We start from the raw sequence: 57,671 nt of genomic DNA, 5'->3' as shown, positions 1-57,671 counted from the left end.
GCTGTAATTAATCATCATCAAATCATCAGAGAACCATACCACGTCCCGACTCCCGAGTCCGTAATGAGGTTTGATCTCCCGCACCAACTTGGGCTCGTCGGAAAGGTCATACAGATACATTCGTAGTTGTTGCAACTTCCCTTTATCCTCGATTTCCTGAGAGAGTAGCATATATTTTTGATTTGGCGACATAAAAGTCATGATATATCCTTTGCCTTTGAACAGGTTGATTTTCTTTTTGCCCTTGGTATAACTAAGTGTTGATGTGTTATTGGAGAAAGGGGTGTATGTATGCGGCATATAGAGCTCCAGCTTCTCATTCTTGAAAGGAATAATCTTGAGTGTATAGTCCTTTTTGGATTCGTCCGTTGAACCCTTAATTGTTAGCTTCTTCCGTTGACCATCAACCAAGGTGAACCTTGACGGATCTTTCTCATCATTACTTGCAATAATGTGTGTACCATAGCTGGGAAGTTGGGTAAACCACGGCATGAATCTTTCGCCAACACCGCTAAATCGATTAGGATAACGCGTGGTGGTGGGAATAGGCTTACCATCTGCGATCCGATACAGGTAGGACATCGGTTTCCGGATCGAATTGCTCTCTAGCATGTAAGCCCCTGCTGAAGGGTAAACGAATATTTGAGCATCTGAAGGGAAATCCGCGACTTTTCTCAATGTTTTAGTTTTGAGGTTAAACTCATAGAGAGCTCCGCCATTGCCATCTTCAGGATCCAGAATTCCATATGCTTTTAATCCCATAGGCGTCATAGTAAGCTGACCCTCACCCTGATTCCTCCAATCCGTTTTATTGGATGAATTCTTCTTCAGATGCTTGGGTAAAGGCTGATCAAAAGCATAGCTTTTTTTGATTCGTTCTCCAGTATCAAAGCTGGTCGTACTAATCTTCACCGTCACGGCTAATCTGCTGTCCTGAACGACCCCGTCAAATGTGGCACGATAACGTAATCTTTCATTGGATGAAATGTCAGGCAAATCCTTTACTTCACTAGACAGTGCATCCGCTGTACCTTGAATACTGCCTGTGATCACAGAGAGAAGAATAACCCATGCGACAAGGCGGGAGATATAGTTTCCTAATTTGTACCTCTGTACCATAAAAATAATGACCTCCTGTTAGAGACTGAACGTGTGAGCAAAAAAATGCTCCTTGGTATTATATCGGAATTTTTGATCATTCCAACATAAGCCAAGGAGCAAGGGATTTATAGTTTACAGATAGATCTGTTCCTTAATCTTCAATTCTTTTCTTTTTGAACTTCATCAGGAACTCATACACGATTGGCACGATAACCAGCGTCAGCAGCGTGGAGCTGATCAGACCGCCAATTACAGTAATTCCGAGACCTTTCGAGATGATCCCTGCGCTTTCTTCGAGTCCTGTCACCAGCGGCAGCAAGGCACCGATGGTAGCCAGTGCGGTCATCAGAATTGGACGCAGACGCGTTGCTCCGGCTTCCAGCAAGGCTTCACGAGTAGGCATTCCCTCTTTTTCCTTGTGAATAACCCGGTCGATCAGGACGATGGCATTGGTGACCACGATCCCGATCAGCATCAGTCCACCCATCATGGCAGATACGTCAAGCGTACCACCAGCCACGAACAGGCCGACCATAATACCAATGACGGTAAACGGCAGGGAGAACAGGATGGCAAACGGCGCCAGTCCGCCTCCGAACGTCACGACAAGCACAAAGTATACAATCGCAATGGCTGCCAGCATGGCCAGACCAAGTTGGGTAAACGTGTCATTAATCTGTTCGGTTGTACCGCCAAACTTCACTTCAACACCATCTGGCAGATCCAGTTTGTCGATGTTCGCCTGCAAGTTTGATGAAGCTTTTTGCACATCGGAAGCCAGAATGTTGGCTGATACCTGCACAACGACTTTGCCATCAATACGCATGATGGAGTTCGGTGAAGTGCCTTCTTCCACTTTTGCGACATCTTTGATTGGTACTTCAATGCCGAGTGGTGAGGTCACTTTTTCGTTTTCAATATCAGCAATGCTGGTAAATGTCTTTTTGTCAGTTTCTACATAGACTTTATACGTTTTGTTGTCGATATCCACTTCCGTGAGCACCGGACGTTCACGTGCAGGGCTGAGCGTCATGGCCAATTGGCCAGCAGTCAGACCCAGCGAGCTCAGTTTTTCCTGATCGGCGACGAGCGTGTACTGCCCGTAGGTATCGGAGAGTGTAGTGTCCGCTTTTTCAAAAGATTCAGTGTCTGCTTCAACCAGTTTCAGAATTTCATCTGATACAGGTTTGATCTGATCTACATTGTCACCATAGATGGACAGGCTCAAGCTGCTGCCTCCCAGACCCCCGGACATGTCAAGCTCATTCCAGGTTCCTACAGTAACTTCTTTCTTCAGACCTTCCACAAGCTGTTCTTTCACTTTGGTGAAGTCTTTCGTATCTTCGTTATATTCGATATAGAAGAGAGCAGAGTTGGAGCTGCCTCCGCCCATGCTGCTCAGCGGATTGCTGCCGCCGATGGAATACTGCATTTTCTCCAGACCAGGCTGCGTCAGTAACCACTTCTCGGCTACAAGTGCCTCTTTTTCAACATCCTCACGCAAAGCTCCAGTCTCCGGGCTGTACGTAATAGTCACATATTTATCCTGTTGTTCCGGCAAGAAACTTGCACCGATGAACGGATACAGGAACAAACTGCCGACGAGCAGCAATACAGCAGCGCCAACGGTGATAAGTTTGTGTGACAATGTCCAGTTCAAGAGTCGTTTGTAACTTTCCGCCATCTTGCCTGGTTTTTCATCATGATTCTTCTTGTTCTTCAGACCTTTGCGGAACAGTGTGTGTGCCAGCATGGGTACAATCGTAATGGCCACAATCAGGGACGCCAGCAAAGCAAAGACCATAGTCAAGGCAAATGGCATGAACAGCTCACCGACCATACCACTTACGAGTGCCAGCGGCAGGAATACCGCAATGGTTACGATGGTAGAAGAGAGGATCGGAATGAACATTTCCCGGGTAGCTTCCCGAATCAAATCACGGCCTTTGAGTTTTTCTCCCTTGAGTGACAGTCTGCGATAGATATTCTCGATAACAACGATGGAGTCATCGACAACCCGTCCGATCGCAACCGTCATGGCACCCAAGGTCATCATGTTCAGCGTAATGTCCATCATATTCAGTGCAGTCAATGCAATGAGCAAGGAGAGCGGGATGGAGACAATGGAAATAATGGTCGAACGAATATCACGCAGGAACAACAGAATGATCAGAATGGCGAACAAAGCACCGAACAGCGCTTTGAACAACATCGTGTTTACCGAGTCCTGGATAGGTTTACCTTGGTCGAGCAAAACAGTCAACTCAGCATTTTTGAACTGCGTCTGCAGCTCTTCCGCTTTGTCTTTAACTGCCTTAACGACATCTACCGTGTTGGCATCATTAGATTTGACGATGGAGATCCCGATGGATTCCTTGCCGTCTGTCCGGGAAATGGATTCCGCCTGACCAATGACTTCAATTTTGGCAATCTCGCTTAATTTAACCGTTGGAATTCCAGGTGCGTTAGCGGCACCTGAAGTGCTGCCGACATTGGCATTTCCGCCAGCGGCTTGTCCTGCAGCCTGGTCAGTACCTTGTGCAGAGCCTGGTGCTGCACCTTGAGCTGCTCCGCCAGCTTGCGCGCCGGCCCCTTGTGGCGCTGTAGCCGAGCCGCTGCCTGCTCCTGCACCGCTTGGTACAACCGGAATGGCGAGATTTTTCAGATCATCCAGATCGATGATATTGCCGTCAACAACAACCGCTTTCTGTGCCTTGTCCAGTTCGAACAGTCCGAGTGGTACACGGACAGAAGATCCTTGAACGATGCCGTTAACCGTATCTTCAGTCAAACCGAGTTCAGTCATTTTTTTCTGATCAAACTTCAGTTGAACTTCCTTAACAAATTGGCCCGAAACTTGGACTTGAGCTACACCGTCAATATCTTCGAGTGCAGGCTGGATATCCGTTTCAACCAGTCGAGTCAATTGTTCCAGATCGCCGCCGTCCTTGTCAGACAAGCTGAGCGAGACAACCGGGAAGGAGTTGATGCTGAATTTGGAGATGGTTGGTTTTTGCACACCATCCGGCAGCTGTACCTCATTCAATGCTTCACGTACCGCTGCTGTAGCGTTGTCCAGATCAGTACCATAATCAAATTCGAGAGTGATGGAAGAGGCATTCTCCATGGAGGTGGAGGTCAGTGTCTTAATTCCCTCTACATTTCTTAAGGTCTGTTCGAGTGGCTTGGTGACATCCTCCACAATACCTTCAGGAGCTGCTCCTGGATCAATGGCCGTAATACTCAAGAATGGCACATTGATGTTTGGAATGGTTTCTTGCTTCATCGTCAGTCCGCTGTACAAACCGGCGAAGGAAACGATAATGGTCAGAATCCAAATCGCAAACTTGTTGTTCAGTGAAAAATTAATGATTCCTTTCATACGATGGTTTCTTCTCCTCTCTGTTTCTCCCTGTATTTCTTTATTGTTGTGACGAGTCAGCCTGGATGAACCGGCTATACATGGCATCCATAATATGCTGAAGCTCGGAGTGCAATGGCTGGATGTCAGGAATGTGGTCCAGGTTACGCATCATGCCCAGAATAATGGCACGCCGCGGTGTGAATTCCATCATTTCCTGTCTCAAAATGGCGATGGTCTCCAGCGCGTCATTGCGCAATTGCCCTGGAGGCATATCGGAAGTGATGATATCCTTCATCTGTTTGATGATGTGAATGGGATGGCGCATCACTGTAGAATCTGTATCTGAATCACTGTTCCATGCGGGCCAATGCTCCAAAGGAATCAAAGGGGCAGGTCGTTGATCTAACAATCCGCGAGCTGCATAATCAATCGTTTGCAGCATGTTGCTTGCCATCTTGGATACGGTAAGGGAAGGCATTTCCGTAAACCAGATTTTGACGTAGGAGAGGAACAGACCATGCGTGAGCAAAATAAGGTCAATGGTATAGGGCTCAATCTCTGGTCCGTACAGATCTTCCAGTTTGTCCTTAAACCAGTGCAGGGTGCGGATTTCCAGATCCTTGTGCTGCGGTTTGCACCTTTCCTTGCGATGCTGCTCTTCGTCCATCATCATGCTGCGCATTTGCACGCGTAAAAATTCCTTCAGCTCGGATACATGGACAAGCAGTGTTTCAATCTGCTTGTGAAGACGTTCTCTCGAAGTGAGCCCGGCTTCATGTTCAATTTGGGACATTTCGTCCATGAGCGTGAATATGCAGTACTCCATCGTACTGGCTTCTAATTCCTCTTTGGATTTGAACATGAGGTAGAGGCTGCCCTTGGACATGCCGCATATCTCTGCAATCTCCTGCATGGAGGTTGCGGCACTGCCTTTGGCTGAGAACAGCTTGAGTGCTGTGGTAATAATAAGCTTTTTCTTCTCATTCATTTCATGGATAGGGTTCATTAACGATACATCCACCTCACCTGCGGAACTTATGAGTTCTTGAATTGACTTTAGGGTCAAAACAAGTATAAACGATAAAGACAACGGAATTCAAATGGGAGAGAAATGGAAAAAGAAGAGGGCTTATCATAAGGGCTGAAGCATATTTTCTGCGTCATGCAGACACGATAAAAGCTGATAAGGAGCGACGACATGTTCTTTGCAGTATGTATGTTAATCACGAGTGTTCAAGGTTAGGTGAGCAGGATGAGCATGCTGATTTCAAAATGATCTATTTCAGGCTCAGCCCCTAAAGACATAGATGGCAAGAAGAATAATGGCTACAAGAGCAATCAGATAGAAGGCTCCAACAGCGATTAGGAATATGTATCCGGTAAAAGAACTCATACGTACGAACCATTTCTTCATCATCACGACATCCTTTCTTACGTAACAGAGTGTGGGGAGGTTTCCTTTTTACATCATATCCCAAAAAGACGACTTCCTGTTAGAAGTCGTCTTTTTATAAATGAGCTTGAAGCAGTGTAACGAACCGAGCACACGCTATTCGCTCCCATTTGCACAAGTATGAGTTCTAACGAATCGCAGTGACTTTATTTCGTCTAATATGTTGTTTTGGCAGGTTCTGCTGCAGTTTTGTACCCCAATAAGATGCCTGAAGTTCATTAAACTCTACAATTTGCGATAATCCACCTTTTAAGGTGCGGTAGGTTCGTTAGCATCTGACCCGAAAGAAAAATTACCTTCGGAAAACTCTCGGTGTTTCCTTACATTAAAATCTTTTACGTAATCAGTTTCAATCCGATCGCCGCCACCAAAATCATCGCAATAAACAGCAGACGCTTGGCTTCCTTCCGCTCTCCAAAGAGGAACATGCCTGTTAACGTACTGCCCACTGTCCCGATTCCAGTCCACACCGCATATGCAGTGCCCATGGGAATAGAGGTCATCGCATAAGACAACAGCGAGAAGCTGAATACGAAGGATACGAGCATGAGCACGATATAAGGCCAGCCCTTCCGGGAAGAAGCACCATTAATGCCGATGACACCAAAAATTTCACATATGCCTGCACCTACAATTGCCATCCAAGCCATTATGCTTCACCTCCTTTTGCCGATTGTTGATCCGTGACCAACTTCAGTCCGACCACACCGCATAGCAGCAGACCGATGAGCAAAACCTTGGCTAGTGAGAAGGCTTCACCAAATAGCAGCATTTCGGTCAGTACCGTACCTGCGGTACCAATCCCCGTAAATACGGCATATACCGTACCCACAGGCAATCTTTTGGAAGCAGCGATGATTAATCCAAAGCTAAGGATGATGGCCAGGGCAGTCAACGCCCACTCCCAAACGTTAGAGGCGTGTTTCAACCCGCTTACCCATACAATCTCAATAATTCCTCCGATGAATACATACAACCAGTTGCGGTTCATGATGATGAATCTCCTTTCGGCACAACGAAATGTGCCTCTTGTTTCAGATGATGAATGCCATGCCAATAGACAGGCCAGGAAGCTTCAATACGTCTCTTGTATCGACGCGAGCTTCCATAAATAATCTCGACTGTAATACCATCGAGAAAAGTCATAAAAGCAACCGCAGCTTGTTCTGCCGGAACCGCCTGTATTCCTCCGTTACGCATCTCGCGTTGCAACAGCCGGTTTAGTGAACGTTCCATCCCGTCCAGAAACGGATACACCATATCCATCACTTCGCTATACAGCGAGAGCGGCGGGAAGTAGCACATACGCAGCATAAAGCGGGCAGAGGCATTACCGTTATACTCTTGCTCAAACCATATCAGCAAACCCTTCAACCTTTGTTCCAGAGGAAGATCGGCGTGATCACGGAAGTATTCCAGCGTTCGACGCTGAACCTCCTTGAACGCATGCGCAAGAGTGTGCAAAAACAAGTCATCCTTGCCGCTAAAATGTGCATATATGGACGGTTTTTTAATCCCGACTTCGTCAGCAATAGCTCTTAAGGAGGCACCATCATACCCATCTCTTGCAAAATGGAACAGAGCTGCATCCCGAATCAAATGTGCAGTCATAATATCACCTTCCTAACGGTCGTTAGGTAACCTATATTTTCACATTTTACTTTCGCTGTCAAGGCACAAAAAACGCCTGCACAATAGTGTACAGGCGAGTTTAAGTTTGAGATTTCATGTTCAATTAAAAGGTTGTTAAACCCAAAATCAGTTGCAGCTTATATACGATTTTTTTCAAAAATGTAGTCTTCTCCTGGAATTCATCCAGGTCCAGGGTGAATTCGGCATCCTCATTAATCCATATGCGGTCAAAATAATCAGCGACATCACGAGTAAATGAGTTGTCGGGTGGGGCAGCGACCCAGAGGTCATTTTCCAGATTGTAATCATTCATGTTTCTGGGGGTGAAATTGGTTGATCCGCCAATGACGATATGATCACCGGTAGCTTTGGCAATATACATCATCTTGGTATGATATTGCTCCTTGGTTGTGTTATACCAGCGAATTTGGATTTTGCCATCCGATTTATCATGTAACTCAGCAGCTACAGGTCGATTGGGAATGCCGGTTTTCTCCTGACCAAAAGCATTTTCATTCGGGTCGAGTACAAGCCGTATCTCTACTCCGCGTTTGGAGGCTTCAATCAGCTCATCTACTACTTTGGGTGAAGCGATGTAGAACATGCCCATCCACAAGGTATCACCTTTTGCCAATAGATTGATCTCATGGAGCACGGTGTCATTCACTTTACCTTCGGTCAGATAGCGAATTCGCAAATCTCCCTTATTCGGATCTGTGGAAGGAGCTGTATAGGACGGGAGCTTTCCTCCACCTGAGAAATTCAGTACAGCCTGCTCCGATTCAAGGATGTCCCCAATGATCGGGCCAGTTATCTCAAAAGCAATGTTTGAATGGTAGACACTGGCATCATGAATATTGCCTGAAGACACAATCGCTGTCTTCTCGCTGACCACCACTTTGCGATGGTTGGCCTTAACATTGAGCAATTTAAGGTAGGAACGTATGGTGACATCCGGGCCATCCGTTGCCATCAGATTCGGAATCCAGCCATTCCCGGATTGTCCAAACCACTGGATGAAAGTGCGCCATACAGCAGAATACACGGGAGTGGAGTCGCGTAAAGGGTCCACATCTGTGATGACTACATGAATTCCGGCCTGCTTCATCTGCTCCAGCAGCGGATTGGGTGCAGAGTTGTAGTTGGTGTTCACCTCATCCGTAATGAACCAGATATCCATATTCGGATTCTGATTTTTTTTGGCGACGAGTGTATCTGTAAACTCTGTGCTAACAGGTGGGAAATGCTGATCTTTGTGCTGATAGTTATTGAATAAAAACATATCCACTACGACGAACTGTTCCGCATCCTCGACAATCTGAAGCATGCGCTGGAAGATCTGCTGTTCATGCTCCATTTGTCCATCAGCGGAAGGATAGGTGAGATCATTCAGAAACTGTACCTGTCCCACACGGTATTCAGGACTTTCATAGGAAATGCCGGACGGTAGTGGCTTATAGGTCTGATAGAGCATGACGGCGATGAGCCATAACACCAGTAGAATGAGACCTGTTCTTATGTATGGAAATTTTCCGTGTGAAGACTTGCGGTCTGATGCCTGGCGGCGATAAGAGAACAACAATAACTCCCCTTTCTAAACTTGCTGACTTCTATTTACCACCCGCATAACAATATTGACGCAGAGAGCCTAACGGATTATTTGAGTAGTCAGGAGCTCGAACTGCTGCTGTTCGTCTATATCTTGTACCCGGGAGAGAGTTGAATGGTATTTTAAAGGATTGGGCAGGTTTAAGAATCGTATGGATGCATCGACAGTAATATAACCGTTGTGTATAATGAGTGTATTATTTTTGTGGAATGTTCGGATTTTCATATACCTGACAAGGACGGGATAAGGATTCATTTAACCTATGAAAGTCCGGCTATTTCAGGAAAGAAAGTAGGTAATAAGGTGTATTCCATCAAACAAGTCGCTGCCATGCTGGGTATTCCGACGGTAACGCTCCGGGCTTGGGAGAATCGGTACAGTGCGGTCACCCCTGAACGGACGGAATCGGGTTATCGCTTGTACACGGAAGAAAATGTTGCAGATCTGCGCTGGTTGAAAGACCAGGTGGAGCAGCACCAGACAAATATTTCGGAAGCGGTCCGGATGCTCAAGGAGAACAAAACCAGTTCACAAGAAGCAGCTGCAGTACCTGCGTCGTTTACACCACCAGTACCCACGATGGAAGAGGCATATGAACGTATAGCCGATCAGATCTACGACTCGTTATACAACTTTCAGGGCGAACGGGCCAATGGTCTGATTGATTTTGGCTTCACCATGTACGGATATGATTCAATGTTTTATCATGTGCTGGTGCCCATACTCGTTCGGATAGGAGATGCATGGGAACAAGGCAGAGCTTCGGTTGCTCAAGAGCATTTCATGACACAATTGATTTCACAGCGCTTCTATCAGTTTTTCCATCTGTTCCCGATCTATCCGCATCTGCCCAAAGTTCTGGCGCTATGCCCGGAAGGGGAGCATCATCAGGTTGGATTATTGTTGTTCTCTCTGTTCATGCGTAAAAATGGTGCAGAAGTGCTTTATCTCGGAGCCAACACGCCGGAAGAGGGAATATTCCCAATCATTCGGGATCAGAAAATCAGGATGGTCTGTCTTTCGGTTACGGGTTCAGAACTTGTGGAGCGGTGTGATCAGCTTGTGGCACGAATTGCAGACGAGTTCCCTGATATGCGCTTTGTACTGGGAGGCAAGGGCTATGAGCGAGCAGAGAACGCACGTTATCCGCAGTGGATTATGCCCGGAAATTCAGCGGATTGGCAATCGTGGATGGAACGTGAGTATTTTGTTGAACATTCGCCTGGGCGAAAATAACTGATTCGTGTCTTTTTGAAAATGTATTTTCTAAAATAGAATGTATAGGTTTGGGTACACAGGACATCCTTTGACGCAAAAGCGTGGAGGGTGTTTTTTTGCGTTCTAAAATATTTTAATAGAGAATTTGACCGGCGGGTCATTTTTTGATTTAATAGGTCGTATAATATTTGTACTACATTTGTATAATGTTTTTTCGTTTCCCCGCTTGAACAGTTCATGGGCGGTTTAATAATAGGTTAGAGACTATAGTACTAGAGATAGTTCTTCACATAGGAAAGGTGAGTGGCATGATACCGAATCAGCAACGCAAACGTGCAGCTGTCATTGGCGCAGGCCCGGGCGGACTTGCAGCAGCCATGTTATTGTCCGGCCAGGGTTATGAAGTAGATGTATATGAGAAACAGCCAGTCATCGGGGGGCGTTCTTCCAGACTGGAACTGGGAGACTACCGATTCGACCGGGGTGCAACATTTTTGATGATGCCCCAGTTGATTGAAGAGATGTTCGATGTTGTAGGACGCAAGCTATCCGACTATGTGGAGATGAAAGAACTGACTCCGCTGTATGCACTGAACTTTGGTGATAAGGTGTTTACGCCTTCCCGTAACCGTGAGGATACAGCCGCTCAGATTAAGGAGCTTTTCCCGGGCAACGAGGACAATTACGTACGGTTCATGCAGGAAGAAGAAGTGAAGTTTGGCAAAGTCATGCCTTTGCTGCGCAGGCCTTTCGGAAAACTGGCTGACTATTTGAAGAAAGATGCCATATCTGCTCTGCCGAAATTGGACATTAACAATACGGTCTACGGCATCCTCTCCCGTTACTTTACAGACGAGCGTCTCCGCTGGGCATTTACGTTCCAGTCCAAATATCTCGGCATGTCCGCTTGGGATTGCCCGGGTACGTTTACGATTCTATCTTTTATTGAGCATCATTATGGATTGTTTCACCCTATTGGCGGTGTCAATCGCGTATTCCAGGCTATGGCTGATGTCGTGGAGGAGTACGGAGGACGAATACATACATCCTGTCCGGTTAAACAGGTCATTGTTCGCAATGGGCGAGCAGAAGGTGTTTTGCTTGAAAACGGTGAACGCATCGAAGCGGATCATGTCGTTGTTAATGCAGACTTCGCGCATGCGGTGAATCATCTGTTTGAACCAGGCGTACTCAAAAAATATACACCTGAGAAAATGAAACGCAAGAAGTTCTCCTGCTCCACAGCGATGTTGTATCTGGGCGTAGACGGTGATGTGGATCTGCCGCACCATTCCATCTATTTTCCAGAGGACTATCGACTGAACGTCGACGAAATTACGAAGCACAAAGTGTTATCCGCAGATCCATCTCTATATATTCATAACCCATCCAGACTTGATTCGACACTTGCACCGGAAGGGAAATCTGCTTTATATGTGCTCATGCCTACGCCGAACCTGACCGGAGACATTGATTGGGAGACAGAGCGGGAGCATGTGCGGGAAGCCATGATGAAACGAATGGAATCCATCCCCGAGTTGTCAGACATCCGCAGCCGTATTGAAGAATCCATGATGTTTACACCGCTGGACTGGCAAAATGAACTTGATGTGTATCGTGGAGCTACATTCAACATGGCTCATAACCTCGGACAGATGATGTATTTGAGGCCGCATAACCAGTTTGAGGAGTTGAAAAAGGTATGGCTGGTGGGTGGTGGGACCCACCCGGGAAGTGGATTGCCGACCATCTTTGAATCGGCTCGGATCAGCGTCAGACTGATCCAGGAAGAGGACGCACGCACAAGCTCGAAGCTATCTTCTTATGCAAGAACGGCAGAAGCAGGAGGTCATTCATGAAGCGGGCAGCCATCGTAGGTGCAGGCATCGGCGGGTTAACTTCAGCATTGCTGCTGAATCGTCAGGGATGGGACGTAACGGTATACGAACGGGGTTCCAAAGTCGGTGGTCGTATTGGTTACGAGCAGGAAGGCGATTACCGAATCGACCAGGGCCCTACCATCGTGTTGCTGCCGGAAATGCTGCTTGGCATTTTGGAAGAAGCCGGTGTGGACCGTTCCAAGATTGAACTGCTGCGTTGTGATCCGTTGTACAGAGTGCATTACAGCAGCGGTCGTGTAATGACCAAAATGACGGAACGCAAACAGCAGGCGGAAGAGATTGAGCGTCTGTTTCCTGGAGAGAGCCACGGATTTACAAGATTCATGAAAGATATGGACACGTTGTTTCCGGCAGGACGTGCTGCGTTTCTGGAGCGGGCTTTTCCTCGGAAAAGGGATTTCTTCACTCCGTCACTGATGTCCCTGATGGGCCGATTGCGTGCGCACAAAAGTGTACGGAAGGCTGTAGGCGATTATTTTCAGCATGAGGAGCTGCTGGATGCGTATTCGCTGCAAAGTCTCTATATTGGGGGATCACCTTTCGGTACGCCGGGTATTTACTCCCTGCTTCCTTATGCAGAACATGAATATGGCATCTGGATGGTGAAAGGTGGCTATGCTGCATTACCAGCCTTACTCGAACAGGAACTGATATCCCGTGGCGGCCGCGTCGTATTGAACACGGAAGTGACAGGACTGAATATCGAGAATGGGATATGCAAAGGTATAGAAACCGCCGCAGGCGCAGAAAATGTGGATGCAGTTATCTACAATGGCGATTTCCCCCATCTGACGGGATTGCTCGGTCAGACGCCTGAAGCCTCCCGGAAACGAAAGCCATACCGTCCATCGTCGGGATGTGTATTGATCTATGCGGGCGTAAACAAAGCTTGGGAGGATGCAACGACGCATCAGTTCTTCTTGCCCCCAAGTCTCGATGGAAGTTTGCGGGAAGTGTTTCATCAGCGCCGTATTCCGGCGAAGTCCTCTTTTTATGTATTCAATCCGGCTGCATTGGACAAGACAGCAGCCCCGCCAGGTCAGAGTGTGTTGTACTTCCTCATTCCGGTGCCGGATGCTGATGGTGTCGACTGGTCTCGAGAGAGTGAGGCGCTGGCAGAACGGGTGTTGGAAGAAGCGGAACAACGTGGATTTCCAGGACTCCGGGAAGCGATCAAGTGGCAAAAAATACGTACTCCCGCTGACGCTGAGCGTGACGGGCTGTATGGCGGCGGCAGCTTTGGCATCGCACCCGTACTGTTTCAATCCGGTGTATACCGGCCACAACCCAAGCCGTTCCCGGCGATCCGGGGCTTATATGCGGCAGGGGCGTCTGTACATCCGGGCGGCGGGGTTCCTATTGTGATGCAAAGTGCACGGATGGCAGTGAATCTACTCATGAGGGAGATGGAAACATGAATGAAGCGATTTTGAACAAGTGTGAGGAATTAATGCAAAAAGGCTCGTCATCTTTTTATCAAGCCTTCAGAGGTCTGCCCAGTCCGCGCCGTGAAGCAGTATATGTGATCTATGCCTTCTGCCGCATGATCGATGACAGTGTGGATGAGCCGGAACAGTCGGTCTATACCATTCATGAGATCCGCAATTTGTTCGATCGGTTGGACGAAGCGGGAGGACACTTTATCTGGCCGGCATTACGATGGTTGTTTGCAAGCTTTCCCCATCTGGACAAGGGGCCTTTCTTCCGCCAAATGGACGGACAATTAACCGATCTTGAAGTGACACATTACACAACGCTGGAGGAATTGGAGCATTATTGTTATCTGGTTGCCGGAACCGTAGGCGAGATGCTGCTGCCTGTATTGCGCGATGATAACGGTACAGACGTGGCGATGAACGGGATCGCGCTGGGCAAAGGTATGCAAATCGTCAATATCATCCGTGATGTGGGCGAAGACCGGGCAAGAGCCCGTCGCTATGTTCCGCTGGAGTTGATGGAGAAGCATGGATATTCAGAACAGGATTGGGCTGACGGTGTTGTTGACGAAAGGTTTATGGCTATTATTCATGATTTAAAAGCAGCTGCACTGAACTGGTTCCGTATCGGTATGGACCGTCTGGATACGTATCCAACCGAAAGTGCGTTTGCCATAGAGCTGGCGGCTGCCTTCTATTCAACTATTCTGCATGCAGTTGAGCGCAACGAATATGACGTTTATACGAAGCGGGCATATGTGAGTGATGAACTGAAACTGGAGATGCTGGGTGCCATTGTGAAACGTTATCCAATGCTGGCTTACCAGGCTTCCCACACGGCGGTATCCTGATGATTCAGGGCTTGTACTGGGCGTGGTATGTCATTGGAGCGACTTTGATGCTGACCATCGGTGTTCCGGATGTGCTGTCCTTCTCCAACGGTTTGTTTCTGATCTTCTATGCACTGTATGTGCTGGATCTGATTTATCAAGGACGAAGACGAATCGGATTGTCCGACCAGTCAGTCATCTGGATGAAACCCGCACTCTGGCTGGCTTCTGCTGTGATATGGCTGGGCGGCATGGGGGTGGAATGGGTTGGTGTGCACACACACTGGCCCTTTGGCGAGTATTCATATTCCGATTTCTTCGGAATTCACCTGTTCAGTGTACCCGTTACGTTAGGCTTCGCCTGGATCGCAGTGGTGGGTAACTCGGCTCTGCTCAGCGGAGGCGGCTCTACCTGGGCGGGCAAGCTGATCCGGGCAGTCAAGACTGGATTTTGGGCCATCGTGCTCGATCTGGTGCTTGATCCGGTTGCGCACGCCAGAGGGTTCTGGCAATGGCAAGCCCCGGGCGGATTCTACGGTGTACCCTGGACCAATTACATAAGCTGGTTTGTCATGGGAGCGTTCCTCTCTTTATTTTTTCCGGCAATGCCTTCCGATCGAAGCTCATTGCTGCGTGCCAAATGGCTGTATCAGCTGTTTATTCTTCTGTTCGGATTATTAGCTCTCAAAGAAGGAATTATGGGCAGCTTCATCATTGCTATTGCAGGAATGCTTCTTGCCGAGGGGAGCTGGCTGTATGATTCGCGCCGTAAAATCAAAACCGTTTAACCGGATTTTTGCCTTATACAATCATTATTACTTGCTTCGGAGACGTTTTCGCTCGTTTACTCTATCAGGTTCACTGGACCCGCTGCTCCCTCATACTGGCTCACCCATAGAACCGGATCAGCCTGTCATCTATTTCATGAACCACAGCTCCTGGTGGGATGGTTTGCTGCTCTATCATGCATCACAGCAGACTTCCCGAGGCGATCATTATGTGATGATGGAAGAAGAGCAGCTTCGACGATATGCCTTTTTCCGTAAACTAGGCGCGTACTCAATCAACAAGGAGAATGCTTCCGGCATTCGAACCTCCTTGCAATATTCGACCAAGCTGCTTCACTCCGGCAAAAGGGTCTGGATCTTTCCCCAAGGGGAAATTCTGCATCAGGATGCCCGGCCAATCGAGTTCCGTTCAGGCATTGGGTTGCTGTTACGGCGCTCTCCACACGCTGTGGCTGTACCTGTGACTTTGTGTCATGGCATGGTGCAGCATGATTTGCCGGAAGTATCAATGCAGGTGGGCACACCTCTGATCGAAGATTGGAAGACATGGAAGAGTGAAGAGATTGCCACCAGATTGAGCAGGGTGCTTGGACAGCAGTTGAATGACCACAAATCAGAGCTGGTACGCATCGGGCAGGGGAGTTTGCCGGGTGCTTTTCCACTGATCCGCCATGTGCGTTCTACGAGTGAAAAATACGATACCGCACGAAAGCGGGTGAACCGTTAGTGATGAGTGCATCTGAAATAGCATGGATCTTACTGAATTGTGTATTGGGCGTTCAGTTGACGTTTGCGATATGGAACGTCTCCTGTCTGCCCAAAGTGCGTGCATTCAACGCAGACGGATTGAAGGACAGGGACATGCTGGTCTCCGTGCTAATTCCTGCCCGCAACGAGAAATTGCACATCCAGGGATGCCTGGAGAGTGTGCTTACCAGCGATACATCCGGATTTCGAATGGAAGTACTCGTGCTGGATGATCGCTCCGAGGATGAGACCGCAGCCATAATCCAGACGATTGCCAATCGCGATCCACGTGTGCGTCTGCTGCATGGCGCGGAACTGCCCGCAGGCTGGATGGGGAAATCTCATGCCTGTCACCGATTGGTGCAGGAGGCCAAGGGTGAATGGTTCATGTTCGTGGATGCCGATGTGCGTCTGGAACCTGCTGCCATCCGGCAAACGATTGCTGCGGGGTGTGCGCAGGGTGGCGGCCTCGTCACAGGATTTCCTTATCAGGTGACGAAGACCTGGATGGAAAAGCTCGTTGTGCCTATGATGGTGTTTACTATCATCAGTCATCTTCCTATTTTCATGATACGCAGATCATCCCATCCGATGTTTGTAGCCGCTACAGGGGCGTTTCTGCTCATTCATCGTTCCAGTTATAAGGCCTCTGGCGGGCATGCTGCAATCCAGGCTGATCTGGTCGATGACATGAGTCTGGCTAAGGCGGTTAAGTGTGCGGGGCATCCAGTCATGCTGGCCGATGTTCATGACGTGACAAATACGAGAATGTACCAGAATGGTGCAGAAGTGTGGAACGGGTATAAGAAAAACATGTATGAAGGCATGGGGCGCAAAGATGTGCTGCTGTTAGGCATGATGCTGATGTATACACTGATGTATATTGTGCCTCCCCTTGGTCTGATTGTCGGTTTGTTGTCGGGTAATGCTACGTCCATTATCTATGGTCTTGTGGGAACCGTGCTCGGCATGGCAGTCAAAAGGGTATCGGATCACGCGGGAGGGCAACTCTGGTGGCTTGCTTTCCTGCAGCCGATCAGCATGGCCTGTGTCATTGCGATCGGCGTAGCCTCGTGGCAAGCAGGGCGTTCCGGTAAGGGGTATGTATGGAAAGGTAGGCGGTACAGTTGAAGGGTAACGTCATTATTATCGGAGCAGGATTTGGAGGCCTATCGTGTGCCATTCGGCTAGCTTCGCAGGGCGTACGGGTCACCATTCTGGAACGACAGGAGCGGGTCGGTGGGAAGCTGCAGCAGATCGAGCGGGATGGGTATCATTTTGATCGGGGACCCAGTACGATCACGATGCCTGCAAGCTTCCGTTCAGTCTTCGATCATGCAAATGTGGTGATGGAAGATTACGTGCAGCTATATGAGCTGGAGCCGCGTACACGGAATATATTTGCGGATGGGACCAGGGTCGATTTGTCCGGCAATCGAGGGTGGATGAAGGAACAAATAGCTGCCTACAGTCCGGAAGATGCGACACGTTATGATGCATTTATGGATGAGTCTGCTGCACTGTATGCGGAAGCCAATCGTCACTTTCTTGGAAAGCTGCTGTTGTCGCCCAAGGATAAATATAATCTTCGAATGCTGCGCAGTCTGCTGCGCGTACGGCCTACAGTGAAGCTGGACAAGCTGCTGCGTTTGTATTTCCAGCACCCCCATACTCTTGCAATGTTTGGTCGGTACGCGACCTATGTGGGGTCATCGCCCTATCAGGCGCCATCGATCTTTGCCATGATGGGTCATGTGGAGGCAGAAGAAGGTATCTACGGGGTCAAGGGCGGTACCTATCAACTAATCGAAGCAATGACAAAACTTGCACAGGAAAAAGGGGTGCAGATCGTTACGGGCATCGAAGTCCGGCAAATTGTTGTCAGGAATGGTAAAGTAGCAGGCGTGGATACGGATCAGGGCTTCCGGGAAGCGGATCAGGTTATTGCCAATGGAGATGTGCTGAGCGTTAATCGTCTGCTGCTTGCGCCAAAATATCGTAAACAGATGAGTGATGAGCGAATTCGCAAGTATGAGCCGTCGATCTCCGGGTTTGTAACATTGGCTGGTGTGCGGAGGCAATATGAATCCCTTCTGCACCATACCGTCTTTTTCCCAGAGCATTATGAGCCGGAGTTCGACCACATTTTCCGTGACCGAAAAATGCCTGCCGATCCCACGATCTACATCTGTTATTCGGGTTATTCCGAAGCAGGCATGGCTCCTGCGGGAGCCAGCAATCTGTTCATTCTGGTGAACGCTCCATATTTGTCTGACGCATGGCATTGGGATGAGCAGATGGACCGTTATGGTGAGCTGGTGCTGGAGAAGCTGGCTGAGCGGGGAATTACGGGATTGAAGCAGTCGGATGTGTTAATTCGGTACACTCCCCAGCATATAGAACGGGATACACTCGCACATCGGGGGTCCATCTACGGCATCTCGTCCAATTCGGTGAAGCAGACCTTCATGCGTCCCGGCAACCAAAGCAAGGATGTACAAGGGCTATGGTACGTGGGTGGAACGACGCATCCGGGCGGCGGCACACCGATTGTGACATTATCCGGGCAGCTTGTTGGAGCGCAGCTTGCATCGGAAATCGTAAGGTAAGTTATAGAAACATTTCGTATAACAGAATGACAGATCCAATCTCCAAATCCGTGAATAGCAAACAGAAGTTGCACCTCGAAATTCAAGATAGGATTGGGTTTCGGGGTAGCCTTTCCATTGCCGGGCTGGAACGGTATACTGGTAGAGTTGACGCGTTGTATGTGATTATCATTCATAATATAGATCCAAATCAAACCGATTTTACGTTACATAACAAGTAAGGAATATTTCTGAGAATCTCACTGCTGTATGGGGCAAAATCCTGAACGGAACCTAGCCGGAACTGGCAACTAATCCTGTCCATCAGCATTATTCTCACATAAGGAGGACTCATCATGAATGAACAAGAGCGAGCCGGCGAACGGCTGCTTCCCGAGGTGGCTACGGGAGAACGGAAGCTGGAGCATGTGCGCCTCTGTCTTGAGGAGAATGTTGCAGGAGAAGGGGTAACCAGCGGAATGGAGCGGTATGCTTTTCGTCATAACCCGCTACCTGAATTGAATTTTGAAGAGGTAAGTCTGGAGACTGCGTTTATTGGTAAAAAGGTGCGCACACCCCTGCTCATCAGTTCGATGACGGGTGGAAGTAAAACAACGGGCGCCATCAATGAGCGGCTGGCCCGTGTGGCGAACGCCCGAGGCTGGGCGCTCGGCGTAGGTTCAATCCGGGCTGCCGTGGAACAGCCGGAACTGGCGAGTACCTTCGATGTGCGGCGCTGGGCACCGGACATCCCGGTTATTGCCAACCTCGGCGCGGTGCAGCTGAATTACGGCTTCAATACTGCTGATTTCCAGCGGGCAGTCGAGATTGCTGGCGCGGATATGCTGGTGCTGCATTTGAACAGCTTGCAGGAGGTTTTTCAGCCGGAAGGAAACACGGATTTCAGCGGATTGCTTCATCGAATTGAGGATCTGTGCCATCAATTGCACGTGCCTGTTGGCGTGAAAGAAGTGGGGTTTGGGATCGACGGAGTGACGGCGCAGCGATTGTACGAAGCAGGTGTGGCTTTTATCGATGTAGCCGGAGCAGGTGGCACCAGTTGGGTGCAGGTCGAGAAGTTCCGGAATTCGAATCCGGTACGTCGTGCGGCAGCAGAAGCTTTTGCCGACTGGGGCATTCCGACAGCGGAGTGCATTCAGGAAGTGAGAGCGGTAAACCCGGAAGGGGCTGTGATTGGCAGCGGTGGGTTGTATAACGGTGTCGATGCGGCCAAAGCGCTGGCTCTTGGTGCGGATCTGGCCGGGTTCGGGCGATCTTTGCTGGAGTCTGCCGTCGCTTCCGAAGAAGCACTGGATCAGCGGCTGGAGCAGGTTGAATTCGAGCTGCGTACCGTGATGTTTGGCATTGGTGCGGGGCGGATCGAGGATTTGAAGAAGACGTCACGTTTGGTAGAGCGGCGTTAGGCCGTGGGTTAACCCCTGTACCTATTCTAAATTTGAATTCTAATTTTTAGAATATAATGAGTTTGATATGCCTTTAAATAAATATAGTATTAAGCTATAACCTATCACTTGTGTTTAGCATGTCGGCGATAATAACCGATATGCTTTTTTTATATCGTTAAATAAGATGAAGATTTAATTCAGAGTAAAATTTTTTATTGTTTGTTAATACATTACACATTATGATTAATGAGTCTTAAGGGGTGTTTTGGAATAGATTATTAGGTTTAAAGACTCAGTTTATTATGAGGAGAGGATGAGTTATTTGGAGATTATAGAATAAAAATATAGATTGGAAATTTGGAACTAGAAGTAGTTATTCATGAGAAATTATCTAAATTGTAAGATTAAACGATCTACATAAAACAGTATGAGTCATGATATACAATTCTAAGAGGTGATACATATATGAAATCTAAGAGTTTGTTAATTTTAGTGTTGGTTATGAATTTAGTGTTGGGTAATATGCTGTTTTGGGGAGGAGGGACAGAAGTAGCTCATGCGAATTATGAGCCTCGTACAGATAAAATAACTACGGAGTTTTCCAAGTCGAATGATAACTTTATAGATTCGTATAATTCGAACACCACTAGCGCGTTTACATCAGTGGAAACAATAAGTGACACCATTACTACGTCATATTTACCGAAACCTAACGTAACGGTAACCACGACGGAAAACTCCATAACGTTGTCTTGGGATGAAGTTCCCGGAGCAACTAAATATGCTGTTACTGTCAATCGAGAAGTTGCTATGGATAAAAATATAAGAACGTACACAATAACAAGAGTTGCACCAGATAAAACATATAGGATTGGAGTTCTCGCATATGACGGGGAAAAATATGGAGAACAAGAGTTACTCTTCGTTAGATTGAAGGGACCTGCGCCAATCTACGATGATGCGGGTAGAATTGATTTTACGGGGAAAATTTCAGGTGAATTAGAGATTGTTAATGGTGGCTTCGCTTATGTGAACTGGGGGCTTGTGAATGGCAATGCGATCAGTCTGTTTTACAAGCTAGATGCAGTCATACAGGCAGAGGTGTACGTCAATGATGTGAAGAATACTGATCTGAAGAGCCAATCCAGTTCAAGTGCTCTCATTAATGGTTTAACACAAGGTGAGAAAAATGTAATTAGGTTAGCTTGGACGAATCCTACAGACTCCACTCAACGTTCATTAGAGTTTATAATCACGCCTCCTGTACAGGATGCTTATACTTTAGGAGATTCCAAGGCAGGATTTGGCGCCGTCGTTGATCTTAAGCAATACGGTAAGTGGTATCTTGTGGACAATCAAACCATAATCTCTCAAAATACCGTTTCGAAATATATTGATACACAAGGTGATAGTGCTAGATGGGAAGTAGAGATGTCCAGCAAATTCGCAGATAGTGTGGGCTATGAATTAAACAAAATAAAAGAAGACAAGCAATCTCCTTTCCAATCGCAATGGTGGTATGTCAATACGTTTGATACTGGGGAGTACGTTAATGGTTATTCATCTCCTGTAGGGATCGTTACCAAGGAGGATCTAGAGAAATATAGAGGGATTGTTCTAAGTGATCCTAAACGTCCGAACCAGATGATATCCAGTCTGGCTTTGGCTAACCCTTATACTTATGAAAATGCGAAATCTGGAAATAAGGGGCCTGTATTTACGGAGATAGCTACTGGATCTGATGCATTCCCAAATAATCATATAAACTTTGTTCCAGCAGGCAGCGTGGTACAGAATTTCAAATACAAAGCCTTCTTAAAATATAATGGTGAATTTAAAGGGCAGGGAACCAATGAGGATCCTTACGTTATTCCGACTCTAGCTGATGGGGAGCCGGTGATCACGAAACTAGATAGTCCTAGATACTCGCAGTCGAGTGCTGTGGGTAATAATGCGATTCGGTTGCAGTGGCATGCAGTGGAAGGTGCTGAACAATATATTCTCAAACGTGGTTCTGAAATTCTATATGAGGGTCCGCTTTTAGAATATGTGCATGAAGGTGTGAATTTTAATTCGATCACTAAGTATACATTAGTAGCTCGCAAAGGCGAAGTTTACAGTGAGGAAACGAAATACACCATCGGAAATGTACCTCATATTCCATATCCACCTGATTTCCGAGCAGAAGCACTGGATTCCACCAAAGTTAGACTTACGTGGAGCAAGGTAGACCATGCAGTAGAGTATGTGATCACCCGTAATGATCAGCCTTTGGCGGTAACGAAGTCAACCTCATACGAGGATGTAAATGTAACACCTGACACCACATACATCTATAAAGTGGTTGGCAGGGACGGAGACAACGAAGGTTCAGCCGCAGTAAAAAGTGTGAAAATTCCTAAAGTGACTGAGGACGAGGCACCGAAAGGCCAAATTAACATAAGAGTCAATCGAGTGTACGATAATAGAGTGGACCTGCAATGGAATCTGGTGGAGGGAGCAACCCAGTATGAGATCTACCAGGATCAAGTGAGTAAAGTATGGTCAGGTCATTCAAATACGATGATAGCGTACACGCTCCAGTCAGGAAGAACATATACCTATCGGGTTGTAGCGAGTAACAAATACGGAAAGGTTGAATCTAGTACAATCGAAGTGCAGACGGCGGGCATACCTCAACCGATGAATGTGGCTCCAATGAATGCCTCGAACGCAACGATTGCCTTTGAATATCAACCTATTGAAGGAGCAGTTCATTACGTTGAACGTAATCCACAAACGAAGTACGAACCTCTAGGAAACGGTGTTTACCGTAAGACGTATTTGAATACTGCCACTGGAGAAACACGTGATGAGGGTATGGTGACTGCTGTGAACGGTAAGCTGCAGTTTAGTGAAGTGGGCGTCGAACGAAATAAATATTATGAGTATAATGTCATCGCTGTTCGTGTCAGACCTGATGGATCAGAAGAGGTCATTGGCAAGCAGACGGTTGCTGTAACAACTCCAGCAGATGGAAGTGGTGCAACGGTATATGGATATAATTATCCTATTCCTCCTTACCATAATGTTAATAATACCCCTATCCCTAGTGCGGTTATGGGGAAAAACGACAGCATTACAATTGATACTCAAGTTGTGGGTTCGAATGGAGAAGTGAAAAATCCAGCAAGTGTTACTTTTAGAGATATAGAAAAGAGTTATGCGAAGGAAGCTATTATCTACTTGGCACAGAAAGGAATTGTCAAAGGTTATTCAGACGGTTCGTTTGGTGGAAGCGAAAAAGTTACGAGAGCGGAATTTGCAATCTTTATAAAGCGTGCTTTTGGATATAACTCTATTGTTCCTTTTCAGAATGAGTTTAAAGATGTGTTCTCTAGTTCTTGGTATTATTCAGAAATAGCTCCTGTACTGGAGCAGGGGATAATTAAGGGGTTCAATGATGGTACGCTTAGACCAAATGCGTACGTTACAAGAGAGCAAGCATCAAGCATGATTGAGAATGTGATGAAGAAACAAGGCTATGTATTATCATCATTTACATGGTATGCAGATAATCAAATGATTTCTAATTGGGCTAGAAATAGTATTAACCTTGTAGCTCAAGAAGCTATTATGAAGGGATATCCCGATCAAAAGTTTATGCCAAAAGAACATTTAACTCGGCAGGAAGCGGCAATGATAATATATAATCTGTTGCTTAGTAAGAAATAAAGTTCAGGATCTTCACCATTTCATACTCCCACACATAATGATATATTCTAACTCTGGTTTATATTGTGAACAAAGATTATCCATGGGGCTGTCTCAAAAGCCCTTAAAAACCGTTAATATTACTGAGGCAAGTGACATCAAAATCAATTTTGATACAAGCCTGATTCTGGTTGAAGGATATGTAACGGTGTATTTGACTGGTGGTTAGTCTAATGCTGATGTGTTCTTTGATTGGGAACACTATTTCTAATATATTTGTTTTTTTAGGCGTGTGGCGAATAGCTGCACGCCTTTATTATAACAAGCTTTATTTCTGCAAAGGAGCATGCTATATGATTGAAAAAACTCTTTTCAAAGTTAAAAGCAGTTTACTCAATACCTTTTATGGTGATCCAGATCAGGAAGAAGTATTGAAGCAAGAAGTTTATTCGATCCAAAATAATATGGTAACGGTCAGAAGAATCATTGAAGGTGGAGTGGATTTCAACGAAATTCCTTTTGAAGAGCGGGATGTGGAAGGAATTATTCTGTCTAATGTGGATATTCAATTTGCATTGTACCAGTTCTATATGATCTATCAATGTGAACTTCAAGATGTGAGCAACCAACCTAAGTATGTAGGAGAGCTACACTATTCTGAGTCAGAAGGTCAAATAAATGAAAAGATCATATTTAAGCTACTTGCGGTTTTTAACTCCTTACGGGTCGCATACAAAAAAGAGAAGGTTCATGTCCAGATTACTTTATCAAGTCCAGATTCGATGAAGAAAATTTATAATATCTATCAAATGTTATATAACGAAGCTCGATTAAATCCATTCATCTTGTTTTTTTTGAGCAAGGGGCAAGGAAAGCCTTTAACCCACACTCCTTATGTTACATTTCAGTATAAGCCGAATGCTTCGGCACTTAGTGATATTAAAGTTAACCAAGAGGAAATGATATTTATCGAATATATTCAGCAACAGCTAACATTGTCTCCTTATTTTGTATGTTATTGTGTAGGTTGGAGGGAAGACGAGGTGATGGAAAGTACAGAGATAAAGAAGTTGGCTAAATATTTTCCGAATGTTTTTTTTCTTTCAACAACCAACACCTTTCTGTCCCAAATGCTTTTCATAAGCAAATGAGAAAAGAGTAGTAACCGGCGGAGGGCGAGCCCCAAGCTCACACGAATTCCCTGGGGGATTCGCACCTCGAAGTATGTCCTAAAACATTCTTTTGTAACCTGTCGGCAATACCGGTGTTTAATTTAAGGTTATTTTTTATTTTTATCATAAATTCAGATTTGTTTTGTTATAACTATTGGATACTTTATTACATGTGTTTTCGCTGTCGCACTCTGTATGGAGTGCGTGGATTGAATTATGCTGTACTGTACTGATATCCTTTTGCGTTTCCGCGGTTGGTCGATATTCCATATGGAGCGCCAATATAATTAAATTCTTATAGCGCCTTACATTTCTCATGCTTGTTTTGACATAATCAGAAGTCAGTAGTAACACCAAAAAACCGTCCAAATTAAAAATGGACGGTTTTTTGGTTTCTCTTTAAAAGTAGAAGGTGAACCATATAGCCCAGTTTGTTTTTACCCCTTATCGTCATCCGGTATGTACTCTAACACATCTGTAAGAGTGTAGTCATTTCCTGTCATTGCCCGCAGAGTGTTAACAATATTATTTAAGGTATCTAAATCAAGCCTTTTCGTTTTTCCTTCGCACAAATCATATATAAGATTGGGTCTGACTTTTGCTTCCCTGGCCAGTGCATTTTTCGTGACGCTGGCTGCATCTAAAGTGTAGCCCAATCTTATTTTTATAGACATAACCAATTCCACCTTTCACTTTAATCATAACCTAACGTTAATTGCTTTAAAATAATCACTTGACGTTTCTTACGGATGTCTTATTGTGGACTCCAGACGTCTCGATATGAACTTGAAGCTTGATTTGGGACCATACTTTACAATCTTTGAACAATGCTGATATGTATCCTTATAATAAAAAGTAAATTATTTACAAGTAAAATATTGATATTAAATGTAAGAGTATAGTATATTTTTGCTAACCATTTTAATTTTACGCGGAAAGGTGGTGTTCCCGTGAACTCATTAACAACGATACGTGATCATCTGGAAGATTACTTAAAGAGAAAGAATATGACGCTCATTCATTTTTCTGAAATATCGGGTATTAATTCAGGGACGTTGAGTGGAACGCTGAACGGACTACGTCCAATAGGTGTGCAACAACTGGACCGACTTACTGCAGGGATGGGCTTAACTGAGGGATACTTCTATGAATTATACATAAATGAGTGTTTTGTACATACAAGCCCAGATTGGCGAAGACTGGGGCCTTTTCTATATCGCTGTGCCGAACTCAATAGAATAGAGTGTATGGAAACAATAACTAAGCTCATGATGGATAATCTTGCATATGCTCCCCTGTTGTTCGAGTTGGCTGAACAGTTATATCGTGAGGGGATGTTCGAGGCAGCCAAGCCTCTCTATTACTGGGTGGCCGAGAGTGAGAAGATGCAACATTCCGAACGTTTGGCTCTGAGTCAGTATCGTTTATTCACCATTGGACTCTCCAAAGACCAGACAAACAATCTCTCACTTGCAACTCAATTTGAGTTATTTGTGGATCGTCTTGATGAGCCTTACGAGCTTGATGGACTAAATGAACTGATTAATGCTTATGCTTCGTTGCGACGATGGGATAAGCTGTTGGAACTTGGAGAGAAATTAAAGTTGAAAGCAACTATTCATTATGAATTGTACGGCAATAATAAGCCGAAAGAAGTCAAAAAAGAAATTATATTTTATATTTTGTACGCATATTTGGTAATCGGAGAGACTTATTTCTATTTTGAAGAATATGAACAAGCACTCCATTACGTCTCTTTATATACTGATGCTAGCTGGGTAGTTGATCCGACTGATGAGGAAACAAATGTTATTCAACAGTTCAAGGAATGGGCAGAAGGTAATCGTTACCAGTATGAATTGATGTCAGGTAAGACAGATGTACTTCACGATTATTTGAATTATATCTCAGAAAGAGAGAATGAAATTTTTCCGGCTTTATGCGAGATAGTTGTTGCAGCCAATAAGTTTGAATTGGATATCGATGCTGTACTTAAAAAATATGAATCTTCTATTATCTATCGTAAACAAATTAGTCGAATTGGAGTAATTAGTAGTCAGCTTACGGGGGATCGCTATGCTAATTTATTGATGGGGATAAGTATATATTACTTCCAAAAAAATAATTTGGATAAAGGCTTCCTGTTCCTGTTGGATAGTTTATCTGTGGCAATTGAAATTAGTAGTGCGTTATGTATGGTGAAATGTGTTGGTTTATTTGAACAGTATTCGACGTTTGCAACTGCCACCACGATAGAGAAGTATAATAAATTAAAACTCAAAGGTAAAAAAATCGTCTTCGCATATAACTACATACACAACCTTCGCAGACCGAATCCCTAAACCATCCCTTGATATCACTGTCTAAATTAAAGATCCAATAATCCTCCTTTGATCATAACAACGAAGGTTCATGGGATGGGTAGTTAGTACAAGTTAGTATACATATCGACACAAAGTGTTCTCTCATCTGAAAGCTCCACCTTATCGGTACAAGTTGAATGATTAACCTGTTCACGTTGAGATGGGACTAATTCAGTAAAAGGAACGCTTTTTTTTGCTGTCAAAAAAAAGAGGGTCACCGGAAAGGGAAAGAATGAAGACAGTAAATGTTGGAGTATATATTCTTTTCCTCTAATTCGCAGAGTGATCTAAAATGTCACAGTATGGAGGGGTTAATGTGGAAGATGACGAACTGAAGCTAAGGATTGAATTAGAGAGGCAGAAGCTCTACCAACTCAAGATGGATTATGGAGATCTGCTTCATCCTCATGTTATACAGCAATCTATGGTCCTGGATGATCTAATAAATCAATACAATCAAGTTAAAATAAAAAAGCCGATGGAATAATCCAATCGACTTTGGGCGAGAAACTTTGGCGGGTCGCTCGCCCCTATATTTTAACATAAGTTCTTGGACGAAATATCGTTATTACATACATTCCTCTTTCACGGTTATCGTTTCGTTGGTTACAGTCACATAAGAGTTGCCAGACAAGTATTCGGTATAACCGCATACCGTTTTGTTATAGGTTTCACCACGGCTGTTCGTAAACTCCAGATGGATGGATCCTTCACCGGAGAGTCGCAGCTGTGGAGCGAACTTCACTTGTTCCCCGCTGGGGACACCTTTCTTTAAGGCGTATAGGGTACCCGGATTGTTTGTGTCGGACGAGTCAATGCCGCTGCTCACGCGTGCTGTAATATTTGAAAGATCATAGTCGGACTGATTGTGAATCGTGATCCTTAAATGTCTAAAGGGTTCCAGCGCCTGATAACCCATAGAAATAACTAATCCAATGAAGAGAATCACTATAGATAGGATGATTATTTTCCTTTTTGAAAAGGGACGACGCGTATTCATAAGTAATCTGCTCCTTTCGTTCATATAGGTATAAACAGAGTGAGGTAACTAAAAGTTTTATAGGATTTGTCTTGAATTGCATCATGCAGACCATGGTGTAACAAGATACAATACTATAGAGTGCAAAAAGATCATACATAGAACACTCGAACTAGGAGGGAAACCAATGGAACTGATCCCCATGAATCAAGAAGAATATGCAAGTTTCCGTGTTCGCTCGATTAAAGATTTTGCAGAAGAGAAAGTGGAGGCGGGTACTTGGGCTGCAGAAGAGGCGCAGGGACTTGCGGAGGCATCCTACGATAAATATTTGCCGGAAGGGCTGAATACAGCGGGTGCTTATTTATACAATCTGGTACATGCCGTTGACGGGAATGTGGGTTATATCTGGTTTAACGTTACGGATAATCGCCGTGGGAAAGAGGCATTTTTGCTCGACATTGTCGTTGAAGAAGCGCACCGCGGTAAAGGATATGGTACAGAGACGATGGAGGCACTTGAGAGGGAAGCCTTGAGTCTTGGTGTGGATCGCATTGGTTTACATGTCTTTGGACATAATGTGCGGGCAAGCAGCCTGTATCGCAAGATGGGGTATGAGGTTACGGATCTGACCATGTACAAGGAAATTAAAGGGTAAGCTTAAAACGAATAATCTAAGTCAAACGTATGATCTATGCAAAACGAATCATCCGCAGTAACCGGGAAATTCGGGAAGCGGATTGTGTGTAGGCCGAATTGGCGAAGTTCCTTGATGCCTTGGGGTTTGTCATATATAATGTATAGGATTATCCATACCGAACAAGTAATCAATGAGGAGTTGTCATATACATGGCTTTGAAAGCAGGAATTGTAGGGCTTCCGAACGTCGGAAAATCTACGTTGTTTAACGCAATTACACAAGCTGGTGCTGAATCGGCAAACTATCCGTTCTGTACGATTGACCCTAACGTGGGGATCGTTGAAGTACCGGACGAGCGTTTGGACAAATTGACAGAACTCGTTGTACCGAAAAAAACGGTACCAACGGCGTTTGAATTTGTAGATATTGCAGGTCTTGTTCGTGGTGCGAGCAAAGGTGAAGGTCTTGGTAACAAGTTCCTTGCCCACATTCGTGAAGTAGACGCGATTGTACACGTGGTACGCTGCTTTGTAGACGAGAACATCACACACGTCGATGGCAAAATTGATCCGGTAAGCGACATCCAAACGATCAATTTGGAGCTGATTCTGGCCGATATCGAGAGTGTGGAGAAAAAAATTGATCGCTCCAAGAAAAACATGAAGGGCGGCAACAAATCAGCTGCTCAGGAAGTGGAAGTACTGGAGAAAGTGAAGGCTGTTCTGTACGAAGACAAGCCAGCACGCAGCATGGAGCTTACGGACGAAGAACGTCTGATCGTGCGCGACCTGCACTTGCTTACCCTGAAGCCTGTTCTGTACGCAGCCAATGTAGCTGAAGACGAAATTGGCGATGTGGCGAACAATGCTTATGTGCAAAAAGTAAGAGAATTCGCAGCTGCTGAAAATGCAGAAGTGGTGCCGATCAGTGCAAAAGTGGAAGAAGAGATCTCGGAGCTTGAAGGCGAAGATAAACAAATGTTCCTGGAAGAACTCGGTATCGAGGATTCCGGTCTGAACCTGTTGATCAAAGCTGCTTACAAATTGCTGGGTCTATACACGTACTTCACAGCAGGCGTACAGGAAGTTCGTGCTTGGACGATCCGCAAAGGTACAAAAGCACCTGGCGCAGCGGGTGTCATTCACACCGACTTTGAGCGCGGATTCATCCGGGCAGAGGTTGTTTCCTACGAGGATCTGGTTGCTGCCGGTTCCATGAACGGTGCGAAAGAACGTGGACAACTTCGTCTTGAAGGTAAAGAGTATGTTGTCAACGATGGCGATGTTATGCATTTCCGCTTCAACGTTTAATTTCGATATCTAGATAAGAAAACATACTTGAATTTACGAGTATAGCAGCTCTGCTGTCTTCTTCTGAAGATGGCAGGGCTTTTTACATAGGGCAGAATATTCTTCAATAAGCCTAAAGTATTCAATAATAAAATTGTCTGTATATCCTGTACATCCTACTGGATTGTTTACTCGCTCTGGATATAATAAAGGGAAGAAGGCTCATGGGAGGTGGCAAGTTGGAGAAACAGTCGAAGTACGTTCGATATAACCAAACGCTTGTGCAAACAGCTCGTTTGCCTGAGGAGACGGAGGAACTGTTATTGAGATTCGGCTTGCCACAGCTCCGCCTGAATGATGAGGATTTGCTCGGTATACATTTTAAACCTCTGACAGAACAAGGTCTCATAAGGACTCGGGATGATCAGAAAACGTTACTTCCTATTGGCTATGAGTATGAGGAGACGTCAGCTATATTGGGACTGGAAACGGATGTGGGTACGCTCTACAGGGTGGATGTGCAAACGGGAGAGTACAGCTTCATGAACTCCAATCTGACTCTATTTATCGAGTTTCTGCAAAGGTATGCTGCATTTATTAATGAGAATTCGGAGAGCTACGAGCCAACTGTGATGACGCTCGAGCAAGCACAGGCGAAGCTGGCTGCTTTTCGGCGGGGTGAGATTATACCTTCACAACAATCTTCTTCTCAATCCGCGAGGAAGCTTGTGTTAAAGCAACTTCGTTTATTATTTGTGGAAAAGGACCCGATGAGTGTCTTGAATGAGGAGACATGGTGGAGTGTTGTGCTTGAGCAGCTGGAGGATGAGCTCTTATAGCGGTGGCAAACCAATCTGGTTGCTTAAAATAAAGTAAATCAAAATTTGGAGGCAGTTGCTGCAAACAGTTGCTATTCAGGAACATAAGAATATGCTATAATTAAGAGTCGTATACCTATGTTAAATTTCACGCTCGGCTGAATGAGTTGAAGCGGGTTTGATACCGGGTACGCGATTTCTTTTATATAACTTAAAAGTAAAGGATTTGATGACGTTGTAGCGATGTTATACGTCGATCATAAAATGAATGTTACGGTCAGGGATTTCTGAGAACTCCGTGCCTTGTGAAATATAAATGGTCTGATGACGCATGAAAAGAATGCCTATCGGAATCGAATGAAATTTGAATGCTGGAACGAAAATAACGCGTGAGGTGACTATACATGTTTGATAAATTACAGGCGTTAGCCGACCGTTACGAGAAACTCAGCGAGCTGCTGTGTGACCCGGATGTAGCAAGTGACAACAAGAAGTTGCGGGAATATTCCAAAGAACAATCGGATCTGCAGCCTACCTATGAAGCATACAATGAATACAAACAAGTGAGCCAGGATCTTGAAGCTGCGAAAGAAATGCAGGGCGAGAAACTGGACGACGAGATGCGTGAAATGGTCAAAATGGAAATTGATGAACTGAGCACTCGCCAGAAAGAACTGGACGATCTGATTCGTGTTCTCATGCTGCCAAAAGACCCGAATGATGATAAAAACGTCATCGTTGAAATTCGTGGAGCTGCTGGTGGGGATGAAGCGGCGTTGTTTGCAGCGGATCTCTATCGGATGTACACACGTTATGCCGATACCCAAGGCTGGCGCGTCGAACTGATGGACGTGAACACCAATGATCTGGGCGGCTTCAAAGAGGTTGTATTCCTCATTAATGGACGCGGCGCTTACAGCAAAATGAAATACGAAAGTGGCGCACACCGTGTGCAACGTATTCCTACAACGGAATCAGGCGGCCGGATTCATACGTCTACTTCCACAGTAGCGGTTATGCCTGAAGCCGAAGATTTCGATATTGAAATCCATGATAAAGATATCCGTGTAGATACGTTCTGTTCCAGTGGTGCTGGTGGACAATCGGTTAATACCACGAAATCGGCTGTACGGGTAACTCACGTTCCAACGGGAATTGTGGCTACGTGTCAGGATGGTAAATCCCAGAACTCAAATAAGGAAAAAGCATTGCAGGTTCTGCGTACGCGTATCTTCGATATGATGCGTCAGGAAGAAGAAGCGAAAATTTCGAGTGAACGGAAGAGCAAAGTGGGTACAGGCGACCGCAGTGAGCGGATTCGTACTTATAATTTCCCACAAAGCCGTGTTACGGATCACCGGATCGGTTTGACGATGCACAAGCTGGATCAAATCATGAATGGTGAGATTGCTGATATCGTGTCTGCGCTGACGATTGCCGAGCAGACGGATATGATGGATAGAGGAGAATAATGCTGTGACCCGCGCGCAGTTTGTCATGACGCCGGAACAGAGTTGTCGGGAAGCCTTCGTGGAGGCTTCCTCTTTTTTGGAGAAGTGCGGCGTGTACGAGCCGCACAACAATGCCCGGCTGCTGCTGGAACATGTACTCGGCCGCGAAGGGGCCGAGTACTACATGATGCAGCCGGAGCCCTTTCCCGGCGAGCTTCGCAGCCGCTGGGAAGACGCCGTTACGCGCAAGGCTGCGGGTGAGCCGGCGCAGTACATTATCGGCAGCCAGGAATTCTACGGGCTGCCGTTCGAGGTCACGCCGGCCGTGCTAATTCCGCGGCCGGAGACCGAGCTGCTGGTCGAGGCTGTGCTGCGCGAAGCCGACCACGTGTTTCCCGGCGGCGCTCCGCTCGCCGTCGACATTGGCACGGGCAGCGGAGCCATCGCAGTGACGATGGCTGCGCAGCGCCCGCGCTGGCAGGTAGGCGCCGGAGATATCTCGGCGGCTGCCCTGCAAGTGGCCGCGCGGAACGCGGCCGCGAACGGGGTACAGATCGACTTCCGTGAAGGCGATCTGCTGGCCCCGTTCGCCGGGGCACGGGTGGATATCCTGGTGTCCAACCCGCCCTACATCCCGGCGGCGGATATCGCCGGGTTGCAGCCCGAGGTGCGCGATCATGAGCCGCGCACGGCACTGGACGGCGGCCCGGATGGGCTGGCGCCGTACCGCATCATGCTGGAGCAGCTCGCGCTGCTGCCTGCACCGCCGCAGATCATCGGTTTTGAGCTCGGCCAGGGCCAGGCCGGGGACATCGCAGCTCTGCTTGAATCGGCCGGATATTGGCCGGAAATTATCGTCGTGCCGGACCTTGCAGGCATTGAACGGCATGTACTGGGTGTTCGCACTTCGGAACAGGTGACGAAAATGTAAGGTTCCACGGGTTTTCTTTTTGCCGTGAAATCCTCTACAATGAGATATACCGGAGATTGCTGAATGCTTGGAGGAACATAATTACATGCTGCATAAATTCAAAAAAATAGACTATTCCATTGTTTTTATATTGCTCATTCTGATGGCTATTAGTATTTTGTCGATTTATAGTACAACCTTCGGCCGACCGAAGTGGGAGGCTTATCCCCAGAAAGCAGTAATTTTTTACATTATAGGTTTTATTGTGTTTTTCGGAATGTCCATGATTAACTACAAATTGATCATTAAAAATTACCTGTACATTTATGGCGTGGGCATGATACTGCTTATTCTTGTTATGTTTATCGGTAAGGAGTACTACGGGGCTCAAGGATGGTTGTCCATATTTGGCCTGAGCTTACAGCCTGCCGAGCTGTTCAAACTATGCCTGATTGTCTTCTTGTCAGCGCTTCTGGCAAGGAAGAAAAATAGGCCGTTGTTTTTTGGACGAGATGTCATCCCGATCTCACTCTGTGTGCTTCCCCCGTTGCTGCTCGTCTTGCTTCAGAATGACTTGGGGAATGCGTTGAGTTATGTCATTATCCTGATAGGGCTTCTCTGGATAGGTAATATCAAATTTACGCATGCCCTGATCGGTTTTGTTATAGCGGTGGCCGCTCTGATTGGTGGAACACAAGCCTATATTCATTACCATGATGAAATTGTAAAATTTCTGAAGGACATTGGTCGCTCTCACTGGGCAGATCGTTTCGACCCCTGGCTCGTACCTGATCAGACGTCAAGAGACGTGCTCTGGCAGACCTACAATGCCAAGTTGGCTATAGGCTCTGGAGGTATTAGCGGTAAAGGATACTTGGAAGGTACCACGATTCAGTCGAATCGGGTGCCGCTGGCCTATGCGGATTCGATCTTTGTGCAGATTGGTGAAGAGTTTGGTTTTGTTGGAGCATCGGTGCTGCTGCTGCTCTACTTTATCTTGATTCACAGGCTGGTGCTGATTGCACTGGAATGTAAGGATAGGGCAGGGCCATATCTGATTGTCGGTATTATAGCGATGCTGCTCTACCAGATCTTTGTCAATATTGGTCCGTTCATTGGTCTGATGCCGCTGACAGGGATTACACTGCCGTTTATCAGTTTCGGGGGAACCTCGCTTGTTCTCAACATGCTTAGTATGGGACTTGTGATGAGTATCAAAGTGCATACAGAAGAGAACGAGGATATTCTTGGTTCATCAGAACAGCCAAGCATTACGGAACTGGTATTGAAACTATTTAGACGCAAATCAACACAGCAGGAGCAATAGTTTTGTTCCTAGGACAGACTCTTTGCAAGTGAATAGGATACAACCCAAACCTGGAATCAACAGATCGTAGCAAGATGATCTGTGGGTTTCAGGTTTTTTTGTTGTTTTGATTGGCGGATTTCCAATTTGTCTTCCAATTCTATACAATGGTAATATTAAAGATTGCTGGAAATAATTAATGGGTTATTGAGCCTCAGGAGGATATGTGGGAACATGCTGAGAATGCTGAAGAAGATGGATGGGGTTATTCTGTTTGTGCTGCTGCTGCTTATGGTCATGAGTGTATTTACGGTGTACAGTGCGATTCAGTCTGATCCGAAATTAAACAATCATCATATCAAAACCTTACAGTTTTACGGAATTGGATTCGTAGCCGTTATTGGTATTGCATTGGTCAACTATAAACTGTATATCCAATATGCGTTTTATATTTACGGAGTGGGGATCGTTTTGCTGATTCTTGTCAACTTTGTAGGCGACACGATCAATAACGCCAATGGCTGGATTAAGATTACGGAGACTCTTTCTTTTCAACCGGCAGAATTGTTCAAAATGATCCTGATTCTATTTCTGGCTCATGTATTGGTCAAAAGAAAAAATTCTACGCTTCGTTTCTGGAAAGATGTCGTGCCCATTGGGTTATGGACATTTATTCCCTTTGCGCTGGTGATGGCTCAGAATGATTTGGGCAATGCCCTCGGATATGTTGTGATTCTGGTCGCCGTGTTATGGATTGGGAATATCAGGTGGTCTCATGCATTAATTGCCCTTGTCATTGTGGGGGTAACCTTTTTTGGATTCGTCAAGGCTTATACGTCGTATCATGATGAGATTTATACGTTTCTGGAAAAGGCGAACCGGCAGCATTGGGCCGAGCGGATTGATCCTTGGCTTGTACCGGATAAAGCAACGTCGAAAGCTTCCTGGCATACGAAAAATGCAGGTCTTGCCATAGGCTCAGGCGGTATAACCGGCAAAGGCTACATGCAGGGGACATCCGTCCAATCGGGGCGTGTACCGTATACTTATTCGGATTCCATTTTTGTGGTTATTGCCGAGGAGTTTGGTTTTGTAGGCGGTTCTGTTCTGCTCTTACTGTATTTTATCCTCATTCATCGTATGGTGTTAATCGCATTACAATGTAGAGATCGGGCAGGACCTGTCGTGATTGTAGGGATTATCGGCATGCTTTTATATCAGGTGTTTGAAAATATTGGCGCTTTCCTCGGGCTGATGCCGCTTACGGGCATTACGCTGCCATTTATCAGCTATGGAGGAACCTCGTTGCTCATTAATATGGCATGTATCGGACTGGTGATGAGCATTAAATTGTATGGCGAGGAAGACGAAGACGAACTTCTTATGGGGGAACAACGACCTACTTTACTGGAACGTTTGTGGAGTATGGTCAAAAAGGAAAAGACAACAGCGTAATCCTGAACTTTGGTCTAATTCAATTCTGCAATGGACATTCGGCTTTCCATTCAGAGGAGTTGGAATATGTTATGGAGCAGTAAGTGTTTTGTTTGTTAGTCCGATCTTTGCCTGCACAGCCAGGTGAAGATCTTTTTTTTGTTTTAAGGTAATGAGTGTGTGAATTTGAATTGTGGAAGAATGACAAATTTAATTTTTATTGACAAATATTTCAATCTTGTATTATCCTAATTTTAACTAGATTATAAAAGTATTTTATCCGCTTACTTACATCCTACACGTCAGACAGTAATCCATACTTTGAAAGTGGGTTATGAACCTACTCCTCATCCTTACACCAGTCCTGCCAATGATGAATGTAATCGTAATTTGTTGGTGTACTCTTCCCCTAGATTATCGAATTTTTTTAGCTACAAAAGATCCTTTGATATCCCTTTATCCTTCAGATCAAGGTTTCATGATCCTGTTTAAGTTAGCCTATTTTTCTGCCAACCAATCATTCTATAATATGAATTTCGGTCAACCAGATTCCTTTTCTCGTAAAATGAAATCGATTACATTTTATTGTAAACGCTTCCTTTGTTTCAAGACGAATTGGAGCAGAAAGGGTGAAAAAGCGATGTGGATCAACAAAAATGGCCTTTCAGCGGCATTAACGAGAGATGCAGTAGGGAATACAGGGCGTGATCCTCCTGCTAACCAAATGTAAAGCTGCTGCTGAATTTCTAAAATGAAAACCCAAAGGAGAGTTATGTGATGAACCCAAATCGAGTTGGTACGGTCCCTTCATTTGTTAAAGTATTCATGCTCTTGTTCTTATCTTTTGCACTAACCGTTTCCACATTTGCCGTCGGACCGGCGAAACATGCTGATGCAGCTCCGCTTCCAAAGAAAATTATTGCTTATGTAGCTGGTTGGGCTAACTGGACTGCAAATGATATCAAGGCAGAGCAGTTGTCCCATATCAATTACTCTTTTGCTCTGATCTCCAACGGAAAAGCAACCATAACTAATTCTGATCGTACCAAACTGCAACTTATGGTGGGACTGAAATCCAGAAATCCGGATTTGAAAGTTTTGTTGTCTGTCGGGGGTTGGGGAGCTAACGGGTTTTCTGACGCAGCACTAACAGACGCCTCTCGTACCACCTTTGCTGACAGCATTGTGCAGCTGGTAACCTCCAATAATCTGGATGGCGTCGATCTGGATTGGGAATATCCGACCAACCCTGCTGCCGGTACAACTGCGCGGCCACAGGATAAACAAAATTTCACACAACTGCTCTCAAAGGTTCGTGAGAAGCTGAACGCTCAAGGACAGGTGAATGGCAAACAATATTTGCTGACCATAGCCGCCGGAGCAAGCAGCAGTTATCTGAACGGTGTGGAAATCAATAATATTACTCCTCTCCTGGATTGGATCAATCTGATGACTTACGATTTTCATGGAACCTGGGACGCAACCACAGGTCATCACACGAATCTGTCTGGAAGAGATATTAGCGTAACGTCCGCGGTCAATCTGTTCAGAAACAGCGGTGTTCCCGCGAATAAACTGGTCATTGGCGGAGCCTTTTACGGCCGGGCATGGACTGGTGTTCAGAATTCGAACAATGGTCTGGACAGGCCCGGTTCAGGTGGTTTTGAACCCGATTATAACACCATTGCCAGTCAATATTTGAATAAAAACGGATATACACGGTACTGGGACAGCAGTGCTCAAGCTCCTTATCTGTTTAATGGAAATACCTTTATCTCCTATGACGATCCGCAATCGCTCAGACTGAAGGTACAATATGTGAAAAACAGCAATCTGGGCGGCATCATGTTCTGGGAGTACAGCAATGACCGCTCAGGTGCGCTGCTTCAGGCCGTATATTCAGAGGTTACGGGTGGTGGCACGGTGCAGCCTCCGAATCCAAGCGGGTACAACTATTTGGTTGCTCAAGCCAATCAGCAAATCGTCTCTGCCGAAAATCAAGGCAATGACCAGCTTGTAGCTGATCGGACAACTGCAGGAGACTGGGAGCTTTTTGAATGGATCACGAACTCCGATGGAACGGTGTCTCTCAAGTCCAAAATCAATAATAAATATGTCACAGCGGATGTTAATACGGGTGGCGCCCTGATCGCAAAAGCCACAACCATTCAGCAATGGGAGAAGTTTAATCGTGTGGATTTGGGTGATGGAACCATTGCATTGCAGGCACTTGCCAACAACCTGTATGTGACCTGTGATCTGAATAATGGCGGTAAGCTTGTAGCGAGTCGCAATTCGGTTGGCGGGGCTTGGGAAGCTTTCCGGGTGAATAAGTAACCGAGAAGTCGAGTAAGAGCGTCCATGCAGTAAACCCAATTGGAACATCAAGGGTAGGTTAGAATCTTATATTTTCTCAAGGAAGCGCCAGCCGACTAAACGTTTCATGGGCAGGTGCTTCTTTGATTTTTGTCAGACATAAGGCGTGCTAACAGTCCTTTCGTTTTAAGTATTACCCGTCTATTAAAATTTTAGTAGATTTGTAATCTAGCAGGTTTACTTCCGTCTCTTCCGGGCATACTGATAGACATGAGAGAGTTACAGGGATCATGATCACGGGAGCCGAGGGGGAGAACGGAATGAGCAGAAAAATTGTGAAACAAATTGGACTTATAATTGTATGTCTTATGATGATTATAATGATGTGGGAAGGTCAGAAAACCGATGCAGCTGTGGCGGCCACAGCGATTCCGGAACAATCCATTCGCTTGCGTATTCTCGCAAACTCGGATGCAGCGGGAGATCAGTTGGTCAAACGTGAAATTCGTGACGCCGTCGTTGCCCAGATGAATGATTGGGTCACCGAACTGGAGAATCCGCAAAGTCTGGAAGAAGCGCGTGGGGTCATCCGTCAGCATCTATCTGAAATAGAGGATCGTGTAGGAGAAGAGCTTGCGAAGCGGGGGTTAACCTATTCATATCAGGTGGAACTTGGAGTGGTTCCGTTTCCAACCAAACTATATGGCGGTACCGTATATCCTGCTGGAGATTATGAAGCAGTGCGGATAACACTGGGAAAAGGTGAGGGTCAAAACTGGTGGTGTGTACTGTTTCCACCATTATGCTTCATAGATGCAGGCACAGGTGATGCGCTGGCGAAGCCTGCAGCAGCATCTGCAGCAGCTGCGGAGCCTGGGGATGCGCAAGCATCTGTGCAGACAGCTGCACCGGAAGCACGTTTCTTCCTGTGGGATATGGCGGTCAAATTGTGGGATTGGGTAACGGGATTGTTTGCATAACTGTATAATATACTGCTGCATATAAGCTTGCTCAGGGGAACTTCAATTCAGGGGAGTGCCCCTTTTGTTTTATTATGGATTTGATTCAAATACCTCATGATGGTTAATCGCTTGGGAGAATGAGACCTCATCCTTGGGCAGAACAGATGTGTTATAATTATAGGAATCAGAAAAAATAAGCGAAGAAGGTATCGAGGAAGCCGGGTGCCTTGCATTAACTACCTTACTGAAGTTTAGGAATGATGAATATATGACTAAAGAGAACGAGCAAATGCATCAGTCTTCCATGAAAGGCATGGAGAAGGAAGAAACTACAGAGGAAATGATTACGAGCATGTGGGATGTCCATGTACTGGTAACCAATGAGAATACGGATGATGCGGTCAAAGGAAGTGCTTATAAACAGGCTCTTGCTGACTTGCAGGATGCCGCAGCCTGTCTTCGTCAAGGACAGACTGTGGCATTCCCAACCGAGACGGTATACGGTTTGGGCGCAGATGCCCGGAGTACAGCTGCGGTGGAAGCCGTATTTGCAGCCAAGGGGCGGCCTTCGGACAATCCGCTGATTGTGCATATTGCCCAGCGTGATCAGTTGGATTCGCTGGTCACGGCGGTGAATGGCACGGCGGAGGCGCTGATGGAGGCCTTCTGGCCGGGGCCGCTTACGCTTGTGCTGCCAGTTAGGCCTGGGGCGGTATCCCCGCGGGTTACCGCCGGTTTGGACACGGTGGCCGTGCGTATGCCGGACCATCCGGTGGCTTTGCAGTTGATCGCGGCAGCGGAATGCCCGGTCGCCGCGCCGAGCGCCAACCGCTCCGGGCGGCCAAGCCCGACACTCGCCGCACATGTGCGCGAGGATCTGGCAGGCCGCATCGGCGGCATCGTGGACGGCGGCCCCACTGGGGTGGGCGTCGAGTCCACGGTGGTGCAGGTTGGTGACGACGGTACCGTCACCATCCTGCGCCCTGGCGGCATTACGGCGGAACAGTTGTCCGCCGTTGCCGCCCGTGTCGCCACGGACCCCGCGCTGCTCGCGGAGGGGGCCGGTGGCGATGACAGCCCGGCGCCGCGCTCGCCGGGCATGAAGTACACGCACTACGCGCCCGCAGGTGCGCTGTGCGTGGTGGAGGGGCCGCCCGCAGCAGTGGCGGCCTGGATCAGCGCCGCCCTCGCAGAGGCGGCGCAGCGCGGGGAGCGCACCGCGGTGCTGGCGTTCGCCGAGCACGCGGAGCAGTACCGCGCCGATGCCGTGTTCTCGCTGGGCGAAGCCAGCGAGTTGGAGGAAGCAGCGCGCCGGCTGTACGCCGCGCTGCGCAGCTGCGATGAGCAGGGGGCCACATATATTGTGGCTGAAGCCTGCTCGCGCGAAGGACTGGGAGCAGCCGTTATGAACCGGCTGCTCAAGGCGGCAGGTCACCGACTCATTCAGGTCGGTGACCGATAGCCCCCTTTTTTCATAGTATCCTTTTTCCGTAGTATCGCTATAAGTTTCCTCTGACACCTGCCCTTTAACCGCGACCAGTATTTCTTTTACTCTTTGAATACCAGAAATGCAAAAAGTCTTCTCAGGTCATGTTTAAGTCCTTGTCCGCATATGGTGTACAAGAACCTTTACGTGACTTGGGGGTATGGGAATGTGGGATGTGTCTGCCCATGTAGGGCAGTTGGTAACCATTTTGATTATGGCCGTCGCTCTCGGACTCGACGCATTCTCACTCGGCATCGGGATTGGCATGAAGGGTATTCGTCTGAGAGATGTATTGCGAATCAGCACTGTCACGGCCTTGTTTCATATCATCATGCCTCTTATCGGCATGTATACAGGCAAATACGTCAGCTCCCTGCTAGGAGACATTACGACGTATGCGGCTGGAGCTCTGCTGGTCTTGCTCGGTGCCCATATGATCTTGAACGCTTTCCGGGAGGGAGAAACCAAGCTGGTGGATCATCGATCTCTGCTCGGTGTGATTTTGTTCTCACTGAGTGTCAGTGTGGATTCGTTTTCCGTTGGAGTCTCGCTTGGCATGTTCAGCAATGATCTGGTGTTGACGGTGCTCGCTTTTGGTATATGCGGTGGCGCAATGTCCGTTATGGGTCTGCTGTTGGGACGGCGTGTGAGCCAAAACATGGGGGATTACGGTGAGGCGGTAGGCGGAGCGATTTTGCTCGCTTTTGGACTTTTGTTTATATTTTAATATATAAAATGGGGAGGCTAACCATAATGAAACATATTTTGTTTGTATGTACAGGGAATACATGTCGCAGCCCCATGGCCGAAGGACTTTTGCGTAAACTGGCGTCTGAGCGGGGCATTCAGGTGGATGTTCGTTCCGCAGGTGTAGCTGCAACAACGGGCATGCCGATTTCCCGTCATGCAGAGGCTGTATTAAGAGACCACAACGTTGAGGGGCCACCTCATTCGACACAGCTTAGTGCGGATTTGATCGGTTGGGCCGACCTCGTCCTCACGTTGACACGCAGTCATAAACAGCATGTCATGCAGGTTTTTCCTGACTCGGTACACAAGACGTATACCTTGAAAGAGTATGTGGAAAATGACGAACAGGTCCTGAATGATCTTCAGGAACTCGACAGCCTGTTTGCGACATTGGAAATGAAGCGTGCGCTAGGGCAGGAGATTTTGGCATCTGAACGTGAACGGGCGATCGAGATCAGACAACGCATTCCGAGTTTTGATATTTCAGACCCGTTTGGCGGCAGTCGTGACGATTACAATATCGCCGCAGCGGAGATTCGGACTGCACTCGACAGACTTTTGGACAAGTTGAGTTGATTTGAATCTGATTATTGTGTTTATACCGTTGTGCACGTTCTGATTTTGATTCCTGACTTGAAATTTTATATAAAAACGGACATGAGATGTAAATTAACCGTTGATTTAAAACGCAGGTTGTTTTATGATGAAAGGGAAAACAGGGATCCGGTGTAACTGGCGACGAAGTGGACATAACCACGATGGAGCACCGGAACAAACGGCCGGTCGCCTGGGCAAAAGAGCAATTCTGCGATACCCGCAGACTGCTCTTTTTTTCGTCTTTCATCTGATAATTCGCTATAATAGTACCTGAAATGCCATGCAAGATTCCCAAGGGCAGCCAAGAGGAAGCCGGGCATGATTTTATCGGGAGGCGATAGGATGACTATTGAGTTAGATTCGGAACAACCCGGATTGCATGAACAGACCGCATCCATTCTGCGTGAACTGGCGCTTGCCGGACAGCTTGGACCTGGGCAGATCGTGGTGATCGGTACAAGTACGAGTGAAGTTTCAGGCAAACGGATTGGAACTAGCGGTGCGGTTGAAGTGGCGCAGCAGCTTCTTGCGGGTATACGCGAGGTGCAGCAGGAGTTCGGTTTTGATGTTGTATTCCAATGCTGTGAGCACCTGAATCGTGCACTGGTGATGGAGCGTTCTCTGCTTACACGTCTAGGATTAACTGAGGTGGGTGCAGTACCCGTGCCCAAAGCAGGCGGTTCCATGGCATCTGCAGCGTATCGCTCGCTTACTGATCCATGCCTGGCTGAACATGTGCAGGCCCATGCAGGAATGGATATTGGTGAGACGATGATTGGCATGCATTTGCAGCATGTTGCAGTACCTTTCCGAACAGCGCTTCGTTACATCGGTGATGCCCGTGTAACTACAGCATTGACCCGTCCGAAGTTGATTGGCGGCGAGCGCGCAGTGTATCGTATGGAAGAGCAACCAGATTCGACATTTTGTGACTAACGTATAAACCGAAACGATTGGTTACACTCCTGACTTCGATTGCATCACCATCTTACGATCGCTGTTATCCCCAGATTTTTTTGAATCTCTTATATAAGGGGAAATCCGGTGATAAAGGCGAACGCTCTGCTTCTCCAGATTGGTGTTGCACTCTCCGTTTTCGTGTAAACATGATTTCGCTTTATAACTTCACTTATAACTGGGAGGAATTTAATCATGGAACAATTGCGCAAGAATGACCCGGCAGTACTGGAAGCGATGAATCTTGAACTGAAACGTCAACAAAACAACATTGAGCTGATCGCGTCCGAGAACATCGTGAGCGAAGCGGTTATCGAGGCTCTTGGGTCTGTACTTACCAACAAGTACGCTGAAGGATATCCAGGCAAACGCTATTATGGTGGTTGTGAGCATGTTGATATTGTTGAAGATATCGCGCGTGATCGTGCCAAAGAAATTTTTGGTGCAGAACATGTCAATGTTCAACCTCACTCGGGTGCACAAGCGAACATGGCAGTATACCTTGCGGCTTTGAAACCAGGTGATACCGTTCTGGGTATGAACCTTGCGCATGGCGGACATCTCACACATGGTAGCCCAGTTAATGCTTCCGGATTGTTGTACAATTTCGTGGCTTACGGTGTACAAGAAGATACATTCCTGATTGATTATGATGAAGTGCGCAAAGCGGCATTTAAACATCGCCCTCGTATGATCGTTGCAGGTGCAAGTGCATATCCGCGTATCATTGATTTTGAAAAGCTTGCTTCCATCGCCAATGATGTAGGTGCTTTGTTCATGGTGGATATGGCACATATTGCAGGACTGGTAGCTGCCGGATTGCATCCAAGCCCGGTTCCACATGCGCATTTCGTAACAACGACAACACACAAAACGCTGCGTGGACCTCGCGGTGGTATGATTCTGTGCCGCAAAGCATGGGCAGCAGCGATTGATAAAGCGGTATTCCCGGGTTCCCAAGGTGGACCTCTGATGCATGTGATTGCTTCCAAAGCGGTAGCTTTCGGTGAAGCACTGCAACCTTCGTTCAAAACGTACGCACAAAATGTGGTGAAGAATGCACAGGTGCTGGCTGAAACGCTGATTGCTGAAGGATTGAACATCGTATCCGGCGGTACAGACAACCACTTGATGCTGATCGACACACGCAGCGTGAATATTACAGGTAAGGAAGCCGAGCATGTACTTGATTCCATCGGCATTACCGTGAACAAAAATGCCATTCCGTTTGACCCAACGAGCCCGTTTGTTACAAGCGGTATCCGGATCGGTACACCTGCTGCAACCTCCCGTGGTATGAACGAAGAAGCCATGGTAGCTATCGGTAAAATTATCGCCAAAACATTGAAAAACCCTAAAGATGCAGCGAAATTGGATGAAGCCCGGGCAGAAGTAACGGCGCTTACGGACCAATTCCCGCTCTACACTGACCTTAAATACTAAAAAACATTGCTCAGGCTGTTTGTTTTTGAGGTGTTCTTAAAATGGGATACAAAAAAACGAAGCAGGCAGAATGAGACCGTAGAAGCGTAGCGTTCGCCTTTATCCCCGGATTTTCACCTTTCTAAGGAGAATAAAAAAATCTGGGGATAACAGCGATCGAAGGATCATTCTGGTGGCAGAGTGCCATTGTATTCATCATTTTCATAATCTCAACTGACACAACAGCGAGAGCAAAAAGGACCGGATGACTCATTTTTCCGGTCCTATTTTTATAGGATTTGGTTTTCTGTAATGATTAGGTGCCCTTTGATGGTGTAATTCGGTGTAGGTGATGATATAATATACAGGATTTATCGGGCCTATGAATGGTGATTAGGCATATTTGGTAATGCTGAACATGAAGAAACATACCGGAGGGACAAATTAGATGGGAAAATTAGTAATATGTGATCACCCTTTGATTCAACACAAACTGACGTTTATACGCGACATGCGTACAAATACGAAAGATTTCCGTGAATTGGTGGATGAAGTGGCTACACTGATGGCTTATGAGATTACAAGAGATGTTGAACTGGAGACTATTGATGTACAAACTCCTGTTGCTGAAACACAAGGCAAAGTTATTTCGGGACGTATGCTCGGACTGGTGCCGATTCTGCGTGCAGGACTCGGAATGCTAGATGGCGTTGTGAAATTGCTGCCAGCTGCAAAAGTTGGACATGTTGGTCTGTTCCGTGATCCGGAAACATTGCAACCGGTAGAATACTACACCAAACTGCCTACAGACGTTACAGAGCGTCAATTGATTGTCATCGACCCGATGCTGGCGACTGGCGGTTCTGCCATTGCTGCTATTGACGTGCTCAAAAAACGCGGCTGCACGCAAATTAAAATGATGAACCTGGTTGCAGCACCTGAAGGCGTAAAAGCTGTTCAGGATGCACACCCGGATGTAGACATCTACGTTGCGGCGCTGGACGATCGTCTCGATGATCATGGTTATATCGTTCCTGGACTGGGAGATGCAGGAGATCGTCTATACGGCACTAAATAAGCATATCGCATGCTTTGTAAGAGGCTCGGAACTTATAGAAAAGGGGCTTTGCTTCAATGTCCAAGAAAATTAAAGTCATGACGATATTCGGGGTGCGCCCGGAAGCCATCAAGATGGCTCCGCTTATTTTGGAATTGCAGAAACATCCCGAATCTATTGAATCGATCGTATGCGTTACTGCACAGCATCGTCAGATGCTGGATCAGGTTCTAGAAGTATTCAATATTCACCCAGACTACGACCTGGACGTGATGAAAGACCGCCAAACGCTGAATGAAATTACGATTCGTGTGCTGGGAGGCCTAGAGCCAGTTTTGCGAGAAGCAAAACCGGATATCGTGTTGGTTCACGGTGATACGCTGACAACGTTTGTAGCCAGCTATGCGGCTTTCCTGCAGCAGATCCAGGTAGGACATGTGGAAGCGGGACTTCGAACGTGGAACAAGCTCTCTCCTTACCCGGAAGAGATGAATCGTCAGTTAACCGGAGTGCTTGCTGATCTGCATTTTGCGCCTACGGACTGGTCGTCATCCAATCTTGCCAAAGAAAATAAACCGGAGTCTAGTACGTATGTCACAGGCAATACGGTAACAGATGTGTTTCAATATACAGTACGGCAGGATTACACCCATCCGGTACTAGATTGGGCACAGGGCAAGCGTCTTGTGCTGATGACAGCTCACCGCCGTGAATCCCAAGGCGAGCCTCACCGTAACATTTTCCAGGCCGTCAAACGGATTGCCGACGAGTTTGAGGATATTGCCATCGTGTACCCGGTGCATCCAAGTCCTGCTGTGAAGGAGCCGGCTCACGCGATTTTGGGGAATCACCCCCGTATTCAACTTATTGATCCACTAGACGTCGTGGATTTGCATAACTTCTACCCGCATACTCACTTGATTTTGACAGATTCAGGCGGTTTGCAGGAAGAAGCGCCTTCGTTTGGTGTGCCTGTTCTCGTCCTGCGGGATACAACGGAACGTCCGGAGGGAATTGAGGCCGGAACATTGGAGTTGGTAGGTACCGATGAGGAACGTGTATATGAGCGGACCAAAGCTCTGCTTTCAGACGAAACACTGTATGCAAGCATGAGTCAGGCTGCCAATCCTTATGGTGATGGACATGCTTCGGAAAGAATTGTCAATGCGATTTTGCACCATTTTGGTGTAAATAGTGAACGTCCGGAATCATTTCACAGAAAATTCAAAAAATAATTCATTTTTTCTGACGGATTATTAAAGGGTACAGCATACAGTTAAACTGTACGGTTTACGCGGGTTTATGGGCTCTGATGGCTTATAATCCCGTCGTTTTCCCCTTTAAAACGCTAAAATCATTCAATTGACAAAGGCTCTCATCATTCAGTAAAATTAACTGGGATTGCAAGGGTGGCGTGGAAAATGGCCGATTCGAACAAACCAAATTCATCCCGTAACCATGATGATAATGTGTGGAAAGCAATGGGGCTCGTGACAGCTTTTGGAATCGAGATTGCCATTCTCGCTGTTGCCGGATATTACGTTGGCTCCTGGTTGGACAAGACCATCGGGGGTAGCGGAATATGGATCGCCGTAAGCGTTCTCTTTTTCTTGGCAGCAGGCGGCGTAAGCATCTACTTTATCGCGAAAAAATTCATGGGGGAAAGTGATGAGTGAACTAACCAGATACCGCAGATGGATGACTGTTTTCATCATGTACTTTCTTATGATTTGTTTTCTCGCAGCGGCCTTTCTGCCCCGTGTGGAAACAATAGCTTTGGGACTGGCCCTGGGAACGGTGATCAGTTGGATCAACGCTTCATATCTGGGTCGCAAAGTCAGAAGAATGTTGGATGGTGCAGCGGAAGGAAACCTTAAGCGAGTGAACCTGGGATTTTTGACTAGAGCAGCTCTTGCAGTACTCGCTATTTTCATGGCGATGCAGTATCCGCAATACTTCAATTTATATGCGGTTGTAGCTGGCTTGGTCATAGCACAATTTTCCTTACTATTTATAGGGATATTGTTGTCCCGCAAAGCAGACTCATAGTGGTGCTGCAAGCTTTCGAATGAGAAAGGGGTGAGAAAAATATGCATGAATCTCCGATAATTAACCTGGGTGGGTTCCATCTGGATTTGTCTGTTCTGCTGATGCTGATCGTAACATCCGCCATTGTATTTATTGTTGCAAAACTGGCTACGCGGAACTTGTCGGTAGAAAATCCGGGCAAAATGCAAAACTTCCTGGAGTGGGCGATTGAGTTTGTACGCAACCTGATCTCGAGTACAATGGACATGAAGAAGGGGCAGCATTTCCTTACCTTGGCAACCACAATGATTATGTTTATCTTTGTGGGAAACATGTTGGGTCTCCCTTTGGGCGTAGTAACTGGGGCTACGGATGCAAGCCAAGCTGAAATCTTTGGCAAGCCGATCGTCTCGGTTCAAGAAGCGTTCCATGAAGCTCACGAGAAGGATCCTGAAGCTCATCCACATATCGAAGTTGCCTGGTGGAAATCACCTACGGCTGACCTTTCGGTAACCATGGGTCTTGCGTTGATTGCATTTGCTATCGCGCATGGATTGGGACTTTTCCGTAACACCAAAACGTATCTCAAGCATTATTTCCAACCACACTGGCTGTTCTTCCCAATCAACATTGTGGAGACGGCATCCAAATTGTTGACACACGGTATGCGTTTGTTCGCCAACATCTTTGCCGGTGAGGTTCTAATCTCCACGATTATGAAGCTTACCGCATTCAAATGGATTGGCGCAATTGCAGCAATTCCGCTGTTGACGGCGTGGCAGGGTTTCAGTATTTTCATCGGAGCCATACAGGCATTCGTATTTACGGTTTTGATGATGGTATACATATCACAAACCGTCGAGTCGCACGAGGAGCATTAAGATTCAAGTCCATTACGGTTAATCCTGTAGGGCTGAACTATAAAATTTGAACGAACATTCTAAGGAGGATATACAAATGGGAGCAATGGCATTATTGGCAGCAGCAATTGTTGCAGGATTGGGCGCACTTGGCGCAGGTATCGGTAACGGTTTGGTAATCAGCAAAACGGTGGAAGGTATTGCACGTCAACCGGAAGCAAAATCCACTCTTCAAACAACAATGTTTATCGGTGTAGGTTTGATCGAGGTATTGCCGATCATCGGTGTGGTACTCGCGTTCATTTTCTACGGAGCGGCTTAATAAAATCAGTGCAGGTTTGGCGGGGAAGGCCACAGCCATCCGCGCCTTCTTTTTAGGTAGCGTCCGTAAACGCGGAGTTGCGGCCTGAGGATACCTTCAGGAAGGAGTGAACAGATTGAATTTCGTATGGGAAAATACAGTTCTGGCGATTATAGCATTTGGTATTTTATATTGGCTGCTTAGCCGTTATGCATTTGGTCCACTTTTCTCCATTATGGAAAAACGTCGTGAGCTCGTATTGGCGCAAATGAATGAGGCTGCCCAAACGCGGGATCAGGCTATTGCCTATGTTGAGGAACAGAAGCAGGCTCTTGAAAAAGCGCGTAAAGATGCTTATGACATCATTGAACAATCCAAACAAACGGGCGGCAAACAGGCTGAAACGATTCTGGCAGATGCAAAAGCAGAAGCAAATCGTTTGAAAGACGATGCTGTGCGTGAGATTGAGAGCGAGAAAAACAAAGCGGTTGCAGCGCTTCGCAGCGAACTGGGTACAGCTTCCGTTCAAATCGCATCCAAGTTGATCAAAAAAGAAGTTGAGAACGGTCCTGCACAAGAGGAGCTTGTGAACCAATACCTCAATGAGGTAGGAGGCCGACAATGAGCCGCGATACGATTGTTGCTAAGCGTTATGCGAAAGCATTGTTTGAAGTTGCTCTTGGACAGAAGCAGGTGCTTGAAGTCGAACAAGAGCTGCGTACTGTTGTAACTGCCATCACAGGTGATGCGGAAATCGGTAAATTTATCGAGTCACCCAACATCTCTGAAGAGGCCAAACAGAACGTACTTCGCACAAGTCTTGACGGCAAGGTGTCTGAACCTGTTCTGAAAACCGTTTTGCTTTTGATTGAGCGTGGACGCGTTGAACTGCTGGAAGCTCTGCTGAATGATTATGTGAAGATCGAGGGCGAATCGCTCGGCATAGCCGATGCGCGCGTGTACTCGACTTATGCTTTGAATGATGAAGAACAAGAAGCGGTAGCCCGTGAATTCGGTGGCCGTGTAAATAAAAAGATCCGTATCGAGAACATTGTCGATCCGACTTTGCTGGGCGGATTGAAAGTTGCCATTGGCGATACGATCTATGACGGCAGCTTGGCTGGCAAGCTCGAACGTCTTGAGCAGTCTTTTAACAGACGAGTACAGTAGATTGGGGTGAGGACACTTGAGTATCAAACCAGAAGAAATCAGTACATTAATTAAGAGCCAGATCGAACAATACAAGAACGATATCGATGTAGTCGAAGTCGGGACGGTTATTGAGGTTGGTGACGGTATCGCTCGTGTCTACGGACTTGAGAATGTCATGTCCAACGAGTTGGTTGAATTCCCAAGCGGTGTTATGGGTCTCGCCATGAACGTGGAAGAAAGCAACGTCGGTGTCGTTATCCTGGGACCTTACTCGGACATCCGTGAAGGCGACCAAGTAAAACGTACCGGTCAAATCATGCAAGTGCCAGTTGGCGAAGCATTGATTGGACGCGTTGTGAATCCGCTCGGTATTCCTGTTGATGGCAAAGGGCCAATCGCTACAACAGAATTCCGTCCGGTTGAAGGTAAAGCACCAGGCGTAATGGATCGTAAATCGGTTCATGAGCCGATGCAAACAGGGATCAAAGCGATTGATGCAATGGTTCCAATCGGTCGTGGTCAACGTGAGTTGATCATCGGTGACCGTCAAACAGGTAAAACATCGATCGCGATCGATACCATCCTGAACCAAAAAGGCAGCGGCATGAAATGTATCTATGTTGCTATCGGTCAAAAACAGTCTACAGTTGCTCAAGTTGTGGAAACCCTTCGTCGTAAAGGCGCAATGGAATACACAATCGTTGTAACTGCGGCAGCATCCGACCCATCACCACTGTTGTACATTGCACCGTACTCCGGTTGTTCCATGGGTGAGTACTTTATGTACAAAGGTGAGCACGTACTGGTCATCTATGATGACTTGACCAAACAAGCGGCAGCATACCGTGAGCTTTCCTTGCTGCTTCGCCGTCCACCGGGCCGTGAGGCTTATCCGGGTGACGTCTTCTACCTGCACTCCCGTTTGCTGGAGCGCGCAGCGAAGCTGAATGATGAGCTTGGTGGTGGTTCTTTAACCGCACTGCCGTTCATTGAAACACAAGCTTCCGACGTATCTGCTTACATTCCGACGAACGTAATCTCCATTACGGACGGACAAATCTTCTTGGAAGCTGACTTGTTCAATGCTGGACAACGCCCGGCGATCAACGTAGGTATCTCCGTATCCCGTGTCGGTGGTTCTGCTCAGATCAAAGCAATGAAAAAGGTTGCAGGTTCCCTGCGTCTCGACCTTGCTCAATATCGTGAGCTTCAAGCGTTCTCCCAGTTCGGTTCCGATCTGGATAAAGCGACTCAGGCCCGCCTGAATCGTGGTGCGCGTATGATGGAAATCCTGAAGCAAGGTGTTAACCAGCCTCTGCCTGTAGAACAACAGGTAGTCAGCTTGTACACAGCGGTTAAAGGTTTCCTGGATGAGATTCCTACAGGTGATGTTACTCGTTTCGAGCGTGAGTTCCTCGCGTTCATGGAGAGCAGCCATCCGGAAATTCTAGGGTCCATCCGTGATACAAAAGAATTGACTGCAGACAATGAAAATGCACTGAAAGGTGCAATCGAGAAGTTCAGAAAGAGCTTCGCCGTCTCTGTCTAAATAGATGATTGCAGCTGCGGAGTTGTTTAACCGATTCCGCATGTCTGCATGTAAAACTTTGATCTATCAAAGTTTCAATGTGCTTACGAAGTAGTTTTGACTACGTCAAAACTGTGTTGATGCTTACGAAGTAACTTTGGCTCCGCCAAAGATTAAGTTTGGGCTTACGAAGTAGTTTTGACTACGTCAAAACTTGAAGGTGGTGAAATCATGGCAAAAGGCATGCGCGAAATAAAGCGGCAAATTAAAAGCGTACAAAGCACCAAGCAGATCACCAAAGCAATGGAGATGGTAGCTGCCGCAAAACTGCGTAAAGCGCAGGAAAAAGCGGAAGCAGCTCGTCCTTATTCGGAGAAGCTGAAAGAAGTTGTGGCAAGTATTGCAAAAAGCACGCAAGGAGTTCAGCATCCGATGCTGGAAAGTCGTCCGGTCAAAAAGACAGCTTATCTGGTTATTACATCGGACCGCGGTCTTGCGGGTGGTTACAATGCGAATATTTTGCGTCAGGTGAACCTGACACTCAAAGAAAAACACAACTCTCAGAATGACTACGAATTGTTCGTCATTGGACGTAAGGGACGCGATTATTTTAAACGGCGTGAAATGGCGATGACATCCACGATAACGGATCTTTCCGATTCGCCATCATTTGCAGATATCAAATCCATTGCACACGAAGCTGTGCAAGGATTTGAATTGGGTAAATTTGATGAGTTGTACATTTGTTATAACCGCTTTGTGAATGCGTTGACCCAGATTCCTACGGTGGAAAAACTTCTACCAATGGAAACACCTGAGGTAACTGCTGCAGAAGGACCGACTGCAAGCTACGAGTATGAGCCGTCTCCTGAAGCTGTACTGGAGGTTTTGCTTCCGCGTTATGCGGAAACGCTGATCTATGGTGCACTTCTGAACGGTAAAGCGAGTGAGCTGGGCGCGAAAATGACGGCCATGGGTAATGCAACCAAAAATGCATCCAAACTCATTAATGACTTGTCATTGACCTATAACCGTGCCCGTCAAGCGGCGATTACGCAGGAGATTACGGAAATTGTGGCAGGTGCCAACGCAGCACAAAGCTAACCGTTTTTTATTAATGAAGGCTTGCAGAGCAAAGATAAACGAACGGTACATTATTTTTGCAAAAGTAGCAGGCTTGTAGGAGGGGAACGTTAAGATGAACAAAGGACGCGTTGTGAGCATCATGGGTCCGGTTGTTGACGTCGAGTTTGATCGCGGCGGTCTGCCGGAAATCCTCAATGCCATTACGATCACTACAGTGAGCGAAAGCGGCGTGAGTGTTAATCTGACACTCGAAGCTTCGAAACATCTGGGTGACAACCGGGTACGTTGTATCGCGATGTCCTCCACGGACGGACTCGTTCGTGGTATGGAAGCCGTAGATACAGGAGCTCCAATCTCTGTACCTGTTGGGGAAGCGACACTGGGTCGTGTATTTAACGTACTCGGCGAAGCCATTGATACTGGCGGCACTGTAGCTGCTGCACATAAAAATCCGATTCACCGCTCGGCTCCTGCATTTGATGAACTGACTACCCAGGCTGAAATGCTGGAGACAGGAATCAAAGTTATCGACTTGTTGGCTCCTTACGCCAAAGGTGGTAAAATCGGTCTCTTCGGTGGTGCCGGTGTAGGTAAAACCGTAACGATTCAGGAATTGATCAACAACATCGCACAAGAACACGGTGGTATCTCCGTATTCGCGGGTGTTGGTGAGCGTACACGTGAAGGTAATGACTTGTATCACGAGATGAGTGATTCCGGCGTTATCAACAAAACAGCGATGGTCTTCGGACAAATGAACGAGCCTCCAGGCGCACGTCTTCGTGTAGCCCTCACAGGTCTGACTATGGCGGAATATTTCCGTGATGAAGAAGGCCGTGACGTGTTGCTCTTTATCGATAACATCTTCCGTTTCACCCAAGCAGGTTCAGAAGTATCTGCCTTGCTCGGACGTATGCCTTCCGCGGTAGGTTACCAACCAACGCTGGCAACGGAAATGGGTCAACTGCAAGAACGTATCACTTCGACCAAAAAAGGTTCCGTAACATCCATCCAGGCCATCTACGTGCCTGCGGATGACTATACTGACCCTGCTCCAGCAACGACGTTTGCCCACTTGGATGCAACGACGAACCTGGAACGTAAAATTTCCGAGATGGGTATCTACCCTGCGGTAGATCCGCTGGCATCCAGCTCCCGGATCTTGTCCCCTGAAGTTGTAGGCGAAGAGCATTACAACGTAGCTCAAGGCGTTAAACGTATCTTGGCACGTTATAATGAACTGCAGGATATTATTGCGATTCTGGGTATGGACGAGCTGAGTGAGGAAGACAGAGCGCTCGTTTACCGTGCTCGTAAAATTCAACGTTTCTTGTCCCAGCCATTCCACGTTGCTGAAGAATTTAACGGTATTCCGGGTAAATACGTTCCGGTTAAAGAAACGGTGCGCAGCTTTAAAGAAATTCTCGAAGGCAAGCACGACGATCTTCCGGAAGCAGCTTTCCTCTTTGTGGGTACAATTGAAGAGGCAGTGGAAAAAGCCAAAACACTGGTATAATCTGAATCCAGGATTGTCCTTATGAAGCGAGCTATCGGATAGTTTCAGGAGGGATGGAATTGAGCACCTTTTTGTTGGAAATTGTAACGCCTGAACGTTTGGTATTTACAGAGCAAGTGGATAGTATCATCGTTCGCGGTGTTGAAGGGGAACTGGGTATTATGCCAGGTCACATCCCTATGGTTACACCATTGCAGATCGCACCGATTATTATCAAAAACGGAAAAGAGAACAAGCAGGTCGCTATTGGCGGCGGGTTTATCGAAGTCCGTAAAGATAAGGTTGTTGTCCTCGCAGAAAGTGCCGAATTCCCGGAAAATATCGATGTGGACCGTGCGCGTGCGGCGAAAGAGCGGGCAGAACGCCGTCTCAGCAGCCAAAGCAATCAGGACCATTTTGATCACCGCCGGGCAGAGATTGCTCTGCAAAAAGCGGTTAACCGGATCAATGTATACGGCAAATAAACGATTCATTGGAGCCTGGCGGCTTTGTCTGCCGGGCTTTTTTGAGTTTTCAGAGCGTTATTTTCCCCAATTTACAGTAGAATTTTTGAGCATTTTCTTCGGTTGAACCCCTTAATTTAACGGTAAATAAAGTTAATTGTATTCACCGTTTATGGGCAGTTGAATAGAATGTAGGACTAAAGTCGTGGCGAATATGACCACTGGAGGAACCATTTTTACTGACGGAAATCCAAATTATTTCCGAGGAAATGACAGGATCGATATCGAAATAACGCTCTTTTATGTCGTTTTAGTCACAAAATCCCGGTATTTTGAATTTAAAATAATATCAAAGTGGAAATCAATGTAATTGACAATGTATGATGAAAGAGCCTATATTCCATAGAGTCAGCAGATGCAGGAAGCTGCGTAGATGAATTCCATTGTCATTCACAGCCAGATTGTTGCTGCTCCGTGATTGGGCACCAGATTTCCTGCACAGCAGGAGTAAGTCCGACAGTAAGCTCAGTGTGTTGTGTTCAAATCATCCCAGTGCTCTAACAAGTTTATGGGTGCCAGGCATAATTATGCTGATCGCTGCAACAAATGTGGAGGTAATGAATATATGGATACTGACCTGACAAATCAGTTGAACCAGACATTAAGTACGAATGGCTTAGTTTCGATTATCGTCTCTCTTTTATGTATAGCGTTGTCTTGGTGGGCTTTACAGAATCTCAAGCTGGATTTAATCATCAGACAGCCGAGAGGAGCACAGGGAAGACTGTTACATTTACTGTTGGCCATTATACTGGGGCATGCTGTCTCAGGCTTTGTCATTGACTATATGTCATGGACACAAATGTTGCGCCATTTGTTTTAATGTTGAGACGGTTGGTTAATCATCTGTTAGGTTCTTCGAGCCGTTCAATGTCGAATAACATCGATTAATTGTGTTAACAATTAGAGTATGAGTTGTCGGCAAAGGAATTAAGAAAAAAGTGTGACGTAAAAGTGAATGGATTTGAGATGTTTTATGTAAAAATGCTTGTATCGTACAATTCAACAATGTTATGATGGAAGTTAGGGAATTCACAATTTTTCATTTATTTTGTGGTTATAAACGGGATATCCGGTTAAATCCGGCTAATAATCATCCCAATCTGTCTGTTCAGATGTTTGCTGGCCTGTAAGGCGTTACATTTACAAGTCGGAGGGCATCATGCAGCGTACGTGGTATCATCGATATGGATCATAAACCAATTCTTTTCTGAATAGACATCAAGGGCATTATTTGCCAGGTTATGTCGAAATTCCACACACAACAACAGTCCTTTCTATTCACAGAGGGGCTTACGTATTCCGGAATGAAGAAAAGGGAATAAAAGCGCGGAGGGAACCATGATGAGCAAATTTATCGTCCGCGGTGGCAAAAGGTTGACCGGAAGTGTCAAAGTTAGCGGCGCTAAAAATTCTGTTCTTCCGATCATCGCTGCCTCTCTCTTAGGGGAAGAAGGACAAAGCGTTATTATTGACGCGCCTCCTCTAGACGATGTGATGACGATTAACAAAGTGTTGGAATCGCTGGGAGCGGGTGTTACATACCGGGACGAAGTGATTACCGTAAATGCGGAGAAACTTACTTCCTGTGAGGCACCGTATGAATGGGTAAGTAAAATGCGGGCGTCTTTTCTGGTCATGGGGCCATTGTTGACGCGTATGGGTCATACAAGAATTTCGCTTCCTGGTGGATGTGCCATCGGTACACGGCCTATTGATCAGCATTTGAAAGGTTTTGAAGCCATGGGCGCTGAAATCAGCTTGGGCCAAGGCTATATAGAAGCTCGCAGCCAAGGGCGGTTGCGTGGCGCGAAAATTTATCTGGATGTGGCTTCCGTAGGTGCCACTCAAAATATTATGATGGCTGCAACATTGGCTGAAGGGGTAACTGTTCTGGAGAATGCGGCAAAAGAACCGGAAATCGTGGATCTGGCCAATTTCCTCAACGGCATGGGCGCCAAAGTACGGGGTGCCGGAACAGGAGTCATCCGCATCGAAGGTGTGGAGAAACTATCTGGCGTGAAGCATACAGTCATTCCTGACCGGGTTGAAGCAGGTACCTATATGGCTGCTGCTGCAATTTCCGGTGGTGATGTGTATATCGAAGGCGCAATTTCCGACCATTTGGGTTCTGTTATTGCGAAGATGGAAGAGATGGGTGTAACCATTCATCCTGATGAGAATGGCGTTCGCGTTATTGCGGATCGTCCGCTCAAGGCAGTGGATGTGAAAACATTACCATACCCAGGTTTCCCTACCGATATGCAATCCCAAATGATGGCGCTCCTGCTTGCCTCTGAGGGAACCTCTGTTGTAACAGAGACTGTTTTTGAAAATCGCTTCATGCATGTGGATGAATTCCAGTTGATGAATGCGGAGATCAAAGTTGAGGGACGTTCGTCCATCATCACGGGCAATGCCAAGCTGAAGGGTGCCAAAGTAACAGCTACCGATTTGCGTGCGGGTGCCGCACTTATTATCGCGGGTCTTGTTGCTGAAGGTACTACGGAAGTGGGCGGTGTTCATCACATCGACCGTGGCTACGTCCATCTTGCTGAGAAGCTTAACGGACTTGGAGCCGATATTTATCGTATTTCGGTTGAAGAGCCTAAGCTGGATGCAGTGAAAGCATCGAATGAAAAAGCCGGGGAAGAAGTACCGCTGTTCAAAGTACAACCGACTTGGGCATAACCTCGAATGGGACAATGGACGGTGCTCTATAGTATAAAACGCACATCAGTGTGAATTGCGGATACAAGAGCACGCTGTCATGTAATTCAAGATCAAAAGCTAAGCCATCTGGCTTGGCTTTTTTTGTATTCAACGATTTACTGAATCAGTACCTGATTCTATTAATAGCTGGTCCTAACTTATATAGCATATCAGCGTATTCTGTACCAATTCTGAACAGAATGAAAGAGCATGCTTTTTGAGGGAGGGATGGCACCTTATGGAGTAGACTCGGCGACATATCAGCGTTTTTCATTAATACATAGCAGAAGCAAGGTAGAGATCGCCCCAG

The 57,671-nt window shown here is 46.6% G+C and carries 52 protein-coding genes and 1 riboswitch (1 of these 53 running past the window's edge); of the genes, 42 read left to right on the top strand and 10 right to left on the bottom strand.

The features are described from left to right. From MHB49_RS31485 to MHB49_RS31450, 8 genes are all read right to left on the bottom strand, one after another. A protein-coding gene (locus MHB49_RS31485) for a hypothetical protein (protein WP_405154199.1) crosses the window boundary here: on the bottom strand, positions 1-1,119 show its 5' portion. Its footprint begins 456 nt before the window's first position; only the first 1,119 of its 1,575 coding nucleotides appear in the window; it begins with the start codon at positions 1,117-1,119; its stop codon lies beyond the left edge, outside the window. A 133-nt stretch (positions 1,120-1,252) separates the two neighbouring features. Further along, positions 1,253-4,483 carry an efflux RND transporter permease subunit gene (locus MHB49_RS31480; protein WP_405154198.1) on the bottom strand — a complete coding sequence of 1,077 codons (3,231 nt, stop codon included), beginning with the start codon at positions 4,481-4,483 and terminating at the stop codon, positions 1,253-1,255. Positions 4,484-4,523: 40 nt separating this feature from the next. After that, positions 4,524-5,471, bottom strand: coding sequence for a TetR/AcrR family transcriptional regulator (locus MHB49_RS31475; RefSeq protein WP_405154197.1), 948 nt, complete (start codon positions 5,469-5,471; stop codon positions 4,524-4,526). A gap of 282 nt (positions 5,472-5,753) precedes the next feature. Next, complete coding sequence (locus tag MHB49_RS31470; RefSeq protein WP_405154196.1) at positions 5,754-5,882, bottom strand: hypothetical protein; 129 nt, start codon at positions 5,880-5,882, stop codon at positions 5,754-5,756. Between the two features lie 371 nt (positions 5,883-6,253). Continuing rightward, entirely contained in the window at positions 6,254-6,568 is a 315-nt protein-coding gene (locus MHB49_RS31465; RefSeq protein WP_090903482.1) for a multidrug efflux SMR transporter, read from the bottom strand. Then, the gene (locus tag MHB49_RS31460; RefSeq protein WP_053782823.1) at positions 6,568-6,909 is read right to left on the bottom strand and encodes a multidrug efflux SMR transporter; all 342 of its coding nucleotides are present in this window, start codon (positions 6,907-6,909) and stop codon (positions 6,568-6,570) included. Before MHB49_RS31460 ends, MHB49_RS31465 begins: the two co-directional genes overlap by 1 nt. Further along, positions 6,906-7,529: a TetR/AcrR family transcriptional regulator gene (locus MHB49_RS31455; protein ID WP_247899648.1), complete on the bottom strand. Its 624-nt coding sequence runs from the start codon at positions 7,527-7,529 to the stop codon at positions 6,906-6,908. Before MHB49_RS31455 ends, MHB49_RS31460 begins: the two co-directional genes overlap by 4 nt. A gap of 124 nt (positions 7,530-7,653) precedes the next feature. Further along, positions 7,654-9,129 carry a phospholipase D family protein gene (locus tag MHB49_RS31450; RefSeq protein ID WP_405154195.1) on the bottom strand — a complete coding sequence of 492 codons (1,476 nt, stop codon included), beginning with the start codon at positions 9,127-9,129 and terminating at the stop codon, positions 7,654-7,656. Positions 9,130-9,462: 333 nt separating this feature from the next. Between MHB49_RS31450 and MHB49_RS31445 the strand changes: the two genes are divergently transcribed. The 12 genes from MHB49_RS31445 (at position 9,463) to MHB49_RS31390 (ending at position 24,917) form a co-directional block, all read left to right on the top strand. After that, positions 9,463-10,395, top strand: a complete 933-nt coding sequence (locus MHB49_RS31445) for a MerR family transcriptional regulator (protein WP_405154194.1) — start codon at positions 9,463-9,465, stop codon at positions 10,393-10,395. Between the two features lie 290 nt (positions 10,396-10,685). Beyond that, entirely contained in the window at positions 10,686-12,236 is a 1,551-nt protein-coding gene (locus MHB49_RS31440; protein ID WP_405154193.1) for a phytoene desaturase family protein, read from the top strand. Then, entirely contained in the window at positions 12,233-13,696 is a 1,464-nt protein-coding gene (locus MHB49_RS31435) for a phytoene desaturase family protein (protein WP_405154192.1), read from the top strand. The genes MHB49_RS31440 and MHB49_RS31435 overlap by 4 nt, the downstream gene beginning before the upstream one ends. Then, positions 13,693-14,565, top strand: coding sequence for a phytoene/squalene synthase family protein (locus MHB49_RS31430; RefSeq protein WP_405154191.1), 873 nt, complete (start codon positions 13,693-13,695; stop codon positions 14,563-14,565). Before MHB49_RS31435 ends, MHB49_RS31430 begins: the two co-directional genes overlap by 4 nt. Further along, on the top strand, positions 14,565-15,332 hold the full coding sequence (locus MHB49_RS31425; protein ID WP_405154190.1) for a carotenoid biosynthesis protein: 768 nt from the start codon (positions 14,565-14,567) through the stop codon (positions 15,330-15,332). The genes MHB49_RS31430 and MHB49_RS31425 overlap by 1 nt, the downstream gene beginning before the upstream one ends. Beyond that, on the top strand, positions 15,301-16,059 hold the full coding sequence (locus MHB49_RS31420; protein ID WP_405154189.1) for a lysophospholipid acyltransferase family protein: 759 nt from the start codon (positions 15,301-15,303) through the stop codon (positions 16,057-16,059). The genes MHB49_RS31425 and MHB49_RS31420 overlap by 32 nt, the downstream gene beginning before the upstream one ends. A 2-nt stretch (positions 16,060-16,061) precedes the next feature. Then, positions 16,062-17,210, top strand: coding sequence for a glycosyltransferase (locus tag MHB49_RS31415; protein WP_405154188.1), 1,149 nt, complete (start codon positions 16,062-16,064; stop codon positions 17,208-17,210). Further along, positions 17,207-18,688 (top strand): phytoene desaturase family protein, encoded by a 1,482-nt coding sequence (locus MHB49_RS31410; protein ID WP_405154187.1) that lies wholly within the window; start codon positions 17,207-17,209, stop codon positions 18,686-18,688. The genes MHB49_RS31415 and MHB49_RS31410 overlap by 4 nt, the downstream gene beginning before the upstream one ends. Before the next feature lie 335 nt (positions 18,689-19,023). Beyond that, the gene (gene fni, locus MHB49_RS31405) at positions 19,024-20,091 is read left to right on the top strand and encodes a type 2 isopentenyl-diphosphate Delta-isomerase (RefSeq protein ID WP_405154186.1); all 1,068 of its coding nucleotides are present in this window, start codon (positions 19,024-19,026) and stop codon (positions 20,089-20,091) included. 447 nt (positions 20,092-20,538) lie between these two features. Beyond that, entirely contained in the window at positions 20,539-23,787 is a 3,249-nt protein-coding gene (locus MHB49_RS31400) for an S-layer homology domain-containing protein (protein ID WP_405154185.1), read from the top strand. Positions 23,788-23,869: 82 nt separating this feature from the next. Continuing rightward, positions 23,870-23,995 carry a hypothetical protein gene (locus tag MHB49_RS31395; protein WP_405154184.1) on the top strand — a complete coding sequence of 42 codons (126 nt, stop codon included), beginning with the start codon at positions 23,870-23,872 and terminating at the stop codon, positions 23,993-23,995. 124 nt (positions 23,996-24,119) lie between these two features. After that, entirely contained in the window at positions 24,120-24,917 is a 798-nt protein-coding gene (locus MHB49_RS31390; protein WP_405154183.1) for a hypothetical protein, read from the top strand. A 458-nt stretch (positions 24,918-25,375) separates the two neighbouring features. Here the strand turns inward: MHB49_RS31390 and MHB49_RS31385 are convergent, their stop codons facing one another. Next, complete coding sequence (locus tag MHB49_RS31385; protein ID WP_091001321.1) at positions 25,376-25,612, bottom strand: helix-turn-helix transcriptional regulator; 237 nt, start codon at positions 25,610-25,612, stop codon at positions 25,376-25,378. A 276-nt stretch (positions 25,613-25,888) separates the two neighbouring features. Here MHB49_RS31385 and MHB49_RS31380 point away from each other — a divergent pair, with 276 nt between their 5' ends. Then, the gene (locus MHB49_RS31380) at positions 25,889-27,280 is read left to right on the top strand and encodes a helix-turn-helix domain-containing protein (RefSeq protein WP_405154182.1); all 1,392 of its coding nucleotides are present in this window, start codon (positions 25,889-25,891) and stop codon (positions 27,278-27,280) included. Positions 27,281-27,617: 337 nt separating this feature from the next. After that, positions 27,618-27,788 (top strand): Spo0E family sporulation regulatory protein-aspartic acid phosphatase, encoded by a 171-nt coding sequence (locus MHB49_RS31375; RefSeq protein WP_405154181.1) that lies wholly within the window; start codon positions 27,618-27,620, stop codon positions 27,786-27,788. Positions 27,789-27,869: 81 nt separating this feature from the next. On the opposite strand, the gene MHB49_RS31370 is transcribed toward MHB49_RS31375, so the two are convergent. Further along, positions 27,870-28,250: a hypothetical protein gene (locus tag MHB49_RS31370; RefSeq protein ID WP_405154180.1), complete on the bottom strand. Its 381-nt coding sequence runs from the start codon at positions 28,248-28,250 to the stop codon at positions 27,870-27,872. A gap of 217 nt (positions 28,251-28,467) precedes the next feature. On the opposite strand from MHB49_RS31370, the gene MHB49_RS31365 reads away from it, so the two are divergent. The 28 genes from MHB49_RS31365 (at position 28,468) to murA (ending at position 57,340) form a co-directional block, all read left to right on the top strand. After that, positions 28,468-28,938, top strand: a complete 471-nt coding sequence (locus tag MHB49_RS31365) for a GNAT family N-acetyltransferase (protein ID WP_405154179.1) — start codon at positions 28,468-28,470, stop codon at positions 28,936-28,938. Between the two features lie 191 nt (positions 28,939-29,129). Further along, complete coding sequence (gene ychF, locus MHB49_RS31360) at positions 29,130-30,230, top strand: redox-regulated ATPase YchF (protein WP_090903502.1); 1,101 nt, start codon at positions 29,130-29,132, stop codon at positions 30,228-30,230. A 218-nt stretch (positions 30,231-30,448) separates the two neighbouring features. Next, positions 30,449-31,048: an SUKH-4 family immunity protein gene (locus MHB49_RS31355; protein ID WP_405154178.1), complete on the top strand. Its 600-nt coding sequence runs from the start codon at positions 30,449-30,451 to the stop codon at positions 31,046-31,048. 383 nt (positions 31,049-31,431) lie between these two features. Then, positions 31,432-32,499 carry a peptide chain release factor 1 gene (prfA, locus tag MHB49_RS31350; protein WP_063566965.1) on the top strand — a complete coding sequence of 356 codons (1,068 nt, stop codon included), beginning with the start codon at positions 31,432-31,434 and terminating at the stop codon, positions 32,497-32,499. A 25-nt stretch (positions 32,500-32,524) separates the two neighbouring features. After that, entirely contained in the window at positions 32,525-33,409 is an 885-nt protein-coding gene (prmC, locus tag MHB49_RS31345; RefSeq protein ID WP_405157279.1) for a peptide chain release factor N(5)-glutamine methyltransferase, read from the top strand. 85 nt (positions 33,410-33,494) lie between these two features. After that, positions 33,495-34,715: an FtsW/RodA/SpoVE family cell cycle protein gene (locus tag MHB49_RS31340; protein ID WP_405154177.1), complete on the top strand. Its 1,221-nt coding sequence runs from the start codon at positions 33,495-33,497 to the stop codon at positions 34,713-34,715. Between the two features lie 213 nt (positions 34,716-34,928). Continuing rightward, positions 34,929-36,149 (top strand): FtsW/RodA/SpoVE family cell cycle protein, encoded by a 1,221-nt coding sequence (locus MHB49_RS31335; RefSeq protein WP_405154176.1) that lies wholly within the window; start codon positions 34,929-34,931, stop codon positions 36,147-36,149. A 756-nt stretch (positions 36,150-36,905) separates the two neighbouring features. Next, positions 36,906-38,465: a glycosyl hydrolase family 18 protein gene (locus MHB49_RS31330; protein WP_405154175.1), complete on the top strand. Its 1,560-nt coding sequence runs from the start codon at positions 36,906-36,908 to the stop codon at positions 38,463-38,465. 299 nt (positions 38,466-38,764) lie between these two features. Continuing rightward, positions 38,765-39,424, top strand: a complete 660-nt coding sequence (gene spoIIR / locus MHB49_RS31325) for a stage II sporulation protein R (RefSeq protein WP_405154174.1) — start codon at positions 38,765-38,767, stop codon at positions 39,422-39,424. A 250-nt stretch (positions 39,425-39,674) separates the two neighbouring features. Beyond that, on the top strand, positions 39,675-40,868 hold the full coding sequence (locus MHB49_RS31320; RefSeq protein ID WP_405154173.1) for an L-threonylcarbamoyladenylate synthase: 1,194 nt from the start codon (positions 39,675-39,677) through the stop codon (positions 40,866-40,868). A 190-nt stretch (positions 40,869-41,058) separates the two neighbouring features. Continuing rightward, positions 41,059-41,619 (top strand): manganese efflux pump MntP family protein, encoded by a 561-nt coding sequence (locus MHB49_RS31315; RefSeq protein ID WP_405154172.1) that lies wholly within the window; start codon positions 41,059-41,061, stop codon positions 41,617-41,619. Between the two features lie 26 nt (positions 41,620-41,645). Further along, positions 41,646-42,218 carry a low molecular weight protein arginine phosphatase gene (locus MHB49_RS31310; protein ID WP_247899625.1) on the top strand — a complete coding sequence of 191 codons (573 nt, stop codon included), beginning with the start codon at positions 41,646-41,648 and terminating at the stop codon, positions 42,216-42,218. 142 nt (positions 42,219-42,360) lie between these two features. Continuing rightward, a riboswitch (ZMP/ZTP riboswitch) is annotated at positions 42,361-42,442 on the top strand. A 139-nt stretch (positions 42,443-42,581) separates the two neighbouring features. Further along, positions 42,582-43,175, top strand: coding sequence for a TIGR01440 family protein (locus tag MHB49_RS31305; RefSeq protein WP_405154171.1), 594 nt, complete (start codon positions 42,582-42,584; stop codon positions 43,173-43,175). Positions 43,176-43,391: 216 nt separating this feature from the next. Further along, positions 43,392-44,639, top strand: a complete 1,248-nt coding sequence (glyA, locus tag MHB49_RS31300; protein ID WP_247899623.1) for a serine hydroxymethyltransferase — start codon at positions 43,392-43,394, stop codon at positions 44,637-44,639. Between the two features lie 427 nt (positions 44,640-45,066). Continuing rightward, on the top strand, positions 45,067-45,696 hold the full coding sequence (gene upp / locus MHB49_RS31295; RefSeq protein WP_053782842.1) for a uracil phosphoribosyltransferase: 630 nt from the start codon (positions 45,067-45,069) through the stop codon (positions 45,694-45,696). A gap of 56 nt (positions 45,697-45,752) precedes the next feature. After that, the gene (gene wecB, locus MHB49_RS31290; protein ID WP_247899622.1) at positions 45,753-46,910 is read left to right on the top strand and encodes a non-hydrolyzing UDP-N-acetylglucosamine 2-epimerase; all 1,158 of its coding nucleotides are present in this window, start codon (positions 45,753-45,755) and stop codon (positions 46,908-46,910) included. 186 nt (positions 46,911-47,096) lie between these two features. Then, positions 47,097-47,351, top strand: coding sequence for an AtpZ/AtpI family protein (locus MHB49_RS31285; RefSeq protein ID WP_076287589.1), 255 nt, complete (start codon positions 47,097-47,099; stop codon positions 47,349-47,351). Then, positions 47,344-47,724 carry an ATP synthase subunit I gene (locus tag MHB49_RS31280; protein ID WP_090903511.1) on the top strand — a complete coding sequence of 127 codons (381 nt, stop codon included), beginning with the start codon at positions 47,344-47,346 and terminating at the stop codon, positions 47,722-47,724. The genes MHB49_RS31285 and MHB49_RS31280 overlap by 8 nt, the downstream gene beginning before the upstream one ends. Positions 47,725-47,765: 41 nt before the next feature. Further along, the gene (gene atpB / locus MHB49_RS31275) at positions 47,766-48,584 is read left to right on the top strand and encodes a F0F1 ATP synthase subunit A (RefSeq protein ID WP_090903512.1); all 819 of its coding nucleotides are present in this window, start codon (positions 47,766-47,768) and stop codon (positions 48,582-48,584) included. Positions 48,585-48,660: 76 nt separating this feature from the next. Continuing rightward, the gene (gene atpE, locus MHB49_RS31270) at positions 48,661-48,885 is read left to right on the top strand and encodes a F0F1 ATP synthase subunit C (protein ID WP_090903513.1); all 225 of its coding nucleotides are present in this window, start codon (positions 48,661-48,663) and stop codon (positions 48,883-48,885) included. 115 nt (positions 48,886-49,000) lie between these two features. Further along, complete coding sequence (atpF, locus tag MHB49_RS31265) at positions 49,001-49,489, top strand: F0F1 ATP synthase subunit B (RefSeq protein ID WP_063568355.1); 489 nt, start codon at positions 49,001-49,003, stop codon at positions 49,487-49,489. After that, positions 49,486-50,034 (top strand): F0F1 ATP synthase subunit delta, encoded by a 549-nt coding sequence (locus tag MHB49_RS31260; RefSeq protein WP_247899621.1) that lies wholly within the window; start codon positions 49,486-49,488, stop codon positions 50,032-50,034. Before atpF ends, MHB49_RS31260 begins: the two co-directional genes overlap by 4 nt. A gap of 16 nt (positions 50,035-50,050) precedes the next feature. Continuing rightward, complete coding sequence (gene atpA, locus MHB49_RS31255) at positions 50,051-51,565, top strand: F0F1 ATP synthase subunit alpha (RefSeq protein WP_247899620.1); 1,515 nt, start codon at positions 50,051-50,053, stop codon at positions 51,563-51,565. A 210-nt stretch (positions 51,566-51,775) separates the two neighbouring features. Continuing rightward, complete coding sequence (atpG, locus tag MHB49_RS31250) at positions 51,776-52,648, top strand: ATP synthase F1 subunit gamma (protein WP_247899619.1); 873 nt, start codon at positions 51,776-51,778, stop codon at positions 52,646-52,648. A 94-nt stretch (positions 52,649-52,742) separates the two neighbouring features. Continuing rightward, positions 52,743-54,146 carry a F0F1 ATP synthase subunit beta gene (atpD, locus tag MHB49_RS31245; protein ID WP_247899618.1) on the top strand — a complete coding sequence of 468 codons (1,404 nt, stop codon included), beginning with the start codon at positions 52,743-52,745 and terminating at the stop codon, positions 54,144-54,146. A 59-nt stretch (positions 54,147-54,205) separates the two neighbouring features. Next, entirely contained in the window at positions 54,206-54,610 is a 405-nt protein-coding gene (locus tag MHB49_RS31240; RefSeq protein ID WP_405154170.1) for a F0F1 ATP synthase subunit epsilon, read from the top strand. Positions 54,611-55,214: 604 nt separating this feature from the next. After that, the gene (locus tag MHB49_RS31235; protein ID WP_163758062.1) at positions 55,215-55,472 is read left to right on the top strand and encodes a DUF1146 family protein; all 258 of its coding nucleotides are present in this window, start codon (positions 55,215-55,217) and stop codon (positions 55,470-55,472) included. Positions 55,473-55,993: 521 nt separating this feature from the next. Then, a complete protein-coding gene (gene murA, locus MHB49_RS31230; RefSeq protein WP_405157278.1) occupies positions 55,994-57,340 on the top strand; it encodes a UDP-N-acetylglucosamine 1-carboxyvinyltransferase in 1,347 nt (448 codons plus the stop codon). Positions 57,341-57,671: the final 331 nt, after the last annotated feature.

Origin of the sequence: Paenibacillus sp. FSL K6-0108 (assembly GCF_045040695.1) — a bacterium.
Lineage (GTDB): Bacteria > Bacillota > Bacilli > Paenibacillales > Paenibacillaceae > Paenibacillus > Paenibacillus pabuli_B.
This window is presented reverse-complemented; position numbering and strand designations above follow the sequence as displayed.

Excerpts from the sequence above, each read along its gene's own strand:
- upp (WP_053782842.1), top strand. The coding sequence starts at position 45,067 with ATGGGAAAATTAGTAATATGTGATCACCCTTTGATTCAACACAAACTG.
- MHB49_RS31430 (WP_405154191.1), top strand. The coding sequence starts at position 13,693 with ATGAATGAAGCGATTTTGAACAAGTGTGAGGAATTAATGCAAAAAGGC.
- MHB49_RS31455 (WP_247899648.1), bottom strand. The coding sequence starts at position 7,529 with ATGACTGCACATTTGATTCGGGATGCAGCTCTGTTCCATTTTGCAAGA.
- MHB49_RS31475 (WP_405154197.1), bottom strand. The coding sequence starts at position 5,471 with ATGAACCCTATCCATGAAATGAATGAGAAGAAAAAGCTTATTATTACC.
- MHB49_RS31440 (WP_405154193.1), top strand. The coding sequence starts at position 10,686 with ATGATACCGAATCAGCAACGCAAACGTGCAGCTGTCATTGGCGCAGGC.
- MHB49_RS31470 (WP_405154196.1), bottom strand. The coding sequence starts at position 5,882 with ATGATGAAGAAATGGTTCGTACGTATGAGTTCTTTTACCGGATACATA.
- MHB49_RS31315 (WP_405154172.1), top strand. The coding sequence starts at position 41,059 with ATGTGGGATGTGTCTGCCCATGTAGGGCAGTTGGTAACCATTTTGATT.
- atpE (WP_090903513.1), top strand. The coding sequence starts at position 48,661 with ATGGGAGCAATGGCATTATTGGCAGCAGCAATTGTTGCAGGATTGGGC.
- prmC (WP_405157279.1), top strand. The coding sequence starts at position 32,525 with ATGACGCCGGAACAGAGTTGTCGGGAAGCCTTCGTGGAGGCTTCCTCT.
- MHB49_RS31285 (WP_076287589.1), top strand. The coding sequence starts at position 47,097 with ATGGCCGATTCGAACAAACCAAATTCATCCCGTAACCATGATGATAAT.
- MHB49_RS31340 (WP_405154177.1), top strand. The coding sequence starts at position 33,495 with ATGCTGCATAAATTCAAAAAAATAGACTATTCCATTGTTTTTATATTG.
- fni (WP_405154186.1), top strand. The coding sequence starts at position 19,024 with ATGAATGAACAAGAGCGAGCCGGCGAACGGCTGCTTCCCGAGGTGGCT.
- MHB49_RS31425 (WP_405154190.1), top strand. The coding sequence starts at position 14,565 with ATGATTCAGGGCTTGTACTGGGCGTGGTATGTCATTGGAGCGACTTTG.
- MHB49_RS31465 (WP_090903482.1), bottom strand. The coding sequence starts at position 6,568 with ATGGCTTGGATGGCAATTGTAGGTGCAGGCATATGTGAAATTTTTGGT.
- atpG (WP_247899619.1), top strand. The coding sequence starts at position 51,776 with ATGGCAAAAGGCATGCGCGAAATAAAGCGGCAAATTAAAAGCGTACAA.
- ychF (WP_090903502.1), top strand. The coding sequence starts at position 29,130 with ATGGCTTTGAAAGCAGGAATTGTAGGGCTTCCGAACGTCGGAAAATCT.
- MHB49_RS31235 (WP_163758062.1), top strand. The coding sequence starts at position 55,215 with ATGGATACTGACCTGACAAATCAGTTGAACCAGACATTAAGTACGAAT.
- MHB49_RS31390 (WP_405154183.1), top strand. The coding sequence starts at position 24,120 with ATGATTGAAAAAACTCTTTTCAAAGTTAAAAGCAGTTTACTCAATACC.
- atpB (WP_090903512.1), top strand. The coding sequence starts at position 47,766 with ATGCATGAATCTCCGATAATTAACCTGGGTGGGTTCCATCTGGATTTG.
- glyA (WP_247899623.1), top strand. The coding sequence starts at position 43,392 with ATGGAACAATTGCGCAAGAATGACCCGGCAGTACTGGAAGCGATGAAT.
- MHB49_RS31320 (WP_405154173.1), top strand. The coding sequence starts at position 39,675 with ATGACTAAAGAGAACGAGCAAATGCATCAGTCTTCCATGAAAGGCATG.
- MHB49_RS31420 (WP_405154189.1), top strand. The coding sequence starts at position 15,301 with ATGATTCGCGCCGTAAAATCAAAACCGTTTAACCGGATTTTTGCCTTA.
- MHB49_RS31435 (WP_405154192.1), top strand. The coding sequence starts at position 12,233 with ATGAAGCGGGCAGCCATCGTAGGTGCAGGCATCGGCGGGTTAACTTCA.
- MHB49_RS31365 (WP_405154179.1), top strand. The coding sequence starts at position 28,468 with ATGGAACTGATCCCCATGAATCAAGAAGAATATGCAAGTTTCCGTGTT.
- MHB49_RS31280 (WP_090903511.1), top strand. The coding sequence starts at position 47,344 with ATGAGTGAACTAACCAGATACCGCAGATGGATGACTGTTTTCATCATG.
- murA (WP_405157278.1), top strand. The coding sequence starts at position 55,994 with ATGAGCAAATTTATCGTCCGCGGTGGCAAAAGGTTGACCGGAAGTGTC.
- MHB49_RS31480 (WP_405154198.1), bottom strand. The coding sequence starts at position 4,483 with ATGAAAGGAATCATTAATTTTTCACTGAACAACAAGTTTGCGATTTGG.
- MHB49_RS31310 (WP_247899625.1), top strand. The coding sequence starts at position 41,646 with ATGAAACATATTTTGTTTGTATGTACAGGGAATACATGTCGCAGCCCC.
- atpD (WP_247899618.1), top strand. The coding sequence starts at position 52,743 with ATGAACAAAGGACGCGTTGTGAGCATCATGGGTCCGGTTGTTGACGTC.
- MHB49_RS31305 (WP_405154171.1), top strand. The coding sequence starts at position 42,582 with ATGACTATTGAGTTAGATTCGGAACAACCCGGATTGCATGAACAGACC.
- MHB49_RS31460 (WP_053782823.1), bottom strand. The coding sequence starts at position 6,909 with ATGAACCGCAACTGGTTGTATGTATTCATCGGAGGAATTATTGAGATT.
- wecB (WP_247899622.1), top strand. The coding sequence starts at position 45,753 with ATGTCCAAGAAAATTAAAGTCATGACGATATTCGGGGTGCGCCCGGAA.
- prfA (WP_063566965.1), top strand. The coding sequence starts at position 31,432 with ATGTTTGATAAATTACAGGCGTTAGCCGACCGTTACGAGAAACTCAGC.
- MHB49_RS31335 (WP_405154176.1), top strand. The coding sequence starts at position 34,929 with ATGCTGAGAATGCTGAAGAAGATGGATGGGGTTATTCTGTTTGTGCTG.
- MHB49_RS31415 (WP_405154188.1), top strand. The coding sequence starts at position 16,062 with ATGAGTGCATCTGAAATAGCATGGATCTTACTGAATTGTGTATTGGGC.
- spoIIR (WP_405154174.1), top strand. The coding sequence starts at position 38,765 with ATGAGCAGAAAAATTGTGAAACAAATTGGACTTATAATTGTATGTCTT.
- MHB49_RS31260 (WP_247899621.1), top strand. The coding sequence starts at position 49,486 with ATGAGCCGCGATACGATTGTTGCTAAGCGTTATGCGAAAGCATTGTTT.
- MHB49_RS31400 (WP_405154185.1), top strand. The coding sequence starts at position 20,539 with ATGAAATCTAAGAGTTTGTTAATTTTAGTGTTGGTTATGAATTTAGTG.
- MHB49_RS31330 (WP_405154175.1), top strand. The coding sequence starts at position 36,906 with ATGAACCCAAATCGAGTTGGTACGGTCCCTTCATTTGTTAAAGTATTC.
- MHB49_RS31395 (WP_405154184.1), top strand. The coding sequence starts at position 23,870 with ATGGGGCTGTCTCAAAAGCCCTTAAAAACCGTTAATATTACTGAGGCA.
- MHB49_RS31385 (WP_091001321.1), bottom strand. The coding sequence starts at position 25,612 with ATGTCTATAAAAATAAGATTGGGCTACACTTTAGATGCAGCCAGCGTC.